Annotated in this window: 45 protein-coding genes (1 of these 45 running past the window's edge); 14 read left to right on the top strand and 31 right to left on the bottom strand. The window is 61.9% G+C overall.

Features of this window, described 5'->3' with window-relative positions; all coding sequences use genetic code 11:
* Nucleotides 1-1094: the 3' portion of a hypothetical protein gene (locus tag BV071_RS03015; protein WP_265593998.1), read on the top strand. The gene continues 160 nt to the left of window position 1, outside the view; only the last 1094 of its 1254 coding nucleotides appear in the window; its start codon lies off the left edge, out of view; the stop codon is at nucleotides 1092-1094.
* Between the two features lie 472 nt (nucleotides 1095-1566).
* Here BV071_RS03015 and BV071_RS03010 read toward each other — a convergent pair whose 3' ends face one another.
* From BV071_RS03010 to BV071_RS02995, 4 genes are all read right to left on the bottom strand, one after another.
* On the bottom strand, nucleotides 1567-2643 hold the full coding sequence (locus tag BV071_RS03010) for a hypothetical protein (RefSeq protein ID WP_265593997.1): 1077 nt from the start codon (nucleotides 2641-2643) through the stop codon (nucleotides 1567-1569).
* Nucleotides 2630-3853 (bottom strand): hypothetical protein, encoded by a 1224-nt coding sequence (locus tag BV071_RS03005; RefSeq protein ID WP_035601736.1) that lies wholly within the window; start codon nucleotides 3851-3853, stop codon nucleotides 2630-2632. Before BV071_RS03005 ends, BV071_RS03010 begins: the two co-directional genes overlap by 14 nt.
* 186 nt (nucleotides 3854-4039) lie before the next feature.
* The gene (locus BV071_RS03000; protein WP_035601733.1) at nucleotides 4040-5347 is read right to left on the bottom strand and encodes a hypothetical protein; all 1308 of its coding nucleotides are present in this window, start codon (nucleotides 5345-5347) and stop codon (nucleotides 4040-4042) included.
* The gene (locus BV071_RS02995) at nucleotides 5334-6539 is read right to left on the bottom strand and encodes a hypothetical protein (RefSeq protein WP_035601730.1); all 1206 of its coding nucleotides are present in this window, start codon (nucleotides 6537-6539) and stop codon (nucleotides 5334-5336) included. Before BV071_RS02995 ends, BV071_RS03000 begins: the two co-directional genes overlap by 14 nt.
* A gap of 249 nt (nucleotides 6540-6788) precedes the next feature.
* Between BV071_RS02995 and BV071_RS02990 the strand changes: the two genes are divergently transcribed.
* The 3 genes from BV071_RS02990 (at nucleotide 6789) to BV071_RS02980 (ending at nucleotide 10192) form a co-directional block, all read left to right on the top strand.
* Entirely contained in the window at nucleotides 6789-7169 is a 381-nt protein-coding gene (locus BV071_RS02990; RefSeq protein WP_265593996.1) for a hypothetical protein, read from the top strand.
* Between the two features lie 120 nt (nucleotides 7170-7289).
* Nucleotides 7290-8861, top strand: a complete 1572-nt coding sequence (locus tag BV071_RS02985) for a hypothetical protein (RefSeq protein ID WP_035601725.1) — start codon at nucleotides 7290-7292, stop codon at nucleotides 8859-8861.
* Entirely contained in the window at nucleotides 8858-10192 is a 1335-nt protein-coding gene (locus tag BV071_RS02980; RefSeq protein ID WP_035601723.1) for a hypothetical protein, read from the top strand. The genes BV071_RS02985 and BV071_RS02980 overlap by 4 nt, the downstream gene beginning before the upstream one ends.
* A 12-nt stretch (nucleotides 10193-10204) precedes the next feature.
* Here the strand turns inward: BV071_RS02980 and BV071_RS02975 are convergent, their stop codons facing one another.
* From BV071_RS02975 to BV071_RS02960, 4 genes are all read right to left on the bottom strand, one after another.
* The gene (locus tag BV071_RS02975) at nucleotides 10205-11500 is read right to left on the bottom strand and encodes a hypothetical protein (RefSeq protein ID WP_265593995.1); all 1296 of its coding nucleotides are present in this window, start codon (nucleotides 11498-11500) and stop codon (nucleotides 10205-10207) included.
* Nucleotides 11487-12704, bottom strand: a complete 1218-nt coding sequence (locus BV071_RS02970) for a hypothetical protein (protein ID WP_035601715.1) — start codon at nucleotides 12702-12704, stop codon at nucleotides 11487-11489. The genes BV071_RS02975 and BV071_RS02970 overlap by 14 nt, the downstream gene beginning before the upstream one ends.
* Nucleotides 12705-13589: 885 nt before the next feature.
* On the bottom strand, nucleotides 13590-14723 hold the full coding sequence (locus BV071_RS02965; protein ID WP_035601712.1) for an epimerase: 1134 nt from the start codon (nucleotides 14721-14723) through the stop codon (nucleotides 13590-13592).
* 69 nt (nucleotides 14724-14792) lie between these two features.
* Nucleotides 14793-14984 carry a hypothetical protein gene (locus BV071_RS02960; RefSeq protein WP_035601709.1) on the bottom strand — a complete coding sequence of 64 codons (192 nt, stop codon included), beginning with the start codon at nucleotides 14982-14984 and terminating at the stop codon, nucleotides 14793-14795.
* A 236-nt stretch (nucleotides 14985-15220) separates the two neighbouring features.
* Here BV071_RS02960 and BV071_RS02955 point away from each other — a divergent pair, with 236 nt between their 5' ends.
* The 4 genes from BV071_RS02955 (at nucleotide 15221) to cysK (ending at nucleotide 20731) form a co-directional block, all read left to right on the top strand.
* Complete coding sequence (locus tag BV071_RS02955; RefSeq protein WP_035601706.1) at nucleotides 15221-17002, top strand: assimilatory sulfite reductase (NADPH) flavoprotein subunit; 1782 nt, start codon at nucleotides 15221-15223, stop codon at nucleotides 17000-17002.
* A gap of 54 nt (nucleotides 17003-17056) precedes the next feature.
* Complete coding sequence (locus BV071_RS02950; protein WP_035601702.1) at nucleotides 17057-18778, top strand: NADPH-dependent assimilatory sulfite reductase hemoprotein subunit; 1722 nt, start codon at nucleotides 17057-17059, stop codon at nucleotides 18776-18778.
* A 133-nt stretch (nucleotides 18779-18911) separates the two neighbouring features.
* Nucleotides 18912-19655 carry a phosphoadenylyl-sulfate reductase gene (locus BV071_RS02945; RefSeq protein ID WP_035601699.1) on the top strand — a complete coding sequence of 248 codons (744 nt, stop codon included), beginning with the start codon at nucleotides 18912-18914 and terminating at the stop codon, nucleotides 19653-19655.
* A gap of 113 nt (nucleotides 19656-19768) precedes the next feature.
* On the top strand, nucleotides 19769-20731 hold the full coding sequence (gene cysK / locus BV071_RS02940; protein WP_035601696.1) for a cysteine synthase A: 963 nt from the start codon (nucleotides 19769-19771) through the stop codon (nucleotides 20729-20731).
* Nucleotides 20732-20791: 60 nt separating this feature from the next.
* On the opposite strand, the gene BV071_RS02935 is transcribed toward cysK, so the two are convergent.
* The 4 genes from BV071_RS02935 to BV071_RS02920 all read right to left on the bottom strand — a co-directional run bounded on the left by BV071_RS02935 (nucleotide 20792) and on the right by BV071_RS02920 (nucleotide 25567).
* Nucleotides 20792-23566, bottom strand: a complete 2775-nt coding sequence (locus BV071_RS02935) for a glucosidase (RefSeq protein WP_052572806.1) — start codon at nucleotides 23564-23566, stop codon at nucleotides 20792-20794.
* A 195-nt stretch (nucleotides 23567-23761) separates the two neighbouring features.
* Nucleotides 23762-23965, bottom strand: a complete 204-nt coding sequence (locus BV071_RS02930; protein WP_035601693.1) for a hypothetical protein — start codon at nucleotides 23963-23965, stop codon at nucleotides 23762-23764.
* Between the two features lie 2 nt (nucleotides 23966-23967).
* A complete protein-coding gene (locus BV071_RS02925) occupies nucleotides 23968-24429 on the bottom strand; it encodes an EF-hand domain-containing protein (protein ID WP_265593994.1) in 462 nt (153 codons plus the stop codon).
* A 271-nt stretch (nucleotides 24430-24700) separates the two neighbouring features.
* Nucleotides 24701-25567 carry an alpha/beta hydrolase gene (locus BV071_RS02920; RefSeq protein WP_035601687.1) on the bottom strand — a complete coding sequence of 289 codons (867 nt, stop codon included), beginning with the start codon at nucleotides 25565-25567 and terminating at the stop codon, nucleotides 24701-24703.
* A 51-nt stretch (nucleotides 25568-25618) separates the two neighbouring features.
* Here BV071_RS02920 and BV071_RS32420 point away from each other — a divergent pair, with 51 nt between their 5' ends.
* On the top strand, nucleotides 25619-27622 hold the full coding sequence (locus BV071_RS32420) for a TIM barrel protein (protein WP_052572805.1): 2004 nt from the start codon (nucleotides 25619-25621) through the stop codon (nucleotides 27620-27622).
* 61 nt (nucleotides 27623-27683) lie between these two features.
* The gene (locus BV071_RS02910) at nucleotides 27684-29363 is read left to right on the top strand and encodes a 4-alpha-glucanotransferase (RefSeq protein ID WP_052572804.1); all 1680 of its coding nucleotides are present in this window, start codon (nucleotides 27684-27686) and stop codon (nucleotides 29361-29363) included.
* On the opposite strand, the gene BV071_RS02905 is transcribed toward BV071_RS02910, so the two are convergent.
* A complete protein-coding gene (locus BV071_RS02905; RefSeq protein WP_035601684.1) occupies nucleotides 29350-30213 on the bottom strand; it encodes a hypothetical protein in 864 nt (287 codons plus the stop codon). The genes BV071_RS02910 and BV071_RS02905 overlap by 14 nt on opposite strands.
* A 98-nt stretch (nucleotides 30214-30311) precedes the next feature.
* On the opposite strand from BV071_RS02905, the gene BV071_RS32415 reads away from it, so the two are divergent.
* Nucleotides 30312-30917, top strand: coding sequence for a hypothetical protein (locus tag BV071_RS32415; protein ID WP_052572803.1), 606 nt, complete (start codon nucleotides 30312-30314; stop codon nucleotides 30915-30917).
* 6 nt (nucleotides 30918-30923) lie between these two features.
* Here the strand turns inward: BV071_RS32415 and BV071_RS34175 are convergent, their stop codons facing one another.
* Nucleotides 30924-34865, bottom strand: a complete 3942-nt coding sequence (locus BV071_RS34175) for a DUF5060 domain-containing protein (RefSeq protein WP_075090824.1) — start codon at nucleotides 34863-34865, stop codon at nucleotides 30924-30926.
* Between the two features lie 452 nt (nucleotides 34866-35317).
* On the opposite strand from BV071_RS34175, the gene BV071_RS32410 reads away from it, so the two are divergent.
* Both BV071_RS32410 and BV071_RS32405 read left to right on the top strand, forming a co-directional pair.
* Nucleotides 35318-36199 (top strand): rhomboid family intramembrane serine protease, encoded by an 882-nt coding sequence (locus tag BV071_RS32410; protein WP_265593993.1) that lies wholly within the window; start codon nucleotides 35318-35320, stop codon nucleotides 36197-36199.
* Between the two features lie 68 nt (nucleotides 36200-36267).
* Nucleotides 36268-37812 carry a hypothetical protein gene (locus BV071_RS32405; RefSeq protein WP_052572801.1) on the top strand — a complete coding sequence of 515 codons (1545 nt, stop codon included), beginning with the start codon at nucleotides 36268-36270 and terminating at the stop codon, nucleotides 37810-37812.
* An 8-nt stretch (nucleotides 37813-37820) separates the two neighbouring features.
* On the opposite strand, the gene BV071_RS02880 is transcribed toward BV071_RS32405, so the two are convergent.
* From BV071_RS02880 to BV071_RS02835, 10 genes are all read right to left on the bottom strand, one after another.
* Nucleotides 37821-38480, bottom strand: a complete 660-nt coding sequence (locus tag BV071_RS02880) for a DedA family protein (RefSeq protein ID WP_035601681.1) — start codon at nucleotides 38478-38480, stop codon at nucleotides 37821-37823.
* A gap of 3 nt (nucleotides 38481-38483) precedes the next feature.
* Nucleotides 38484-39494 (bottom strand): NAD(P)H-dependent glycerol-3-phosphate dehydrogenase, encoded by a 1011-nt coding sequence (locus BV071_RS02875; RefSeq protein WP_035601678.1) that lies wholly within the window; start codon nucleotides 39492-39494, stop codon nucleotides 38484-38486.
* A 26-nt stretch (nucleotides 39495-39520) separates the two neighbouring features.
* The gene (gene plsY / locus BV071_RS02870) at nucleotides 39521-40261 is read right to left on the bottom strand and encodes a glycerol-3-phosphate 1-O-acyltransferase PlsY (RefSeq protein ID WP_035601676.1); all 741 of its coding nucleotides are present in this window, start codon (nucleotides 40259-40261) and stop codon (nucleotides 39521-39523) included.
* 109 nt (nucleotides 40262-40370) lie between these two features.
* Nucleotides 40371-41018: a peptidylprolyl isomerase gene (locus tag BV071_RS02865; RefSeq protein ID WP_035601674.1), complete on the bottom strand. Its 648-nt coding sequence runs from the start codon at nucleotides 41016-41018 to the stop codon at nucleotides 40371-40373.
* A gap of 43 nt (nucleotides 41019-41061) precedes the next feature.
* Nucleotides 41062-43536: a BatD family protein gene (locus BV071_RS02860; RefSeq protein WP_265593992.1), complete on the bottom strand. Its 2475-nt coding sequence runs from the start codon at nucleotides 43534-43536 to the stop codon at nucleotides 41062-41064.
* 16 nt (nucleotides 43537-43552) lie between these two features.
* The gene (locus tag BV071_RS02855; RefSeq protein ID WP_035601668.1) at nucleotides 43553-45628 is read right to left on the bottom strand and encodes a VWA domain-containing protein; all 2076 of its coding nucleotides are present in this window, start codon (nucleotides 45626-45628) and stop codon (nucleotides 43553-43555) included.
* Entirely contained in the window at nucleotides 45625-46626 is a 1002-nt protein-coding gene (locus BV071_RS02850) for a VWA domain-containing protein (protein ID WP_052572800.1), read from the bottom strand. The genes BV071_RS02855 and BV071_RS02850 overlap by 4 nt, the downstream gene beginning before the upstream one ends.
* Nucleotides 46623-47165 carry a hypothetical protein gene (locus tag BV071_RS02845; RefSeq protein ID WP_035601666.1) on the bottom strand — a complete coding sequence of 181 codons (543 nt, stop codon included), beginning with the start codon at nucleotides 47163-47165 and terminating at the stop codon, nucleotides 46623-46625. The genes BV071_RS02850 and BV071_RS02845 overlap by 4 nt, the downstream gene beginning before the upstream one ends.
* A 3-nt stretch (nucleotides 47166-47168) precedes the next feature.
* A complete protein-coding gene (locus BV071_RS02840; RefSeq protein WP_035601664.1) occupies nucleotides 47169-48068 on the bottom strand; it encodes a DUF58 domain-containing protein in 900 nt (299 codons plus the stop codon).
* Between the two features lie 37 nt (nucleotides 48069-48105).
* On the bottom strand, nucleotides 48106-49089 hold the full coding sequence (locus BV071_RS02835; protein ID WP_035601661.1) for a MoxR family ATPase: 984 nt from the start codon (nucleotides 49087-49089) through the stop codon (nucleotides 48106-48108).
* Nucleotides 49090-49307: 218 nt separating this feature from the next.
* On the opposite strand from BV071_RS02835, the gene BV071_RS02830 reads away from it, so the two are divergent.
* Complete coding sequence (locus BV071_RS02830) at nucleotides 49308-49760, top strand: SLBB domain-containing protein (protein ID WP_035601658.1); 453 nt, start codon at nucleotides 49308-49310, stop codon at nucleotides 49758-49760.
* Nucleotides 49761-49798: 38 nt separating this feature from the next.
* Here BV071_RS02830 and BV071_RS02825 read toward each other — a convergent pair whose 3' ends face one another.
* The 7 genes from BV071_RS02825 to BV071_RS02795 all read right to left on the bottom strand — a co-directional run bounded on the left by BV071_RS02825 (nucleotide 49799) and on the right by BV071_RS02795 (nucleotide 57609).
* Nucleotides 49799-50308, bottom strand: coding sequence for a hypothetical protein (locus BV071_RS02825; protein WP_035601656.1), 510 nt, complete (start codon nucleotides 50306-50308; stop codon nucleotides 49799-49801).
* Nucleotides 50309-50371: 63 nt separating this feature from the next.
* Complete coding sequence (locus tag BV071_RS02820; protein ID WP_052572799.1) at nucleotides 50372-51571, bottom strand: KamA family radical SAM protein; 1200 nt, start codon at nucleotides 51569-51571, stop codon at nucleotides 50372-50374.
* A 129-nt stretch (nucleotides 51572-51700) separates the two neighbouring features.
* The gene (locus tag BV071_RS02815) at nucleotides 51701-53419 is read right to left on the bottom strand and encodes a right-handed parallel beta-helix repeat-containing protein (protein WP_035601654.1); all 1719 of its coding nucleotides are present in this window, start codon (nucleotides 53417-53419) and stop codon (nucleotides 51701-51703) included.
* 309 nt (nucleotides 53420-53728) lie between these two features.
* On the bottom strand, nucleotides 53729-54745 hold the full coding sequence (locus BV071_RS02810; RefSeq protein WP_035601652.1) for an aldo/keto reductase: 1017 nt from the start codon (nucleotides 54743-54745) through the stop codon (nucleotides 53729-53731).
* A 93-nt stretch (nucleotides 54746-54838) separates the two neighbouring features.
* Nucleotides 54839-56092 carry a M48 family metallopeptidase gene (locus BV071_RS02805; protein WP_035601649.1) on the bottom strand — a complete coding sequence of 418 codons (1254 nt, stop codon included), beginning with the start codon at nucleotides 56090-56092 and terminating at the stop codon, nucleotides 54839-54841.
* Nucleotides 56093-56176: 84 nt separating this feature from the next.
* Entirely contained in the window at nucleotides 56177-56755 is a 579-nt protein-coding gene (locus tag BV071_RS02800) for a hypothetical protein (protein ID WP_035601646.1), read from the bottom strand.
* Nucleotides 56756-56814: 59 nt separating this feature from the next.
* Nucleotides 56815-57609, bottom strand: a complete 795-nt coding sequence (locus BV071_RS02795) for a gamma-glutamyl-gamma-aminobutyrate hydrolase family protein (protein WP_052572798.1) — start codon at nucleotides 57607-57609, stop codon at nucleotides 56815-56817.
* Nucleotides 57610-57671 lie beyond the last annotated feature (62 nt).

The following is a 57671-nucleotide window of genomic DNA, read 5'->3' as shown; positions in this document are numbered from 1 at the left end:
CGACTCCTCCCCTTGTAAAAGCCGGCAAGCATCCTGCCACGGCATCACCCGGCCTGGTAGCGTTGCGCAAGGCGGTCGCGGAGAAGAACGGATTTGAGCTTCACGACAACATCCAGAAGTTCGGGGCAGGAGAGTTTGAGGAGGTTTGGAGCCTTTTGCTGCAATGTCACGACAGCGAGTTCCTCACCCAAGAGATGCAACTGGCGGTGAGGCGGGGCGTCAGTCTTGGCAAGTTGGATGAGGTCTTGGCTTTGGTGACCCGGGACATTCCGCCGGGAGCTCGTCGCAATAGCCTGCTCCCCTGGATCTTCAGTGGCGGCACCGGCGCGGGTGAAGATCTCGCTGCTCACATGGCCAAGGTGGAAACATTCAGCGATCCGACCGAGAAAGTAGCCGCCTATCAAGGCATCAGCGCCAGGCTCAAAAATTTGAATAGCCTGGGGCTGATCGATCCAGAGGCCTTTGTGAACGGTTCGCCGGACTTGTTGAAGGTATTGGCGAGTGGCGTGGGCGACTATCCTGCGGCCCGCAGCTCCTTCCAGAATGAGGCGGAACGGGATGCCAGGATCCTCGAGGCATTGGCCTTTGCGGAAGGATTGTTCGGCTCAGATCGCGCGGGTGAGGGCGCGGAGTTCCTATCGAGCGTCATTGCCGGCATCGGACGGAATTACTCGGCCAGAGTGTGGGATCTCTTGCAGGAGACCAGGCCGGGGCTGATCCAGGGCGATCCCGAGATCTATCGACCTCTGCTAAAAGCGATGTCGGTACAGGAGCCGGAGAAACTGCTCGACTTGGCAGTGCAGGAGAGTTGGGTGGAAGCCGGGGCGATGCGGAATGCCGCCCGGATCTGGCTTCACAGCGACTCCGCGAGCGCGCAGGTCTGGTATGACTCCCATGCGGGTAGCCTGACGCCCGAGCAGCAGGCGCGGATGGCTGCCGGCTTCGCGGACTTCTACATGGAGCGCAAGGACCCCGAGCGGGCAGGTGAGTGGATTGGACGCATCGCCGATCCCGAGCTCCGGCAGAGCGTGCTTGCCGACCATGAACGCATGCGCGGCGGCGAGGTGGAAGTGCGTGTGGAGGTCAAGCCATGAGGCAAGGGTCCTCAGCCGACTGGAGTTGCTGCATCGCTGTCGAGGAGGGACCTTCTCACCCGCGTAATCTTGCTTTTCCTGCATGGCCTCGATGACTCGGGGCACGTAGTCTTTCAACTGCGGGTTTTCCTCCCCCACGGCTTGCAGTATGGAACAAGATGCCATGCCATCAAGGGGAAGGTCGTTAACGGCCGCTTTTGAATTGGGATCTTGCCATCTGCCCATGCGAACCTTTGCCAAACCTTCGACCCTGATCCTCGTCCTGGTCATCGCTATTTGACGAGCATTGTGCCCGGTCCTCTTGGCTCAAGCTACCCAGCCCCTGGCTGGCTCTGCTGGGATCCCGCTAGCTCCACATCACCTTGAGCACTTCCATGGCGGAGTGGCGGCGGGAGGGATCCTGGATATTGAAGGCATAGTTGGCGGCTTTCGCATAGTCGCCGGTAGATGCGATCAGGCGGGTTCCGCGCTCCTAGATTTGATCGCGCAGCGGCCCGGCTTCCAGCGAGTCCATCCATGCCGTCATCTCCTTGCGCTGAAAAGTGAAGCTCTGGTTGAGCGTTGGCCAGAATTCCTCGGGGATTGCTTGGTCCACTGGATGGCGAGAGAGCCACTCTGGGAAAGCCGTTTCAGGATGATCCCGTGCGGCACCCTCCAATATGCCGCATTCCACCACGGCGCGGCGGGCCGGCTCCAACTCCATGGCATCCACACGCGCCCGCGCCGCGGCCGGATCTGTCTGGGCCATGCGCGTCAGCAAGTCGCTTTCGATCCTGAGGGCATCGCTTGGTTCCGCGGATTGGGCGGCCAGTTCACGAAGACGATTTTGAGCCTCGGGATCGTTCGGGGCATTGAGGGCAAGCGCACGGAGCGTGCTGTTGCGCTCACTGGCATCCATGAAGGGAAGTTCCTGCTCCACCCGGGCGAGGTCCGCTTTGACCAGTTGCAACAAGAAGTTCACGCGGATCGAGCTCTTCTCGTTTTCGAGCGGCGGCGGCAGCACCACGTCCCGCAGCCAGAGGAGCGCTGCCTCATGGTCCTTTTCGCCCCAAGCGATGAATGCGGGGATGCAATTATCGCCAAGGCGAGACCCGGTGGAGGAGCCGATTACGGCACCAGGCCCATCCTTCCTGGCCCAGGCCCGGAGGAGTTCCCGCTTGAGCAGCCCATCGGCGTAGACAATTCCATAGTCTCTTTCTTTGAACCATGCTTCCAGCTCGGCGGCGCTCAGGGTTTCCAACAGGCGCGAGGTCTCCCGCTTAAGCTCCCAGTCCGCGAAAGGCTCCGGCGACGTTCTCCACAGATGCAAGAGTCGCTTTCGCACCCGCATCAAGTGCTCGGCGCGGTCGCCCTTCGGGGGCGAGCCGCCGGTAGATGATAGGTCGGTTTCATGTTCGGAGACCTTGCTCCATTGGAAGGCCTGGGGCAGTGGCGTCTTGCGCTTCGCGTAACCAATTCCATAGGAGATCAAGCCAGCGAGGATGGCGACGAGCGGCGCCCAGCCCCATGGCATGCCGGGTGATGGCGAACCTTTGTTAGCGGCCTTCATCCGCATCTCCTCGGATTTTGTCCGCTGAGGCGGCATCGAGCTGATTCAGCCACACCGTGGCCGCCTCGGGTTGCTTCCTCTCCCAGAGCTGATAGTGGCGGCGCAGCAGTTCATCACGCCGTTCGGTCACCTGCTTGGACGAGAAGTGATCCATCGTGTTGTTGAGGGCCTGGGAGAGGGCCTGCTTGACCAAGAGCTCCGCGTAGTCTCCCGCATTCTCGCGACCCTCCAGCCATTGTCCCGCTGCCTCCGAATCGCGCTCTACCCAGCGAGAATAGATGTCGAGTTGCCGTGCTTGACGATCCGGCAGCGGGTTCTCATCAAGCCATGTCATGGCCTCCGCGGGTTGCCGTGCTCCCCAACGGCCTAGGATCTCGTCCCTGACTGGCCGGCCCCCCGGCCTGTCCTGATAGCTGAATTCATCCCAATGATCGAGCACCTCACGCGGCTCCTGAGCCCCCCAGGAGCGTAGGAGTAGCCTCGTCCCGGCGTAGCGTTCATCTTCTCCAAACTTCGAAAGTTTCTTGATGAAGGCATCTCGCTCCTCCTTCCCACTGGAACCGGCGATTGCCCCATTTACGCAGAACACCCGCTCGCGCACGCCTTCACCCATCAGCATCGCCTTGGCCATGGCTGATTCCGCTGGCTCGCCAAGCAGGACCGATCCCATCATCTCCTCCGTCCTCAGGTTCTTCGCCATGCGCGGATCCGATTTGCTCCAGCGGTAGGCCGCTTCGGGATCGTTCTTGAACCATGCGGCCAGGACGCTTCTCGCGTATTGCAGGTTGAATGGCTTGGAAAGGTCCATCGCAGCTCCCATTGCGGCCTGCGGATCGACCTCGGCCCAGCGGAAGAAGAGCATCTCGGCTCCGGGCGGGCTCATCTCCTCGATCGTGCCGGTTCCAGTCACCCTTAGCCCTTCCCGACACTGCTCCGCCGTGAAGGTGCGGACGTCCTCCCACGCCTTCGCTTGTAGGAGGCGGTTTGAGCCGCCGGGATCCCCGGACTTGAGCTTCAGGAGGACGTCGGTCGCGTTGGGCCGTGAAAGGGCCTGATGGCCGGTGTCGCGGCGCGCTTCGCGGGTTGTGGTTGGCTTTTCCCGGGCTGCCCACATCGTTTCCGCCAGGTCCGGTCCAGCTCCAGCCAGGTAGCCGATCCAACTGCCGCCCGCGGCGGCGAGGGCCAGGAGGAGGGAGCTGAGGATTTTCATTCTGTGAATGGCAAGAGATTGGGCTCCCTATCCGATGCCGGGCGGGGGGCTTGTGTCAACTCAAGGGGAATCCGGACGGATGTTTGATGAGGTGCTGAAGGTCCTGCTAGATCGCTTCCGGGAGAAAGGTTATCGGCCCTGAAGTCCCGGCGCAGTTGTCTTGCACCGGCTTCGTGAGCCCCGCGGCTAGTCCGGGAGGGTGCCGGTGGGAAGACTCTCCCGCCAAGTCTTGGCTGCGGCGGCGTCTTGCTCGCTCCAGAGAATGTTCAGGCGCTGCGCACTATTTTGCCGGAGAGTCGGATCCTGAATGTTCTCGATGCTTTTCGCCGCATCGTCAAAGCGCTTCATGGTGATCAGCGAGGGAATCACCGAGGTCGTCAAGGAGTCGCGTTGTAGCCCGGCTGGCTGCTCTTGGAACCATTGCATCGCCTTGTCGGGATACTTTTTCATCCAGTCTGCCATCGCGGATTTCATCGGCGCTGGGGTTTCCCGGCTATCGCCGTATCGCTCCATCCACCACTTCAGCGCCGGGCCGTCATACTCGCGGAAGATCGCCACGCCTACCGCGCTGGCATCCACTTGAGGACGGGCCGCGGCGGGCACGGCATCCGATTCCAGGTAGGATTGCAGTTCCTGGAGATAGCTCATCATTCCCATGGCGTCCTCCTGCGGCCAGCGCTGGAGCAGCCCGGCATTGAGCTCGGCGTAGTCCTTGGGATTGCTGGTGGACTTGGCGAAGTCGATCAAGCGGCTCCGTATCACTGGATCATCGGAGTGGAGCGCCGCCCAGTTGCTCATGATCGTTTGCGAATCCGAGCGGGATGACGAAGGGCCGGTGATCTTGAGAAACTCCGCGGTAGCGAGGTCGAAGTCGCGCTCGGCCAAGGTATAGAGCGCCGATTCCCGGAGTTGCTCGCGCAGGGTGGGGGGATCCGCAGGAAACTCCGCGGAGTTCAGCCATGCCAGCGCCGCCTCCGGTGCTTCGCCGGCCCAATTCCCGAAGACTGCAGCAACCAGATAGCCTCCGTAGCCACTTCGCTCCGACCATTCGACAAGGCCCTTGAGCGCTGCGTCCGGGTCCTGAGCCATCCACGCGGTGCCAATCTTCATCGGCAAAACAGCGGTACGGTCCCCAAGTTGAAAGTTGGTTGCCGCAAAGACCTCTGCCAATTCGCGGGCGGAGAGCTTGGCAATGACGCCATCCATCTGCGCCTGGGTTTCCCAGTCCTCGCGCAGGTCCGGGCAATTCCCGGCGAGCGCCTTGAGCCTCTTGATCGAGGTCTCGACCAGATCCGCACGTAGTAGTTCTTGTTCGGCGGCTTTGTCCTTCGCCGCTCCGCTCTCATCGATCGGCTTGCGAGCAGATGAGGGCCCCGATGGATGCACGATCCCCGAACGTGCGAGGAAACGTCCGCCGCGGGAACCCAGACAGGCGATCAGAGCCAGAGCACCTGACAGGAGCGCGAGGGAGAGTAGGGGCTTAATGCGTGGCATGGCTGTCGCTTTCGGTTAGATAGCTGCGAAGGTCTCCCGGCATCGTCTTGAGCCATGCGCCGGCACCACTTGGGTCGGCTTCGTTCCAAGCTTGGAACTGGGCGACTACCCCTTTGGTCCATGGACTGTAGGGATTCCCCGCGCCCTCTTGCCAGCCATCGCGTAGAAGTCCCAGGGATGCCTCCTTTACGGTGTGCGCCACGAGATCAGCGCGCCCATTGGCGACGGCCCACTTGGCGGATTCCGAGGCATTGGCGACTGCCCAAGAGCGGTAGGTTTGCTGCTGCTTTTCTGGAGTTTCAGCCCCTTCCTGGAGAGCCGTTCCTAAACTCTCCGACGGGGCGCGAAAAGCGATGACTCTTCTGATATCCCCCCGGAACTTCGCTGTCATTTCTGCCGGAATGCCCGCGTTTCCCACATCATCGAGCATCGCCTGTAGGCTTTCCTGATCTTGGCCATAGCGATTCGAGACGAGCATCCTGAGGTAGCTTTCCAAGTGCTTCGTGTCCGGCATCTCCTTCAATCGGGCAAGATCCTTCCTTCGTGCTTCCGCTGAAGTGCTCCGGTCTGCCATCGCGCTTACAACTCCGCTGGCAGATTCGGGAAGAATCGAAGTCGCCTTCGCGAAGGGATCATCCGGATTCTGCTGGGCCAACGCCTTTCCTGCTGCCCGACCGATCAAGCTCTTCGCCCGGCGGTCGTCGGTTGTTGCAGCCCAGCGCAGGGCTGCCTCTGGATCCTTGGATGCCCAGGCTACTGCGACCGCCATGATTGGGGCAATGTCGGCGTTCGCTTGACTTGCCTGTTGGGCGGCTGACTGCGGATCAACTTGCCCCCAGCGGAAATAGAGCATGTTGATCAGCTCGGCGTTCACCTCGCGCGGCGGTTTCTCCGGGATCTCCGCCAAGGCGGCTTGGATGTCCTCGACTGAGAGGCCGCGGACGATCGACCAACATTCAGCGAGTTCCTTGGTAGTCGAAGGAGTCCTCCCAGCCAAGTGCCGGAGCTCGTTCAGGCGTGCCAAGGCATCTCTGCGGGTCTTTGGCGCCATGGCCGTTCTAACCACCGAGCGGAAGGTCATTGGCTTGTTCCCAGCGGAGTCCATCACGTGGTGCTCAGCGCTGTAGCCGAACCATACCGCGAGGCCCAAGGTTCCGAGCCCGAGGAGGAGCTGATACTTCCACGCTATCATTGCGGAAGTAGAAGCCGACGAGCCCGATCCCGTCAAAGCTCCTTGAAGTCAGGAGAGGCGAATTCCAGAGGTGGAGGCCACCCTGTAGATGCATGGTAGGATATGTGAAGACTTGATGAAGACTTAGCTTGGCCTTGCGGATTTCGGGCTGCTTTGCAGAGGATCTTTCTAATGGCGTCAGACCCTTTGCCGCTCTGCATCGCTTTGCGTTGGCTCTTGCCCATTGGCGCCGGCTCGCTTTTGGGTCCCTTGGCTCACCGCACTTCCAGCCCCGAGAAGAGGATCGTGGCTGCGCCTGTGAAAGAGGAGGAGGCGAAGGCCCCGCTCGGAGACGAACCGGCCAAGATCAGACTCGCCGCCCTTGCTGGCCGGACCAAGGAAGCCCGGGCCAAAGTGGCAGCTCTCATCGCGAGTGGTGCCAAGGATGAGGAGGTCGCCGAGTGGCTGGCTCCCGTTCTCATTGCCGATCCGGGTGCGCTTGATGACCTGGTCGCCGGTATTCCGGAGGAGCGTCGCTTCGCCTTGGTGCGCACTGCGCTGCTTCAGGTGGTCTCCCTTCACCCGGATTCGGTCTGGGAGGTGATTGCCAACGGAGAAGCTTCGCGTGAGGGCAGGGGAGTTGCTCGATGAGAGAGCAGCCGCGCCGGAGAAAGCCCGTCCATGAGTGGGCGAAGCTCGAACCATGCAAGAGCCCCCTTGAATATCTCCAGGAGAACTGCAAGATCCGCATGTCATCCCCTTCGTGATGCCATGAACCGCAAAGTTCCGCTGCTCCTGCTCTCGCATGCTTGCGTGTTCGCGGTTGTATACGGTGCAGCCAGATACAAGAGTGATCCGGCAAGCTCCCAGCATCGGGAATGGGAGTCAGGCTCGCTCCCTGCCAAGACCAACTCCCGCACCCAGACCATGGATGGCGGGAAAGGTCAGCGTTTCTTGAAAGACTTCCTCGCTTCCCGCACGAAGAGCGAGCCGGACGCTGATTCAAGATACCTCGAACTCAAAGCGTCACTGCCGGTGGCCAAGGATGTGAAAGCCGCGGCCGTGGAAGAGATCCAGAAAGAAGCTCGGCCCTTCTCCGTCATGCGGACGAAAGAGCAGGAGGCCAAAGCGCTTGCGAGGTTGGAGGTGAGGATGCTGCATTGGATGAGGCAGGATCCAGGTGGAGCGATGGATTTCGTGCTCAAAGACGAAAGTAGTCAAAACGTCGCGGTGGTGTTCGATCTTCGGCAGCATGTTTGCAAGGATCTCATCGCGGAACGCGGACTTGCGGCCTGCCTGCCTTGGCTGATCAAGACGCCGGTGACGGCCGGGAGTTTTTGCGATGGTTTAGTGGCAGAGATGAAATCCGGTGGAGGGGTAGCGGCCTTGGAGAAGTTGCACTCGGCAATGATGGCCGTACCGGAGCAAGCGTCCTACTTCACCCAAGCGGCCGAGTCCCGCAACCCCTGGACTGGCATTGGCCGAACTCCCTTTCTGCGAGCAGCGGAAGCCCTGCCGTTTAGCGAACGGGAATCGTTGGTGGAAATGGCGAACCGTCAGGAGAAGGAACTCGACCAAATCGAGCTTCTGCGCGGCTTCGCAAGATCCTCGCCAGAGGCCGCCGTGTGGCTGCTAGAGAGGACCCGGAACGGAGATTTGAAGGGGACCGTGGCCGAGCGGACGAGACAGGAAGCCCTCACCGCTGTCCAGAAGGGCTCTGGGGCTGATCTGGCGCTCAGGGTAGGCGCGATGGCAGAAGCGCCAGGGCGCACAAGCTCCACTCGTGGGGACCTTGAGACGGAATTATTAGCCGAGGACATCTCTGGCGTGCTGAAGGAAGGCCGGGACTGGCGCTACGAATTCCGCCACGGGGCCGCCTCCTCAGACGAGGTGTTGGTGGCCATGCGGGCAGCCCTACCCGCCACGGCAAAAGCGGGTGATGCGCCCTTCAGGAAGGCCCTGTTTCGTCAACTCGTGGAGGAAAATCCTGTGCAAGCTCGAGCTCTGATCGAGGGCCTGCCAGCGGAGGAGAAGCGAGCCTTCCAATACGATGTGCTCCAGCGCGGATTCTCCAGAGTCTCACCTGAACTCTTCAAGGTCTACCTCTCCGCACTGCCAGCCGCGACGACTCCGCAAGAGAAGGAGCAGCGGGCCGAAGCACTCCAGATCAAGGCCTCTGCTTATGCAGAGCGCTTCGGCGACAACTACCAACAAACGGTGAAATCGATGGCAGCAGGAGCAGACCGTGATGCCGCGGTTTCAGGCATAGTCCGACAGGCCAAGAAAAAGAACCCCGCCCAAGCCACCAAGGTGGAACAGGAGCTTTCTCCCAAGGATCCATGAAAGCCCGGACCTGTCTTCTTCTGGTGGCCAGTCATCTGATCGTCGCCGGCTTGGCAGGGCTGCTCAGTTGGCAGCCAGACACCCCGTCTGCAACCGTTGCACCGGCGGAGGAATTGGCTCCGCCCGTGGCTCGGACCGAGGCCCGGGAGCTGAAGGAAGACCGGCCCTTGGCACAGTGGCGGAGCAATGAGTTTGCAAGCGCTTGGAAAGCCATGCCCACGGCGCAGTTGGCGTCGAAGGATCGGGTGCTCGCCCAGCGCGAACTCCTCGCCCTTTGGGCGAAGGTGGACTTGGAAGCCGCGATCCGCGCGGCCTTGGCGGAATCCCTGGCGGCGGATGGACAGTGGTTCAAGGAGGTCTATGTGAATGAAGACATGGGGCCCTTGTTGGACGCACTGGGCCCCGCTCTGGTGGAAAATCCGGAAGCGAGTTGGGATCTCATCCAGCGCGGCAACTTCGGCATTGAGGCTGGGCTCCTCCGCCGCCTTTGGATCGTCGAGGTGGCGGCCAAGAACGCCGGTCTCGTGGCCGACAAGCTGGGTGAGTTCTCCGCCCGTGACCGGGATCAAGCGATTCTCTCCTGCGGAGTCTCGCTTATGAACCAGAACTCCAATCTGAACTACGGAAGCTTCCTCCAAATGCTCAAGGCCCTCCCTCCGGATCAGGTGTCCGCCGAGCAGCTCTTCCAATATGGCACCTTTCAAGGCTATCGCCCCACGGATGATGTTCCCGTTAAGCAGGCGCTCTTGAGAACCGATCTGAATGACACGCGCATGCTTCGCTACTGGGCCATGCTCCTTGCTCGACCTTTATATGCGAGGTCGCCGGAACAGGTGGCGGACGTCATCGAGGGCTTGCCCGAGGTCGCCCGCGTGCAGACCCTGCTCAGCACGATGGCTGGTTCCAAGCCTGGCTCGTCAAGGGCCACTGGCATCATCGACCTGATGATCCAGCACGGCGACTGGGCTTCTTTGGCGGATCCCAACGTGACATCAAAATTGAAAGGCGGGGCAACAAGTGAGGAAGTGGCGAATACGGCCTTTTGGGCGACCTCCTTGCCCGTGCGGCAGGAAACGGAGGCCCTGTTCGACTGTGGCGTGGAATCCTACCTGAAGGATTACCCGGACGTGGCCGTTGAATGGATCGCCAGCATCAGCCAAGAGACGTGGCGGGAACGAGCCTACGCTCGCTACATCGATGCCGCGCTGGACCAGCACGGCAAGGCCGATGTCGCGCGGCAGGCTCTGGGGAAAATGCAGGACGGACCGCTGAAGGAAGAAGCGGCCCGTCGTTTGGTAGCCTGGGAGGCGAACGCGAAAGCGATTCGCTGAAAATTCGACTGCCTACTTGGAGGCGGGCAGCGTCCCCTCCGGCAAACGACCACGCCATGCGGCGGCGGCGGTCGCATCCTGCTCGCTCCACAGTAGATTCAGCCGCTCTGCCGACACTTGGCGATAGTAGGGATCCTGCATGCTCTCGATGCTCTTCACCGCGTCCGCGAACCTCTTCTTGGTGATCAGGCTGGGAACCACCGAGGAGGCGAGCGCATCCCGCTGCGGGCTAGGCGGCTGCTCTTGGAACCAATTCATCATCGCATCCGGATACTGCCCCACCCAGCCGCGCATCGCCTGCTTGAGAGTGGCAGGCGTCTCCTTGCTCTGACCATAGCGTTCCATCCACCATTCGAGTGCCGGGCGGTCATATTCGCGGGCGATGGCCGCGCCCACCGCCTTGGCATCTACCTCGGGCCGTGCATCCGCTGGCACTGCGTCGGACTCCAGATAGGATCGGAGTTCCTGCAAGTAGTTCATCATCCCCATGGCGTCCTCCTGTGGCCAATCGTGCAGCAGCGCGCGGTTCAGATTGGCGTAGTCCTGAGGTCGGCCGGTGCTCTTCGCGAATTGCACCAAGCGGTCGCGCATCCCCGGATCGTCCCCGTACCTTTCACCCCAGCTCCCCAAGAGGCCATCGGGACCGAGAAAATTCGAAGGACCGCTGGCCTTGAAAAACTCGGAGGTGGCGAGTTCGAAGTCACGCTCCACCAACTGATCGAGAGCCAGTGTGCGGAGATCCTCGCGCAGCAAGGGCAGTCCCGCGGGTATCTCGGCGGAGTTCAACCAAGCGAGTGCTCCCTTGGGGTCTTGATTTGCCCAAGCTGAAAAGATCATGCCCGCCAAGTGCTCTCTTCCCGAATGCTGCTTTGCCACGGCCGCCTTGAGCGCGGCGTCGGGATCCATCGCCATCCAGGCAGCCCCGACCTTCCTGTTCAGGATCTGATAGATATCGCCTAAGCCTGTTCCAACGGCTGCAAAAACCTCGGCCAGTTCCGCGGCGGAGAGCTTCGCGATCACACCATCCATTTCCGCCTGCGTCTCCCAGTCGGAAAAGAGGTCGGGACTACCCAGGACGAGAGCATTCAGCTTGCGAATCGAAGCTGCCACCACTTCGCCATGCACCTCTTGGGCCCGGGCTGCCTTCCGGGGCGATGCCTCGCGTTGCCCGGGCTTCTTCACCGTGACAGAGGAATGGACAATTCCCGAGCGGGCAAGCTGCCGGCCCACCTTGGAGCCGACGAATACCATCAGCGCCAGACAGCCCCGAAACAAGCCGACGGAAGTGATGGATTTAACGCGTGGCATGATCCTTCGAGTAGTGGTTGCGGACGTCGAGCGGCATGGTCTTGAGCCAGGCTGCGGCGGCTTCAGGGTCTTGCGCCTGCCAAGCTTCCACATGGGGGCTCAAGACATCCACCCAGAGATTCCCGGTTTCGCGTTTCGCTGGCTGCCAGCCCGCGCGGAGCTGGATCATCGCTTGGCTCTTCACAGTCTCCGCCACGAGGTCGGTGCGATTGTTGGCGATCGCCCATGCTGCTGCCTGCTCAGGCTTCGCCGTCGCCCAGGTCTTGTAGGCGCTACTCTGCTCCTTCTCGGGACTGGTGGAGCCCGCCTTCAAAATGGCCGGGAGTTCCTCCTCGGGGGCATCGAGCCTCAGGGAGCCCTCGATGTTCCTTTTAGCCTCCGCCAACTTCTCGGGAGGGAGGCCGCTTTCGTCGATCTCGCTGAGCAGGGCCCGCAAGCTCTCAGGGCTCTGGTAGTAGTGGAGCCGGTTGTAGAAGAGCCTCATGTAGTAATCGAGCGCCTCTGGATCTTGCAGAGCCTTCAGTTGCTCAATCACCGCCCGCCGGGAGTCGGCAGTATCGCTTCGCTCGACCAGTGCCTCGATCACGCCGGGCAGCGCCTTGGGGAAATCCGTAGTTGCTTTGATCAAGGCATGCTCCGGATCTTGGGTGAAGAGCATTCGGCCCGCAGCGCGCCCAAAGACGTTCTGTGCATATTCAGAGTCGGTGGTGGCTGCCCACCGTAACGCTGCTTCGGGGTCCTTGGCAGCCCATGCCGCGGCTACCGGCGGGAGGAAGGAATTGTTCTCAGGCTTGATCACCGCTTGCACCGCCGCTTCCGGATCGAGTTGGGTCCACCGGTAATAGAGCATGCCAATCAGGATGTGATTGGCGTTGTTGCCTCTCACGGTTCTATCAGTGATCGCCGGGATCTCCGCCAAGCCGGCCTGCACATCCTCCAGGGTGAAACCGCGAATGATCGACCAGCACTCCGCGATCTCCCGGTCTCCCAACTGGCTGCGCCCCGCCCCGTGGCGAATCTGGTTCAGCTGGTCGATCGCATTGGTCCGCGACTTCGGTGCCATCACCTTCCTGACCACCGAGCGGAAGGTCACCGGGTTGTTACCCGCCGCATCCGTCTCGTGGCGCTCAGCCCGGTAGCCGAGCCAAGTCGCTAGGCCCAGTGTTCCCGCACAAAGCAAGAGGCGATATTTCCATGAAGGCATGCCGCTAGAGAGAGGAGAGTTAGGTTGTTCAGATCAATAACTCCGACTAGAGGGCCATTTGTCTTCATGCCAAGGAGAGGGCAGTCCTGTCTAGAAGCTATCTCAAAACCGTGTGAAGGAGAATCATGGCGTACGCCAACTCGACAGGAGCTCGGTAGTTTCCGGCCTTGCGCTCCCATCCACAGAACGGTCGCCAGTAGCTGTGGAGCCAACCGACGAATCGGTCCATTTTCCGCCGCCGCTTGTAGCTCCGCAGCGGCCGGCGATCTTGTGATTGCTAGTGGTTGCTCGGGTTGGTGCTTTGAGAGCGTCGGCGAACAAAAGCGCATCGACGTAAACGGCTTGGCCGCCGTTGTGGGGGAGATCGGGCTCGCCCAGAAGGTGGTTCGCTGTCGGCTCACTCTCGTTCGTGGTGTAGTCGAATGCTTTCATCCTTGGTGGGAACGTGTCGGGGGCGCCGTGGCTGCACCGGCTCACTTCGGACACAGGGAGCCTTTGATGGATCGCGCTCTCTTACCTTAAGAGGGGGGACTTGAAGCCCACGGATTGCTCCACTAGCTCCCTAGACTACGCGGGAAGCGACCACCGCTGAGGACCATGCCTGCAAGGTGAGTCTCCAAACTTCCCCATGTGTTCGTTATACCGATTTGTATACCGGTTTTGAGAAAACTGAAGACTTCGTGAAGGGCATTCTGAGATGCTTTGCCGTTATAAACGAACAGGTTGCAGCACCCTGCAAAGGGGTGAAAAAGAGCGCCTTTGGTTTTCAAGACCGACGCGATAAACCACTCTGCCACCCCTCCTTTGAGCTTCCGTGAAGCGGGCGGGTTTGTCGGCATGGATCGGGCTTCACGACAGGCGCGGGCTTGCGTGTCGTGGATTCTATCAGGTTTTGGCGTGCCAGGCCTTGAGCAGTGCGGCCTCGCGTTCGGGGCTGATCCCCGCGCGTAATTTTGTCCGACGCTCTTCGGGCTGAGCATTGAACCAGGTGAGGGTATCGCTGGTGGTGGTCGCCAGCGGGCGGAAAGTGAGGCCTGCCGCCAAGGCCTTGACGATGCTGGTCCGGGCGAAGCCTGCTGTGTCTCCCTGAGCGGGGAGCCAGACGGGCAGATGGGCCCAAGGGGCGACCTTCTGCTCCTTGAGGAAATCCGCGGTCACGAAGGTGAATTTGGCACCCGCAGTGGTGACGGCGCGGATGCCGTGGAGCATGGCGCCCATGCCGAGCTCGTAGTCCGGCCCGCAGGCATTGAAGGCGCCGAAGGCTCTTTGCTCGGTCATGCGGATGGTCCACTCGGCGAGATCGCGGGCATCGATGATCTGCACCGGGTCCTCCGCGGGCGGCGCGAGCACTTCACCGCCTTTTTGGATCCTTGCCGGCCAGTAGGTAAAGCGGTCGGTTTCGTCGCCGGGGCCGACGATTAGGGTGGGGCGGATGATGGTGGTGATGCGGGGGAATTGCTTCTCCGCTTCGCGTTCGCTCTCGGCCTTGAGCGGTCCGTAGAGCCCCATGTCGGCGCGGAGGCTTTCGTTGGTCTCGGCCATGGCGTCCGCGCCCTCGTATTTGTGAAGCGGCGTGGATTCGTCCATGCCGGGCTTGGAGGTATCGGCGTAGACGGAGACGGTGGAGATGAAGACATAGTGCTTCACTTTGCCGGCGAGGACTTTGCCGGCGTCGCGGACCCAGAAGGGGACACTGGTTGGGTTATCGATGCAGACGTCCCACTCGCGGCCTTCGCGGCCTTCGAGGGCTTTGAGGTCGCCCTTGTCGCGGTCACCGGTGAGTTCTTCGACTTCACCCGGCCATTCCTTGGGGCGTCGCCCACGGTTGAAGAGGGTGAGTTTGTGCCCGCGGGCGAGGGCGTAGCGAACTTGGTGGGGGCCGGTGAAACCGGTGCCACCGAGGATCAGGATGCGCAGCGGCTTGGAGGCTGGGGGAGGGGGCTGCTGGCCAAGCGCCTGGGCCGCAAGGGCAGATGCTCCGGTGGCGGCCGCGAGCTTGATCGAATCACGCCGATTCATTCTGGCAGCATGGAGAATCCGCGGGCCTGACTGCAAGCCCGTGCTGCCTTCTTCAAAGGGCCGGAGAGCCTAGCGGAGCATGAACAAGGCACCCGCGATCATCGCGACTGCTGCGAGGACGAGGAACATCTTGAAGAAGAGCGACGTCGATTGAACTTCGCTGCCTCCGACCCAGCTGTCCCAAGCGCCGGCGCGGCTTGTTTGGCGAGGGTGGGTCCGGTGGGCGGTCTGGAAACGCAGGGGGGTAGTGGGAGGCTTCATGGGGGCAAGAGGGGGTAGAGGTTTTGGGGGATAATATCTTTTGCCTCAAAACTGCGCAGGTGTCGATGGCGGATTTTGGAGTGGCGGAAGGGGCACTTTCCGCCGGAAACACTCGCGCGCCACTTCACCAAAAGTGCCGGATATGCACGTATCGAGGGATTTTCCCTTGCGCTTCGCCGGTTCGATGTGAATTGTCCCGCCCGAAACCATACAAAACTGAGCAAAGAACTAAGGTAATGCTTCCAGAGCACGCTCCCTTCTCTCCCGACCAACGCCGCGCGGTTGATATCGCGCTGGCGGGTCTCGACGCATCCCAGCGCTTCTGGCTGGCCGGATTTCTCTCCGCGGGTGCGCCCGTGGCCGCAGCGGCTGTTGCCGTGCCTGCGACTTCCGCGAAACTGACGGTTCTGTATGGCACCGAGTCCGGCAATGCCGAGAAGCTGGCTGACCTCTCCGCGAAGGAAGCGAAGAAGCGCGGCTTCCAGACCTCGGTCAAAAACATGTCCGATGTCTCGCCCGCGGATCTGGCCAAGGTGGAAAACTTGCTAGTGATCGTGAGCACCTGGGGTGACGGCGATCCACCCGAAAGCGCCACGACTTTCTACAAGGAATTCATGAACGGCTCGGCTGTGGAACTGCCGCGGGTCCGCTTCTCCGTTTGCGCTCTGGGGGATACCTCCTACGAGAAGTTCTGCCAGACTGGCAAGGACATCGACTCGCGTCTGGAGAAGCTGGGCGCGAAGCGGGTTTCGCCGCGCCAGGATTGCGACGTGGAGTATGAAGAGCCGTATGGCACTTGGCTGGATGCTGCTCTCAAAGCGCTGGCTCCAGCGTCTGCTCCTGCCGCTACTGCATCCGTAGTAGCCGCGCCGGCCGCTGCTCCCGCGACGGAGGAATTCGGCAAGAAGAATCCCTTCCCCTCGGAGCTGCTGGAAAAGGTCCTGCTGAACGGCAAGGGGACCACCAAGGAAACCTGGCACTACGAGCTTTCGCTGGATGGCTCGGGCCTGAGCTACGAGCCGGGCGACGCGCTGGCGGTGATTCCGGTGAACTCGCCGGACATCGTTGAAGGGATACTGAAGGCCTCGAAACTTTCCGGCAGCGAGTCCGTGGAAGTGAAGGGTGTGGGCCCGAAGGTTTTGGCCGATGCCTTGCGGGAGGATTTCGACGTTACAGCGCTCTCCCGTGCCGTGCTCACCAAGCTGCAGGCGCTGTCCGGTTCGGATAAGCTGGCTGCGCTCTTGGCGGAGGACGCGAAGGACCAGCTCAAGGATTATCAGTGGGGCCGCTGGATCAGTGATGCGATTGCTGATTTCGCTCCAGATGGCCTTGCTGCCGCCGATCTCGCCACGATCTTCCGCAAGCTGCCGCCGCGGCTCTATTCGATCGCTTCGAGCCCGCTGGCGCATCCCGGCGAGGTTCACCTGACGGTGGCTTCCGTCCGCTATCAAGCGCATGGCCACGCGAAGAAGGGGGTGGCTTCGACTTACCTTGCCGATCTGATCGAGAAGGGCGGCCATGTGCCGGTCTACACCCACCAGAACAAGAACTTCCGCCTACCGGTGTCCTCGAATGTGCCGGTGATCATGGTCGGTCCGGGCACCGGTGTTGCGCCGTTCCGCTCCTTCGTCGAGCACCGCGCCGCGCTGGGGCAGGGGGGCAAGAACTGGCTCTTCTTCGGCGACCAACGCTATACCTACGACTTCCTCTATCAGATGGAGTGGCAGGAGCATCTAAAGGACGGCCACCTCACCAAGCTCGATGTCGCTTTCTCCCGCGACCAGCCGGAGAAGGTCTACGTGCAGAACCGCATGCTGGAGCGTGCCAAGGATCTCTACGCCTGGCTCCAGGAGGGTGCCCATTTCTACGTCTGCGGCGATGCCACGCGCATGGCTCACGACGTTCACGAGGCCCTGATCGCCGTGGTCGAGAAGGAAGGTAAGCTGCCGCGCGATACCGCGGAGGCCTATGTTGAAGATTTGAAGAAGTCCAAGCGCTACCAGCGCGACGTGTATTGAACAGCAGGTCAACCCCAGTGACCCACCATTGACTACTGACCGCTGACTACTCCGATGAGCGATAAGAAACTCTCTGCCAACGAAGGCATCAAGACCCGTTCGAACTACCTGCGCGGCACGATCGCGGAAGGGCTGGCTGACCAGTCCACCGGCTCGATGTCGGAGGACGACCAACAGTTGCTGAAGTTCCACGGAACATACCAGCAGGACGACCGCGACCTGCGCCCGGACCGCCGCAAGCACCGCCTGGAGAAGGCCTACTCCTTCATGATCCGAATCCGCGTGCCCGGTGGTGTGGCTACGCCGCACCAGTGGCTGGAAGTGGACCGCATGGCCGAGCAATTCGCGAACGGCACGATCAAGCTGACGACCCGCCAGGCCTTCCAATTTCACGGGATCATCAAGAGCAATCTCAAGCGCACCATCAAGGAGATCAACCAGACCGCGATGGATACCGTGGCGGCCTGCGGCGACGTGAACCGCAACGTGATGTGCAACCCGAACCCCTACCTGTCCTCGGTGCACGAGGAGGTGCTGAAGGCGGCGCAGGACATCTCCGCGCACCTCACGCCCGCCACCCGTGCCTATCACGAGATCTGGCTGGACGGTGAGAAGGTCGAGACTTCAGAGAAGGAGGAACAAGAGCCGATCTACGGCAAGACCTACCTGCCGCGGAAGTTCAAGATCACCATCGCCGTGCCGCCGAGCAATGACGTGGACATCTTCGCGAACTGCTTGTCGTTCATCGCGATCGTCGAGAACGGCAAACTGGTCGGCTACAATGTGGCCGTCGGTGGCGGCATGGGCTCGACCCATGGCAATGAAGCGACCTATCCGCGCCTCGCGGATGTGATCGGATTCTGCACGCCGGACCAGATCGTGGATGTGTCGGAGAAGGTGGTCATGGTGCAGCGCGACTACGGCGACCGCACCGACCGCAAGCACTCGCGCTTCAAGTACACCGTGGACGACCGCGGCGCGGATTGGATCCTGGCCAAGCTCAACGAGTATCTCGGCTACGAGCTGGGACCGGTGCGTCCCTACGAGTTCAAGGACAATGGCGACCGCTTCGGCTGGGTCGAGGATGAGAATGGGAATTTCCACTACACCCTCTTCGTCGAAGGCGGACGGGTGCTGGATACCCCGGCATTCCCGATGCGCACCGGCCTGCGTGAGATCGCGAAGATCCACGGTGGCGACTTCCGCCTGACTGCCAACCAGAACCTGATCATCGCGAACATTTCCGCCAAGAAGCGTTCCGAGATCGAGGCGCTGCTGGAGAAATACGGCATGCATCGTAGCCACGAGCGCAGTGCCCTGCGCCTTGCCTCGATCGCCTGCGTGGCGCTGCCGACCTGCGCCCTGGCGCTGGCGGAAGCAGAGCGCTACCTGCCGGAGGTGGTCACGGATCTGGAGGAAGAGCTGGAGAATGCCGGCCTCCGCCACGATTCGATCACCATCCGCATGACCGGTTGCCCGAACGGCTGCGGCCGCCCCTTCATCTCGGAGATCGGCTTCGTGGGCCGTGGCCCGGACAAATACAATCTCTACCTCGGCGGCGGCCATGCCGGCCAGCGCCTGAGCAAGCTCTACCGGCAGGACATCCACTCGAATGAGATCCGGAGCCTGCTCTCACCCATCTTCCAGCGCTACGCGAAGGAACGGAACGAAGGCGAACATTTCGGCGACTTCGTGATCCGCGCCGGCTACGTGGCCGCGACGATCCAAGGCGCCGACTTCCACAAGAACATCAAGGAAGAGGCCCATCACAACTGAACCGGCGATGAACACCAGGGAATGCGAAACGGATTACCAGCGGTGTCGGTCTTAGGCCGTACCCCGCAGTAGCTCTGTTTTCCTGTTTCCAAGATTAAAATTCATTCCCTCGCGTCCATCGCGGTTTACCACCATGTCCACTGTCACTTCCATCGCCACTGCAACCAGCCTCACCGAAGCCGAGGCGCTCTCGGCGGAGCTCGCCCGCCTGAAGGCTGGCGACCGGCTCAAGCTGCTGCACGAGCGCTACGGCAAGCGCTTGGTCGCCTCGACCAGCTTCGGTCTGCAATCGGCCGTCATGCTCGACCTGATCGCCCGCAACGCGCCGGAGATCCCGGTCGTGTTCATTGATACCGGCTACCACTTCCCCGAGACCTACCGCTACTGGGAGGAGCTGGTGAACCGCTTCGGCACCGACCTGCGGGTCTATCAGCCCACCCATACCGCTGCCCGCATGGAGGCGCTCTGGGGCAAGCTCTGGGAGCAGGGCCTTGAGGGTCTCTCCAAGTATGCCGTGCTGACCAAGATCGAGCCGATGGACCGCGCCCTGCGGGAGTTGGAGGCCGATGTCTGGATCAGCGGACTGCGCCGCAGCCAGTCCTCCAGCCGGGTCGAGCGCCCCTACGCCGAGCAGCAGAAGAAGACCCTGAAGGTCTACCCGATCCTCGATTGGGCGGACGCCCAGGTCGCCTTCTACATGAACGAGCGCAAGCTCCCGAATCACCCGCTGGCCGAGGAGGGCTACGTGACCATGGGCGACTGGCACAGCACCCAGCCGGCCACCGGTGGGCTGGACGCAGAATCGACCCGTTTCAACGGCGAGAAATACGAGTGCGGCTTGCACCTTGACTCCGGCAACTCGGACTTCCAAATCTAAGGAAGACGGAAGGCATGAAGGTGACAGACCCTGCGCTTGGGATGTCCGCGGGATTCATGCCTTCCTATTAGACAGCTCCCGCAATTTTCCCAGAACCCCAGACTGCTTCTCCTATGCCAATCGCAAACTCCATCGCCGACACCATCGGCAACACGCCGCTGATCCGCCTGAACAAGATCTCCGCCGAAACCGGTGCCGAGGTGCTGCTCAAGGCCGAGTTCTTCAATCCGCTCTTCAGCGTGAAGGACCGGATCGGCAAGGCCATGATTGAAGCCGCCGAGCGCGACGGCACGCTTAAGCCCGGTGGCCTGATCATCGAGCCGACCTCCGGCAATACCGGTATCGCGCTGGCCTTCGTGGCCCGCGCCAAGGGCTACCGCTGCATCCTGACCATGCCGGAGAGCATGTCGATCGAGCGCCGCGTGCTGCTGCGCATGCTGGGTGCTGAAATCGTGCTGACCCCGCGTGCCCGCGGCATGGGCGGTGCCATCGCCAAGGCGAAGCAACTGATCGAGGAGAATCCGGGTTCCTTCGGCCCTGGCCAGTTCGACAATCCAGCCAACCCGGAGATCCACCGCAAGACGACGGCCGAGGAGATCTGGCGCGATACCGACGGCAATATCGATGCCTTCGTGGCCGGTGTCGGCACGGGTGGCACGATCACCGGCGTCGGTGAGGTCATCAAATCCCGCAACCCGAACCTGAAGGTCTTCGCGGTCGAGCCGACCAATAGCGCCGTGATCTCCGGTGGCCCTCCAGGCCCGCACATGATCCAGGGCCTCGGTGCCGGCTTCATCCCGAAGAACCTCAATGTCGCCATCATCGACGAGCCGGTGCTGGTCACCAACGAGGACGCCTTCGCGACGGCCCAATACCTCAACCAGGAAGAAGGCCTGCCCGCCGGTATCTCCACGGGTGCCAACGTCTGGGCCGCGATCCAGATTGCGAAGCGCCCCGAGTTCAAGGGCAAGCGCGTGGTGACCGTTGGTCCGTCCTCCACGGAGCGTTACCTGTCCACGCTGCTGGCCGAGAAGGTCCGCGAGGAAGTCTCGAGCCTGCCGGTGGCGGAGATCTGAGAGATCGGTCGCAGAGAACTTCAAGCGCCTCGTCCTTGGTCAAGGGACGGGGCGTTTTTGTTAAAGGGCCTTGGCAGCCGAGCGCTGGGGAAGAAGCTCCGCATCGGACATGTCATCGCGCGAGCTTTTGCGCTCCGGTTTCTTGAACGCAGCCTGTTTGCCGTGCTCGAGCAACTGGTCGGCCGAAGTGCTGCCGAAGAGGTGCATCATGCGTGCGACGATGCCGGTCCAACCGGTCTGATGGCTCGCGCCGAGGCCGGCCCCATTGTCGCCATGGAAGAATTCGTAAAACGGAATGTGATCGCGCCAGTGTGGATCTTCCTGGAACTTTTGTTCGCCACCGTTGACTGGACGGCGGCCGTCCTTGTCTTTCAGAAAGATGCTGGCGAGCCGGCGAGCGATTTCCTCCGCAACCTGGTAGAGGTTCATCATGCGGCCCGAGCCGGTCGGGCACTCGATCATGAAGCTGTCGCCATAGTAGGTGTAGTACAGGAGCAAGCCGCGGATGATGAGGCCATTGACCGGCATCCAGATCGGGCCGCGCCAGTTCGAGTTGCCGCCAAACATTCCGGTGTCCGACTCGCCTGGCAGATATGACACGCGGAAATCCTGGCCGCCCAGATTCAAGACATAGGGGTGCGCCGCGTGGAATCGCGAGAGCGCGCGGATGCCATAGTCACTCAGGAACTCGTTTTCATCGAGCATCTTGGTCAGCACACGGCGGAGCTTCGTTTCGTCGAGGATCGCGCCCAGCCGCCTGCCCTTGCAGCCGACCTTGTCCGGATCGTGGATGAATGACTTCAGTTCCGGCCGTGCCTGGATGAATCCTTCGAACCGCTTCATCTCACCGGGAAATGCCTCGCGAAAGCGGTCTTCGAAGACGGCGACAGCGCAGAGCGGCAGCAGGCCGACCATGGACCGCACCTTGAGCCGCTGAGCCTGACCGTCGGGCAGTTTCAGCACGTCGTAGAAGAATCCGTCTTCCTCGTCCCACATGCCGGTGTCGCCGCCCGCGCGAATCGTGGCCGAAGCAATCGAGACGAAGTGCTGCAGGAACTTGAACACCATGTCCGTGTAGGCAGGCTTGTGCATGGCGAGCTCGACGGAGATTTCGAGCATGTTCAGGCTGAAGAGGGTCATCCAGGCGGTGCCGTCGGCCTGCTCCAGGTAGCCGCCCGTCGGCAGCGGTGCGCTGCGATCGAAGACGCCGATGTTGTCGAGTCCGAGGAAGCCACCCTCGAAGGCGTTTTTGCCGGCTCGATCCTTGCGATTCAGCCACCAGGTGAAATTGAGCAGGAGTTTTTGATAAATGCGCTCCAGCCAGTCGATATCACCTTTTCCGGTGTGGGCCTGCTCCAAGCGGTAGGTGAAGATCGTCGCCCACGGATGAACCGGAGGGTTCACGTCGCCGAAGTTCCACTCGTAGGCGGGAATCTGGCCGTTCGGATGAAGGTAGGTTTCGTGCAACATCAGCTCGAGCTGTTGCTTGCCGAAGTCCAAGTCTACCAGCGTGAGCGCGATGACATGGAAGGCGAGGTCCCACGCCGCATACCACGGATACTCCCATTTATCCGGCATCGAGATCACATCCGCATTGTACATGTGGTGCCAGTGCTGGTTGCGCGGCGCACGGCGGGCGTTCGGCAGGAAAGGATCAGCACCTCGTTCCTCAAGCCAGCGGTTCACGTCGAAGTAGAAGTATTGCTTCGACCACATCATGCCCGCGAGTGCTTGTCGCATCACGTTCGCCTGATCCGCGTTGAGGGAGTCGGGAATGACGGTGGCGTAGAACTTGTCCGCCTCTACCCGGCGCGCCTTCATCACATCGTCGAAATGCCGGCCGAATGCGCTACCTCCGTAGCTCGCGGCCAGCGCCGCGGGTGCCACGCTCGTCAGCCGCAGCTGCACCGTGGCCGAGCCGCCCGCGGGCACGGTGAGCCGGTAGTGCGCCGCGGCTTTTGTGCCGGTCTTCGCCGGATTCACCGCGCTAGTGTCGCCGTGGATGACGAAGTTGTGAAAAGCATCCTTCACGAAGGGCGTCTGGTTCTCGCTGCCGAAAACCCGCTGCATGTTCGTCTCGTTCTCCGTGAAGAGCAGTTCCGGCGCATCCTCGCAGTAGAGGTAGCGCTCGCCGAGACGCTCCTCGGTCACCCGCACTACACCGTCGCCCGCGGCTTCCAGTACCGGCCGCGGCTTGTTCCGGCCCCAGGACCAGCGATTGCGTCCCCAAAGGGTCGGCAGCAGGTGAATCTCCGCCGCTTCCGGACCGCGATTCAGCACGCTGATTTGCACGAGGATGTCATCCGGCGATTCCTTCGCGTATTCCACGAAGACGTCGAAATATCGATCCTCATCGAACACACCGGTGTTGATCAGTTCATACTCGAAATCCGTGCGGCCACGCGCGCGATTCTTCTGCACGAGATCGTCATACGGGAAGGCCGCCTGCGGATACTTGTAAAGGTAGCGCATGAACGAGTGCGTGGGGGTCGAGTCGAGGTAGTAATAATACTCCTTTACGTCCTCACCGTGATTCCCCTCGCTGTTCGTGAGACCAAACAGTCGCTCCTTTAGGATCGGATCTTTTCCATTCCAAAGCGCGAGTGCGAAACAAAGGCGCTGTTTGTCGTCCGAGATGCCAGCGAGTCCATCCTCTCCCCAGTGATACGCGCGAGACCGTGCCTGGTCGTGGCTGAAATAATTCCACGCGTCGCCGTTGTCGCTGTAGTCCTCACGCACCGTACCCCATTGGCGTTCGCTGAGGTAGGGTCCCCATTTTTTCCACGGAGTGTTGGTGTTGCGGGCCTCTTCGAGACGCTGGCTTTCGGCATTCATAACTTGGGATTGCTAAGAATTGGTTTCTTGAGGAAGTCCCGAAGCACCTGTTCGCCGGTCAGGGGAGTCTGGGCAGAGAGCTGCGAACAGTGCCGGCCCCGGTCGATCCGGGTGGCATATTGGAGGATTCTGGATCGCTTGATCCGGCTTCCCGCTTTCGCGCAATTCAGGAGACGACCGCGAGAGATTCTTGCGTTACCGGTTCTTGGCGACTTCACCACCGACAAGGCCGCCGACCGCGGCTCCGACAGCGGCTCCACCCCAAGAGTCCGACATCAGCCCCACGGCAGCCCCGCCAACCACCGCGCCGGTCGCTTGGCCGCGCCGGACATCGGGATCGGAAGCACACGAGGGTAGAAAGACGAGCGGCAGGAGGAGAAGGAGGGAACGCGGTTTCATGGCTAGTTGGCGGCGCTAGAGATTCTCTTCGCCGGGCTTCCGGCGGGCTGCTGCTGCACCTTGGCATGGAAGGCGGCGACTTCGACGCGGCTGAGGCTACCATTGCCATCCGTATCAATCTTCCGAAACAGGGTGGTCAGGCTTCCTTCGCGGTCGAAGGCTGTGTCTGCTTCCTGGCGGGTGATGGCTCGGTCGCCATTGAGGTCGGTCTTGCGAAACTTCGCCTCGCTGACCTTGGGATTGACGCTTTGCCATTCGTCCTTACTAACCTTGGCATCGCGGTTGGTATCCACTCGGGTGAAAACTTCCTGCTTCATGTAAGCGGAGAACTCGTCGCGCGAGCCGGATCCGTCGCGGTTGGTATCGAGGCGGCTGAAGGCATCGGTAGTAGTGGTGCAGCTGGCGACAAGCACCAGCATACCGCAGCCGGCCAGTCCGGAGAGACATCGGTGGAGGGCATTCATGATGGGCTGAGGTTTTGGCTGGAAAAGCGCGATTCGCCGTGGAGCTGGGGCAACACGCCAAACCGCTCGCAACGCATAGCGGGATAATCCCGTTTCTGCGACTAACCTACAGTCATTATCTGATGCCAAGAAAGCGATCAAGAAGAGATTGCATGCGTCGAAGGCCTTCCCCGGGCTGGGAGGCATTGTCCCCGATAGTGGGGACGATGCTGCTTGTTGTGGAGTTGGGCGGCTTTCGAATAGGGTCGCAGCCACCCGAAGCAGCTGCCTGTTACCCTTGCTCCAGAAATTCCAGCACCCTTTTCATCACCGTCTCCGCTTGATCGATGGTCAGCACGTGCCCGGCATCCGCGATCAATTCCACTCGCACCTGCGATGCCGCTTTCCTGACGCGCTCTGCCGCGCGCTCCGGATCGAACAGGGCTTCGTCTTTCCCCAGGATCAGCAGGGTCCTCTGCGGCAAGCGGGAGAGTTCCTCGTCGGTGATCATCGGCACTGGCGGCGGGGTCCTCTGTTGGGATCGCCATCTCAGGATGAAGTCTCTCATCGCCTCTTCCGGCGGCCGTTTCCCGCGCGGGGACGAGAGATGGGCGTAGAAGGCCCGGATCCGTCCTTCCGTCGGTATTGCCGATGCGATGATCGCGCGGAAAATAAACCCGGGCTTCACCGGCAACAGATGAGGGCCGGCCAGCATGATCAAGGCCCCGACTTTCCCGGGATGCTTCAGCGCGAAGCGGCTCCCCAGCCAGGCACCGAAAGAGACTCCGCATACATCGGCGCGCTGGAGACCGAGCGCCACGAAGCACTCTTCCAGCCAAGCGGCGTAGCCCTCGGTTTTGGTGTCCATCGGCGCGCCGCCGCTCTTGCCCACGTCACCCGGTATGTCGAAGGCGAACACCCGGCGGATTTTCGCGAGCGGCTGAATGATGTTGAACCACATCGTAGCGTTCCCGCCGGCACCGTGGAGCAAAATCAGCGGCGGGAGATCGGCTGCGCCGCAGACCAGCAGGTGGGTTTCGCCCTGGCTGAGGGGGAGCACCCTGCTTTCAAAAGGGATCGGCCACTTGGCGAGGATCGCATCGTAGGATGCGATCACCTTGTGGCGGGCCTCGGGAGATCGATAGGCAGCGGCACTCATGACTTTGTCATCGCGTGGCGGGGTCCAAGAAGTTCATGATGCGGACGGCGTATGCAATTTATTAAGGGTGATATCTGTGCGCAGAACCGCTTTCTCGCGGTTTTCTTGGTCGTCCTCGTGCTGGCCTTGCTGCCCTTGAGGGCAAATTCCTTTTTTGCGATGGACACCGGCATCACCGGCGATCCGGAGAAGGTGTCGGAGGCACTGCAGGAGTTGGGCTACGAGGGGCTCGGCGGGAGCGGGCCCTCGCTGGCAGCGATGCGCGCCGCCTTGGAGGGTAGGGGCCTGCGGCTCTGGAATACCTATCTGACCCTGAAGCTCCGGAAGTCGGGCAGCGCGCTCACGCCTGAGATCAAGAAGCAGATCGAAGACCTCAAGGGCCATGGCTCTGCCTTATGGATCGCGATCCCGGAGGTGGAGGGCAACAGCGATGAGGTGGCGGTGAAGGCGCTCACCGAGATCGCGACCGAAGCTGACCGAGCTGGCGTGAAGGTCTCTCTCTATCCGCACGCCGGCTTCTGGCTCTCGCGTTTCGCCGATGCCACCCGGCTCGCAAATGCCATCAACCGGGAGAACGTGGGCATCACCTTCAACCTGTGCCATTGGCTGAAGGTCGAGGGCGACATCGATCCGATTCCAGCGATCAAGGCCGAGGCCAAGCGCTTGCAATTCGTGACCATCAACGGTGCAGACAAGGGCGATACCAAGGCGATGAGCTGGGACCACTTGATCCAGACGCTCGACAGTGGAAGCTACGATGTCGCCGGCTTTGTCGCACGCTTGCAAGGGGAGGCTGGCTGGGATGGCCCCATCGGCCTCCAGGCTTATGGGGTGAAGGGTGACCGCAAGACGAACCTGACGAAGTCCATGGCCGCGTGGCGGAAGATGAGCGGCACGCTGGAGGGCATGGTGGTCTGCGGCTACCAGGGGTGGTTCCGCACGGAGGGGGATGGCTCGGGCAACGGCTGGTTCCACTATTCCCCGGGCGGCAAGTTCGAGCCAAATGGCACCCATATCGAGATCTGGCCGGATGTGAGCGAGTTGGGTCCGGACGAGCGCTTTTCCACGCCGCTGAAGCATGCCGACGGCAGGGTCGCGGAGGTTTTCAGTTCGGTGAAGGAGGCGACCGTGCTGCGCCACTTCAAGTGGATGCGCGAGTATGGGATCGATGCCGCTTTCGTGCAGCGCTTCGCCTCGACCACCCGGGATCCCCGGCATCGCGCCTCGATGGACTTGGTGCTTGAACATTGCCGCAAGGGTGCCAATGCCGAGGGGCGCAAGTGGGTGGTGATGTATGACCTGACCGGGCTCAGGACCGAGAATTTCGATACCGTGTCCAAGGACTGGCAGCGGCTGAAGGACGAGAAACGCTTGGAACCGGGTGATACGGCCTACCTCCGCTACAAAGGCAAACCACTGGTGGCGCTGTGGGGACTAGGCTTCAACGATCGCGCGCCTTCCTTGCCGGAATGGGAGACGCTGATCCGCTTCTTCAAGGAGCAGGGTTGTGCGGTGATGGTCGGCGTGCCTTGCTACTGGCGCGAGATGGAACGTGATACGATCGACGATCCGAAGCTGCATCAGGTCATCGCGCTGGCGGACATCGTGAGCCCTTGGGCGGTCGGGCGATTCGGCACGCCGCAGGATGCAGCCAACCGCGTGGACAAGCTGCTCAAGCCCGACCTCGCCTGGTGCCGTGAGCACAAGCTCGACTACCTGCCGGTGGCCTTTCCCGGCTTCAGCTGGCAGAACTTGATGCGTAGCCGCAAGCAGGAGGCCAAGATGGATGCCATCCCGCGGCTCGGCGGGAAGTTCTTGTGGAGCCAGGCCGTGGCGGCGCGCGCGGCGGGCAGCAAGTCGCTTTATCTCGCGATGTTCGATGAGATCGATGAAGGCACGGCGATCTTCAAAATCTCGCAGGATCCGCCCTTGGGGCCGGTGCGCTTCCTGGCCGAGCCCGGCCTGAAGTCCGACCATTACCTGTGGTTGAGTGGACAAATCGGCAAGATGCTGCGGGGTGAATTGAGCCCCAGCGCGGAGATGCCCACGCGCTAGAAATCCGTCCGGGCACGCTTCGTGCTGGATCGCGGCGTCCACGAGGGACACCTTCCCGCACATGCCTGAGCGCCTTGCCGGACTGCTGCTGCCCGCCTTCACGCCACGGAGGCAAGGGGACTTGGGCATTGGCGACACCCGAGCGATCCGGAAGTGGATCGGACACTGTGCGGCGCATGGCATCGGCTTCCTGCAATTGCTGCCGCTCAATGAGACCGGCGGCGACGACAGTCCCTACAATGCGATTTCATCGGTGGCCTTCGAGCCGCTGTACCTCAGCTTTGATAAAAAGGATATTCCTTGGCTCGAGGAGGCCGAGCTTCAGCAAGCGCGCGTGAGCCTCGGCGAGAGCCTGAGCGCGAGCAAGGTCAACTACGCCGCGGTGCGGAAGGTGAAGCGCGGCCTGCTGGAGAAGGCTTGGACGCGCTTCCGCGAGGGCTCTGGAGATATCGCCTTCTACCGCTTCCGCCGCGAGGAGTCGCCATGGCTGGTGAACTACTGCATCTATCGTTGGTTGATGGACCAGTCGGGTACCGCCGAGGCTTGGGACTGGTGGCCAGAGGAGTGGCGCACGGTGGCGGGCGCGCTGGCACACTTGGAAAGCGAGCGGTCGAAGGACCGCGCCGCAGTCGAAGACCGCTTGGAATTCTACGCCTGGGTGCAGTGGCTCTGCTTCAAGCAGTGGCGGGCGGTGCGCGCCTATGCGGACGATCTCGGAGTGAAACTGATGGGTGACATCCCGATCGGGGTCAGCCGCTATTCGGCCGATGTGTTCTTCCACCGGGAGGAGTTTGACTTGGATCATTGTGGCGGAGCTCCTCCCGAGCTCATCTTCAAGCACGATCTCTTCATCCAGAAGTGGGGCCAGAACTGGGGCATTCCACTCTATCGCTGGGACCGGATGGAAGCCGCGGGCTTCCCTTGGTGGCGGCAGCGCATCGCCAAGCTGGCGGCAATCTTCCACATCTTCCGTGTCGATCACGTCCTCGGCTTCTACCGGATCTATTCCTTCCCCTGGCAGCCGCAGCGGAATGCCGAATTCCTGCCCCTGACGGAAAAGGAGGCGATGAAGCTTACCGGCGGCCCGCTGCCGGGTTGGGCTCCGCGGCCGGACGATACGCCGCTTCACAAGGAGGCCAACCGCGCCGATGGCGACACGCGTCTGCGGATGGTGATCGAGGCTGCGGGGACTGCCGCAGTGGTGGGTGAGGATCTCGGCTGCGTCCCGGACTACGTCCGCCCGCACCTTGCCTCGCTCGATGTCGCCGGATTCCGGATTCCGCATTGGGACTTCGATGAGGAAGGCCATGTCATCCCACCGGAGGATTTGCCTGAGTGCTCCTTCGCGACCTACTCGACCCACGATCACGATTCGATCCCGGCCTTGTGGGCGAATTTCCATCGCATCTCCGCCGATCCCGATGCCGACGAGGATGAGCAGGAGCAAGCGATGGAGTATCTGCGGCTGATGGCGGAGTTCGCCGGGGTGCCGGAGACGCTCCCTTACGGGCCGGAACTGAAGGCTGCGCTGCTCGGTGCGCTGATGGCATCCCACTCGCGCTACGCTGCTTTCATGATCACGGATCTCTGTGATCTTACCGATCGGATCAATTCCCCCGGGACCGTGGGCCCGCAGAATTGGAGTTTCCGGCTGCCCCTTGAGAAGGAGGCGACTGCTTTGCGCGAATTGAAGGCCCTCGAAACGGTTTTGTTAGAGCACGGGCGCTTCACTTCGCCTTGAGGGCCTGCTGCCGGGCCAAGGCTTCCGGCAAGCGGGCCAGTTCCTCCGGTCCCAGCCACCCTGGGAGCTTGGGGTGCCAGAAGGGTTCGTAGAGCGCGACTGGTCCACCGATCAGCGCCGCGAGGTAGCTGAAGGTGCTCTTCGCCATGATCATCACGTCACTGCTGACGAGGTGGTGGAAAGTTTCAAAGGTATCCTCGTCCAAGTGCAGCTCTGCCCCTAGCTCGGTGAATGCCGCGAAGTCCGCGGGGCTCCCTTCGGAAAAGACCCTGATCTGGGCCCGTTCCTTGCCGATCGTCTCCAGGACTTTCCGTAGGCGCGCGAGGATCAAATCGTCGGGGGTGAACCATTGGGCGAATTGGCCGGTGGAGGCGACATCGCCACGGCGGACGTGGACGGCCACTTGGATGCGGCCGGGATCGTAGCCGGAAAGCTGTGGCTTGGGCGTGAGCCGGTATTTTTGCGCCAGCTGCGGACCGATCGCGGCCCAGGCCTCCGGGTGCTGGTTGGTGAAGCGATGGCAGTGCGCCACCACGTGCAGGCAGCGGGAGCGCGGCCAAAACCGGTGCGGCTTGGCCACGGGCCGCAGTGGGTATTTTGCGAGATCCACCGCCTGAATTTCCCCATGCCCCAGATTGAAAAACTCCTCCCAAGCTCGCGACCAATCGGCGGTGGAAATGCCCTCCGGCCGGTGTGCGACGTCCGAGACCGGGGTGTGGGCGTAGGTCATGCCCTTCAGCCGGGCGAGGATCATGGTGGAGATCCGCGCGGAAATCTGCGCGCCGCCGCCGTCGTCCCGGTCGCGGCAGGTGATGAAACTGTCCTTCGGGCGCAGGAAAGGGAGCGGCACGGCGCAGCATGGACCGGGACCGGCGGTGGCGGGCAAGCCCCGAGCGGTGGAAAATGCGCTTGGACCCCCGGCGGTCCCGGCCTAGGCTCGGGCCGCCGATGGCTTCCTTTTTCAAGCAGCTCAAAGAGAAACGCAAATACAGCAAGTGGATCGAGGATGGGCGCCCCGACCCGCCGCCGCCGCTTGCCAAGCGCGAGATGCTGCTGGAATACAAGAATCGCCACGGCCTGCAGATCCTCGTCGAGACCGGGACCTTCAAGGGCGACACGGTGGAGGCGATGCGCGGCGAGTTCCGCAAGGTTTACTCGATCGAGCTCTCCGAGAAATTCCACGCCGATGCCAAGAAGCGCTTTTCGGGCGTCGCCAATGTTGAGTTGCTTCAGGGCGATAGTGGCAAGGTAATGGCGGAAGTCGTCGGCAATTTGGATGCTCCCACGCTCTTCTGGCTGGACGGCCACTACTCCGGTGGTGACACCGCGAAGGGCGACCTGAGCTGCCCGGTCTGGGGTGAGCTGGAGGCCATCTTTGCGGCCGCCATGAAGCAGCCCTTCGTGGTGCTGATCGACGACGCCCGCTGCTTCCGCCATGTGGGTGCGGAGGATTACCCGGCCGTCTCCGACATCGAGACTTGGGTCAAGGAGCGCCGCCCGGACCTCGGTCTGGAAGTCGCGATGGACTGCATCCGCATCGCTCCCACAAAGTAAGCGGCCTCAGGGTTCGCTCACTTCGTCGTTGAGGCGGTAGAAGGCATTGCTGCCGGGGACCAGCGTGTCCTCGAAGGAAGCCTCGCCCGAATCGCCGGTGCCCACTGTGCCGATCGCGGTCCAGGTTTGGAGGTCGGTCGAGCGTTCGACGGCGTAGCGGGTATTGATCTGGCCCTTCAGGGTGAGTCGCACACCGTTGCTTCCAGCGCGTTCCATCTGCATGCTGACTTTGGTGTCCGGGCTGGACTTGGCTTCGGCGCGCACGCTCCGGGCTGCCACCGTCGTGCTACTGCCGGAGTTCACCGTCAATGTCGGCCGGAAGGAAGTGGGCGAGCCCTCCGCAGAAACGAAGGACACGTCTTTGGTCGAAGAGTCGGCTTCCACGATGAAGCTGTAGATCCCCGCAGCCGTCACCTGCGAGGAAACATCGAAACTGAGGACCTTGTCCTGGGGGATGTCTCCGGTGAAGCTGGCAAGCTCCGCACCCTTGGCCGGAGCATTGCTCCCGCTGACGGTGCTTTCGCTCCAGTTGTTTGAGGCTGCGGCGAAGACCCGCAAGGTCATGGTCCCCGAGGACACATCGCCGCCTTCCACCAGTTTCAAGATGGCGGAGCTGGGAGCTGTTACGGCGCTCGCATCGAACTGGAGGTAGATGATGCGCTTGCGGCTTGAGCTCTCCACCCGCAGCACGGAGCTGTTAAAGTTTTTGCCGTTCTCCGTGTAGGCATCCTGGGTTGCGGCGAGCACCGTCGTGCCACCGGGAACCGCGGCTGCGGCGGTGATCACGACGGTCATTTCATCGAAGTCGCTCAACTGGCCATCCGAAGCCGTGAGGCGCAGGACATAGGTCCCTTCCGCCGTGAAGGTCGCGGTGGTTGAGGCGCTGTTGGGAGTGGCGAAACTTACGGCCGTGGGGCCGCTGCGGCGCGTCCATGCCAGGCTGAGACCCGAGCCTTGGGGCAGGCCGTCATCGCTCGCCGAGCCATTCAGCGCCACTTGGACGGAGGATCCGGTAAGCGTGGCGCTGGCATCCGGGCCCGCATCCGCGGTCGGGCTCTGATTCGTGGCGACCGAGTTGATGGTAACTGTGACCTCATCGCTGCTGCTCAATTGTCCATCGCTGGCGCTCAGCCGCAGTACGTAGGTGCCCGCGGCGTTGAAGGTTGCGGAAGTGTTCGCCGCATTCGGCGGGGAGAAGCTGACCGAGGCGGGCCCGCTGGTGGTGGACCACGCCAATGACAGCGCAGAGCCCGCCGGCAAGCCATCGTCGTTCGCGGAGCCATTCAAGGTCAATGCCACCGCTTGGCCTTGATAGGAGCCAGATTTGTCGGCACCTGCCGAGACCACTGGGGCGGTGTTGCTGGCCCCGCCGGTGCTGCTGATCACCAGCAGGGGCTGGGCGGAAGTCGTCGTGTTTTCGGAGGAGGCGAAGGTCACGTCCCTGGTGCTATCGGTATCGAGGATGAAGCTATAAACTCCCGGTCCGCTGACGAAGGCCGAGACATCGAAGTCCAGGATGACACCAGCAGGGATGCTGCCGCTGAAACTACCTAGCATCGCTCCCTTCGCTGGAGCATTGCTGCTCGTGAGCGTGCCCTCTTGCCAATTGTTCGAGGCAGCAGCGAAGACCCGCAAATTCATCGAGCCCGAGGGTATGTCGCCCTTCTGGGTCAGCCGGAGTGTGGCATTGCCAATCGTGCCGCTCGCTCCGCTCAGGTCGAATTGCAGGTAGGACACTCTTGTTCGCGTCGAGGAGCTCTCGACCCGCAAATCCCCGTTGTTCACGTTGCTGCCGTTTTGGAGATAAGCATCCTGGGTCGCCGCGAAGATCGTCCCTCCGCCGCCCCCACTGCTGCCGCTAACCGTCACGCTGAGGTCATCGGAGTGGCTCAGCTCGCCATCGGTTCCCGTGAGCCTGAGGACATAGGTGCCGGTGCTGGTGAAGATTACGCTGGTGCTGGCGCTGTTAGGGGAGCTGAAAGTGACCGCCGCAGGGCCGCTCACGCGGGTCCATGAAACCGCAAGACTGCTTCCTGTGGGCAAGCCGTCATCGGTGACCGAACCGTTCAGAGCCACGCTCGCCGAGCTTCCACTGAGAGTCGCCGTCTTGTCCGTGCCAACATCCGCCATCGGAGCCTGGTTGGTGGGTGTGCTGGCACCGGTATTCTGCACCCACGCGATCCAGTCCTGGCTGGTTGAGTTCGGCGGCGAGCCGAGATTGCGCGTGCCGCCGCCTGCCAAGGTGTCGCCCGTTACCAAGCTACCGCCATTCCGCGGATCATACCAGCGCACCCGGTAGCTACCGCTCTGGCCGGACAGGTTCAAGGTGGCCGAAGTTCCGCCCGAGCGGAGCTGCACGAGGTAATCGCTGCCCGGCTTCGCCAGACAGCGGTTGCCATTGCTGCCGCCGCCGCTCACCAGCGAATTCGCGTTCGACATGTCCTGGAAAGGAATCGCGTTGTTTTCAAATAGCGACACCGCATACCGGCAATACGGCCAGAAGGAATCGCGGCTGCGGAAATCGTTGCAGGTGAGATCCGAGTTCTCCAAGGCGTAGCCGAAATAAAACTCAATCCCGGCACCACCCGCCATGATGGTAGCCCACAACGCGTCCTTGCGGGCATTGGTGTGGCTGCTAGCCGGATCGCTGTCGGGGCGCAGGCCGTATTGGGAATCACCCGGCTCGTCGGCGGCGACCACCCACGGCTTGCCGGCGGCGTCCGAGCGGTCGACGTAGTTCTTGATGTCGCCAAAGGTGTCGCTGAAGTCCGCCGCGTTCATTTGCCGGGAGAAACCGGTCAGCCGCGAGGCATCACCCATCATCTCGTAATGGCTGTCGCCATTGTGAATCACCAGATGGTGATGATAGGGATCGTTATCGTAGAAATACTCCGCCCATGCGACTTTCTGCGCGGTTGAGGCGTCGTTGATCTCCTCGCCGAGGTTCCAGTTCAGTGCCAGGTGATGAGCGAAACGGGCGATCAGCTCGCGGTAGTAGAGCTTGCGCTGGTTGCCCATGTTGCCGCCGTCTAACAGCAGTTCGTTCTCGGTCTCCTGGGTCTTGAAATGGAGATACATGCCCATCTTGTCGCCGTGCTCGAAAACGGTCTCCCACTGGTCGAGCTTCGACACATCCATTCTCAGCCGCTCCGAGTAGCTCGTGTAGGGATAGACGTTCTGGTCATCTCCGTTGATGTTCATCGTCAGGAAGGAGAAGACGTTTAATCCTTTACCCGACAGATAGTTGATGGCACCGATCAAGCCTTTGCCCTTGCCGCCCTGCCAAGTCGGATCCCCGCTGTTCCAGTCCTGCACATGCGGTTGCCAATCCTTGATTAGATCATCCTTGTGGCCGTCTGTCTTGAAATCGCCGTCGAAGTCCGTATAGGCCAGCAGGTTCTCCGGGGCATCCACGCCGGCCTTCATGAAATATTTGCCGGTTTCCGCGAAGCGGAGGTGATGCTTGCCCACATAGTCCAGTCGCCCCTTGCCCCGCAGATCGCGGCCGGTCTTGTTGGTTGCAGAGATCGAAAGGCTGCCACTATCGCCATCAAAGAAGCCGGCGCTGCTGCCCGCCGTCGAACTGGCATCCATCGCCACATTCGTGCCTTTGCGAAAGGAGGCCGTATAGGTCCAGGTGCCCGTCTCGTCGGGGGCAAAGTGGACTTTCCAGACATCACCGGAACTTGCGGAGGTATTGGCCGCATTGCCATCCGCTGCATAGTAGCCGGGCACGAGATAGGTCTTGCCGCTGGCCGCATTGCGGAAGGTCACGTTCAGGCGATAGTCGGTGAAGGGATTCGGGGTGGCGCTTTCGCTGGTCGCGGGTCCCTCGAAGCTCAGTGTGACCTTGTGCCACTTGCTTAGCTCCCCGCTGACGGTGGCCGCATCCGCGGAGATCGCGAGGGCGGTGGTGGCGATGGCCGTGAGAATGGCCGTGGTTTTCATGGGATCGTTCGGTTTCGGTCAGTAGTGAAACTTCACGGATCTGGAGGTCCCGGGGGCAGGTCCTATGATGCGGGGTGTTGAAGTTGTTAGATGGCGTTAGGTGGTCGGGTTGAGGCAACAGTTCTCCTCACCATTGGCCTGACGGGGCGGCCTTTGGGCTTGTTGGGGAGAAAGGGGGCGGCTTGTTAGACCGAGGCGAGCCTGCCTTTTTTGAGATCCCGGCCGGAGCCGGGCTTCGGTCCTGAGTCCAATATGCAGTCCTTGTGCCCCCTCGACTTGGGAGAGGTGAAAGCGATTGAATTCCAACGAAATGTGGGAATCGCCCAATCCTGTGCCCCGAGCGACTTGCTGCTCCCGATCAGCAATCTGCAATGCCGGGCGTGGGACATTGCATGGCCTCTCCCCGGCGAGTCCGTTTGCACTCTGCCCCTTTCTGGTCCATCATCGGGGGAATGGAGGTCCCAGCCCCCGATGAATCCGAAGACCCCGCCTTGGTGGTGGTGGGCGAATGGCCCTCATTTAGCGAGGCGGACGAGCACGCCTTGGTAGGGCTGGCGACCAACCACGAATGCTGGATCTTCCCGTTCGCCGATGGTTTCGCCGTATGGGCCAAGCCGGAGACGGCACCAGCCTTGCGTCGCGAATTCTCGCTGTACGCTACCGAGCAAGCGGAGCGCCGCGAGCGGGTCGAGCCCCCGCTCTTCCCGGCCGGAATCGAACTGATGCTACTGTGGGTCATCGCGCTCACTGCGGTGTACATGCTCCAGGGGCGGGACGCCGCTTTTACGGATCGCTTCTGCAACTCCAGCCGGGCGCTGGTTGAGGGCGGCGAGTGGTGGCGTCCCTTTACCGCGCTCTTCCTCCATGCGGATGCCGGGCACTTGCTCAGCAATGTCGGCATCGGAGGTATCTTCTGTGTGATGGCGGCTCAGACTCTCGGGCTGTGGCGAGCTTGGCTCCTGATTCTTGTCAGCGGCAGCTTGGGAAATGCCGTCAACGCGTGGAGCCATTATCCCGCTGACTTCAATTCCCTCGGGGCTTCGACGGCCACCTTTGGTGCCTTGGGGCTCCTTATCGGTTCAGCCCTGGCGTATTCGTGGAAGGCCCACTCGCTCCGCGAGCTCAGGTCATTGCTCGCACCGCTCATTGTGGGACTCACGATGCTGGGTATGTATGGTGTGGGTGGCGAGCAGACCGATGTCGCTGGGCACTTCGCCGGCTGGTCCTTCGGTGTCCTGCTTGGCAGCCTGGCTCGGCGTAAGGATCTACCATTCGCGAGACCGGAGCAGGCGCTCGCGGGGTTGCCGCGTTCGCCACGGCAGATGGATTCCTAAGGCTCTGTTTATCCGAACAGCGCCTTTCCCGTATTGCCGCGAACGTTTCATCGTGGCAGAATGTCAAGGTGCGCGGAATTCTGCTGTCCTTCGCTTTGACCGCTGTTTGTTCCGCCGAGCGGATCAATCACGAGGGCCGCATTCTCGGCAGCCAGCCGACGGTCACTACACCAATCCTGTTCAATACTCCGCAGGCCGATGCGGTGGTGTCCGCGATGCAGATCATGCCGCGTGACAGCGCTTGGAATGAGGACATCTCCAGTCGGCCGCTGTTGTCGAATAGCGATGCGATGATTGCACGCATCACCTCGGACCTGGTCACCGGGGTGAATGCCAACCGCGGCTTCCTCTTCCTCTTCGAGGAAATGAACTACGCACTTGTCCCCGACAACCAGCCGACCCAGCCGATAAAGTTTACCACTTACCCCACGCAATCGGACCTTGATGGCGGGGCCTCGCCCTTCGGCAACTATCCCATCCCCACGAATCTGCCGGTCGAGACCTGGCCTACGGGCACCAATTCGCTGACTCTCGAACAATGGCAGGTCTCCACTCAGCCCGGTGATCGTCACACAATCATGGTCATGCCGGGGACGGGCAATCTCTGGGAGACTTGGTCGACACGTCGGGTGGATGTAAATTGGCAGGCGGCCAATGGTGCCAAGTTTTCGCTCAACAACAACAACCTGCGTCCTGCAGGCTGGACCTCAGGCGACGCCGCCGGTCTGCCGATGTTTCCTGCACTCGTCCGTTACGATGAAGTACAGCGCGGCATGGTTGAGCATGCCATGCGTGTAGTGGTGAAGAAGAGCCGCAAGGAGTATATCTACCCGGCGACCCACTATGCTTCGGTGGACAATACCACGGATCCCGACGTCCCGGCGATGGGCCAGCGTTTGCGCCTCAAGGCTGGCTTCAACATTCCGGCGGACTGGACCGTCCAAGAGAAGGCGGTAGCCCTGGGCCTGAAGAAATACGGCGCCTTCGTGGCGGACAACGGCAATTTCTTCTCCATCTCGATCACACCCGACGACCGCTATCCCGACGGGTGCTTCGACCACCTGCGCAGTGTCGCCATCTCCAGCTTCGAGGTGATCCAGACCACGGGGGCGGTCGGCGGTCCGCGCTCCGCGGGAGCTCCCTCCGCCAATGCGGGTCCTGATCTCGGCATCCAAGCAGGCGGCAGCGCCTCCCTGAATGGTGCGGTCACTGGAACTGCTCCTCTAACAAGCCTGTGGACGAAGTATTCCGGGCCAGGAACCGTTAGCTTCGGCAATGCCTCGCTGCCAGCAACCAGTGCTACCTTCAGCATTCCGGGTCGCTATGTTCTCATGCTGTCCGCGGCGGATGAGGTTCACACTCCGGCCTACGATGCCGTGGTAGTGGACGTCACGGTGCCGATCAATTTGACCCGTTCGGGACAGGATCAGATCGTTCAATTCCCCGGCGTGGCGGGGCAGCGCTGCCGGGTCCAGCGCTCAGGCGACATGCTTACTTGGCAAACGATCTGGGACCAGAGTCCCGCGAGCAACGCCGTCGTTCAGGTCACCCACAGCGGGGCCATGGACCTTCCGGAAGGCCGCCAGTTCTACCGAGTGCTGGTGGGAGACTGAGAGTAGTCTTACTCGGCTTCAGTCGTTGCCGCTTGCTTGGCTCTCATCCTCGCACGCGCGAATTCCCACACGATCGGCAGCAGCGAGAAGGCGATGATTCCGATCACCACCAGCTCGAAGTTCTTCTTCACCACCGGAATGCCGCCGAAGAACCAACCGGCTGGCAGGATCAGCGCCACCCAGAGGATCGCGCCGATTACGTTGAAGGACATGAAGCGCTTGTAGTCCATCTCACCGGAACCGGCGACGAAGGGCGCGAAAGTCCGCACGATCGGCACGAAGCGCGCGAGAATGATGGTCTTGCCACCATAGCGGACGAAGAACTCATTCGTCTTCGCGATGTGCTGCGGCTTCACGATCCTCGGGAAAGTTCGCATCGTCCAAGCGCCGAACTTGCGGCCAATCCAGTAGTTCACCGTGTCGCCGAGGATGGCGGCCAGCAGCATCACGGCACCCGCGATCCAGACATTCAGGCCGGAGGCGGAATCCGCAGCGAGCGCACCCACGGCGAAGAGCAGTGAGTCTCCCGGCAGGAAGGGCGTCACCACCAAGCCGGTCTCGCAGAAGATGATCAGGAACAGCAGCCCATAGATGAAGTTCCCGTGAGCGCGGGTGAACTCCTGGAGGTGCTCCTGGATGTGCAGGATGAAATCGATGGCTTCCTTCATCGTTCAGTCGTTTTCCGGTCGGGGGTCGCGGTTGAGCAGTTCGTGCAGCGCGCGCGCGGCTGGCATGTCGCGGTAGAGAATGGCATGCACCGCATCGATGATCGGCGTGCGGACACCCGCGCGCTGGGCGGTTTCGTGGATCGAGAGCGTATTCGGTACGCCTTCCGCGACCATGCCCAGCGAAGAGGTTGCTTCCTCCAAGGTCTTCCCTTGGCCAAGCGCCAAGCCCACGCGGTTGTTCCGCGAATGCTTGGAGAAGCAGGTTGCGATCAGGTCGCCGACTCCGGAGAGGCCCGCGAAGGTCTCGATCCGGCCACCGAGGCAGGTGCCCAGACGGGCCATTTCGGCCAGTGCCCGGGTCACCAGCGCGGCAATCGCATTGTCGCCGAGGCCCAGGCCGGCGGCGATCCCCGCAGCGATCGCATAGACGTTCTTGATGGCGCCGCCGTACTCGATTCCGGCCACATCATCGCTGGTGTAGCTGCGGAAGTGCGGCGCGGTGAAGAGCTCCTGCAAGCGCCGGGCAAGATCCTCGTCCTTGGTGCCGATCACCGCGCAGGTGGCCAAGCCGGAGGCGATCTCCTCCGCATGGTTCGGTCCGGAGAGCACCGCCAGCGGTTGCTGGGGGAGCTGCTCGTGCAGGATCTCGCTCATCCGCTCGCCGGTATTGCGCTCGATGCCCTTGGCACAGGACAAGAGCACCGCGGATTCCGGCAATCCGGCTTCGGCCAGATGCTTCGCCGTCTCCCGGGTCGCCGCGGTGGGCACGCAGAACAGCACCAGCGGATGGGCGGCCGCGTTTGTGAGCGAGATGGATGCCGTGATGTTCTCCGGCAGCTCGACTCCCGCAAGGTAGCGCGGATTGTGACGCGTCGCGTTGATGCTTTCCGCCACTGCCGCATCCCGTCCGATCATTTCGACTCTCTCCAGCTTTGACGCCAGCAGGCGTGCGAGCGCAGTGCCAAAGGAGCCGGTGCCAAGGATGGCGGCGGAAGAAAAGGTGCGGTCAGGCATCGTGGAAAACAGGCGGGAAGGGGACTTCAGGGCGTGGCTTTCTTCTTCGGCTCAAAACGGCTCTCTGTCCCGTCTAACAATCGCTTGATATTCGTCCGGTGCTTCCAGATCGCCAGCCCGCCGATCACTACCGAGAAGACGAACAGTGGTTTGTTCCAAGTGCCCGCCTCCCACAAGGTCGGCAGCGACTTGTCGTTGTTCACGTGATGAAAGCGGGTGCCCAAATGCGTGATGAGTGGTAGCGCCGCCGCAGCACCGATGCTGGCGACCGAGACGTAGCGTGTCGTCTTGAACAGGATGAACCAGATCACGACGAGCAACAAGACCCCGAAGAAAGGGAACAGCGCCAGCAATACGCCAGCGGAGGTGGCAATCCCTTTGCCGCCCTTGAAGCCGACCCATGGCGAGTAATTGTGGCCCAGAATCGAAAGTAGCCCGGTCAGCACCTGGAAGCTCTGCGCCTTCCATTGGTCGGCGGCACCGAAAACATAAGCATGATCCAATAGCGCGGGAATCGCAGTGCCGGTGCGCTGGCCCTCGTAGCGGATCAGGGCAATCGCCAGCAAGGTGGGAATACAGCCCTTCAGCGCATCCAGGATCAGACACACGATCCCGTGCTTCTTGCCGACCACCCGCAGCACGTTGGTGGCGCCGATATTGCCGGAACCATGTTGCCGGATGTCGATGCCCTTCATCCGGGCGATGAAGAGCCCGAAGGGAATCGATCCGAGCAGGAAAGCGAGAAGCGGGCAGAGCCAGAGCTGCATGTGCGCGCTTGAGTAGGGGAAAACCCTGCCGATGTCACCCCCAGAGGCGGGACAAAGAAAAAGCGCGGTCCCCTCCGGGACCGCGCTTTGGGGAAAATCCGGTTTTCGCTTACTTCACCACCTCGGCGCTCTTGATCACCACATCCTCGGTCGGGACGTTTGGTTGGGGCGCTTCCATGGTCTGGCCGCCGGCGCCACGCATGGTCAGCGGCTTGGTTCCGGTCGGGCTGGCCTTGATCTTGTCGACCACGTCCATGCCTTCCACCACCTTGCCGAAGACTGCGTAGCCATGGCCATCGGGGCTGGGGGCGTTGAGGCCGGCATTGTCCACCACGTTGATGAAAAACTGGGCTGTGGCCGAGTTCGGGTCACCCGTGCGCGCCATCGCGATGGTGCCACGGTCGTTCTTCAGGCCGTTGGAGGCTTCATTCTTGATACCCTTGCCGGTCTCCTTTTCCTCGATCTTGCCGTCCTTCAGGGCGAATCCACCGCCTTGGATCATGAAGCCGTCCATCACGCGGTGGAAGACGGTGCCATCGTAGTGCTTCTTGTTCACGTAAGTGAGGAAGTTTTCCACGGTGATCGGGGCTTTGGCGCGATTCAATTCGATGACGATGTCACCTTTGCTGGTGGTCAGCTTCACGCGCTCGGCGGCGGCGGCGGGCTTCGCGGGTTCGGCTTCCTTCTTCTCCTCCTGGGCGAAGGCGAAGGGCGCGCTCAGGGCGAGGGCGAGGGAGAGGATCAAACGGCGTTTCATGTCTTGGTTAGGTGGGTTGGAAAAAGGGAATGCGATCGCGGTGTCAGGCGTTGTTTTCCAGCTTCTGGATCGGCCTGACTTTGGGTGGGGCCGGCTTGGTGTCCGGGATCAGCGGCTCGATCTCGCGGAGCGGCAGCCAGCCGCGGCTTTCGTTGGTAAAGGCCACGTAGGCCCAGTCACCGCTTTTGGTGATCAGCTTGCAGAGTGACCCCGCTGGGGCGTCGATGACCTTCGGAGCTCCGCGGGCAGCGTCCGTCCGCACGGCGGCGCTATCGGCTACCACCACTACCTGTTCCTTCGCCGGGGCAAAGCGGGCGTCATCAGGGTAGTAGTGCCAAGCCACGATCCCAGCCGCTGCCAGTAGCGGTGCGGTGACGAAAGCGGCGATGGAAACCGTGCGGATTCCCGCACCAGGCCGGGTCGCCGGGAAGATCAGAAGCCCCACAATGATCATCCAAGCTCCGGCCCAGATGAAGCCCTTCCAAGTGTCGAGAGGCAGACGCGCCAGTTGGTGCTGGTAGTCCGGGCGCTGGATGGTGATCGAACCGAACTTGCGCTCCAGGAAGCGCAGGTTTTGCCGTGCTTCAGCGTGCGAGCCATCGCGCAGCAGGGTCCGGCGATAGTAGAGCGCCGCCTCGCCCGGCGATCCCAAGCGGTAAGCCGCGTTGCCGATGTTATAGAGGGTGTCCGGCGGCAGTTGCTCGTAGTCGCCACTGTCGAGCCACGCCTTCGCGGCATCGCCATAGCGGCCTTCCTCGTAAAGCTTCGGCGCGTCGGCCGTTTGGCTGAAGCCGAACTGTGTGGATAGGGCGATGAAGCCGATCACCAGTGGCAGGGCGATCCTCCGCAGTTGCTTGAGCACGCGCTGGCGCTCGGAGCGATCCAGCTTCGTCTCGGCTGCATCTTGGCGGAAGCAGACCTCGTCGCGCTTCGCGAGCGTTTCGGCGATCATCGGGTCGCTTTCCCCGCCCAGCCAGCGTTCGATGAAATGGCCGACGCTGCGGTAGAATGGGCCGGCTTGTTCCGGAGCGCGCTCGACGTCCCGCCACTCCTTCTCGCGGGCGAGTTGGTCGGGATCCTTCTGCATCCGCGGCCCGAGCTTCAGTCTGGCAATCCGTGCCAGCAGCCCGGCCACGATCAGGGCAGGGATCACTTGCCACAGCCACTGCGGCAGCGACACCCGCTTCGTCAAGAGCGTCACGGGTCCTTGGACGATCCCCAGAATATCAGTCATTTCCTCTAGCGGCATCGGCAAAGCTTGGGGCACGGCGGCTCCGGCGAGTGGCGCTGCGGTCGAAGGCAGCATCGAGAGCGGAATCGCATCAGAGAGTAGGATCTCATAGCTGCTCTTTACCGGATCAAAATAGACGAAGCGGAAGGACGGGATGGATGTCTGCATCCGCAGCGGCCGCATGAGCTGCCGGAAATTCACCTGGCCGTACATCTCGCGCCGCTCTTCGCCACGCTCCACGGCGGAAGTTTCGAAAAGCTTCCAACCATCGGCATCGATCGGCTTCGGCGGCTGCAAGGCATCAAGGTTTCCAGAGCCGCTGATCGCCATATCGACCATCAACGGATCGCCCTCGCGGATCTCCGTGTGGACCGCGCCGACCTGGAGTTCGAACTGTCCGATGGCATTGTCGAAACCATCCGGTGCCCCCGGCGGCAGCGGCTTGGAGTTCAGCTTGATCGCCGGGATGTTGAGCGTCACCGGCTGGTGGAAGACCGCGCTGAAGCGATCCACCGAAGGAATCTTGGCTTGGATCTTCACCGAGGCCGGCCCCAGCGTCGACTCTCCCACCCGATTGGTGGACATGGTGCTCGGGTAGCTGATGGCGTGGAAGCCGCGCCCCAGCAGGCTGGCCCTGCGGCTGCTCGATCCCATGCCGATTCCCATACCCCGGAGATTCGGCTGCTGGGGTTGGAAGCGCCAGGCGGACAGGCCATCGCGTTCGAAGTCGGGGATTCCCCAGTCCTCCACATCTTGCTCGATCGGAAAGTAGACCTTGAGCTCCACCGGCTGCTTCTCCCCGACGTAGGGATTTCCCTTCAAGGCGTGGAAGGCCGCGGCATAGCGGATTTCCTGACGGTCCACCGTGGTCTTCGACCACTTCAAGTCGTCCTCGTTGATGACCTGTAGCTCGATCGGTGCGGTCCGGCGAATCTCGCCGTCGATCATGATCTCCAACGCAGGAATGGTGTATTCGCCCGGGGTGTAGCTGAAGACGGTGAGACTGCAGATGTACTGCCAGCGGCGCCCCATGCCCAGTCGTTGCTGCCACTCGAGACCTCCCTGCTGTGGGGTAGCCTTGATGGTGAGCTTCGGCACGTCAGGGATTCTCATGTCGAGCGCCTCGTTCGGCATGTCATCGCCCGGGTAGACAATCTCGAGGACCGCCTGCTCGCCGGTGACGAGGAAGCGGCTGCTGATGCTGGCCTCGACCAAAGGCGCAGCGCTCGCGGTCTTCGCAGCCACCAGGGCGGCGAAGGCCAACAGGAATGAAAGCAATCGGTTCACGGTCATTGGAAAATGATTACCAGTCTTTGTCCGGCTGGCGGTATTCGATACGGTTGGGGCCTAGGGCCCCCTTTTCGAAATCTGCGTTCTCCTTGAGGATCCGGCGGGCGGTGTCTTCCGGTGACTCACCATCGCGGGGCTTCCTGCCGCCCTTCTCCTTGTCGCCATCGCCATTCTTCTTGTCGCCGGGGTTGTCGCCGCCTTCCCCCTGTTGATCCTTGTTGCCATTGGCGCCTTCGCCGTCTTGGTCCTTGCCCTTGCCTTTTTGCTGGCCGCCCTCGCCATCGCCTTCCTGATCGCCTTTGCCGCCTTCACCGGGCTGCTGGTCGCCCTGGCCTTCGCCTTCACCGGGCGCTGGCTGGATCTGTTGGGCGTTCTCCTGCACCTCTTCCAGGATTTCGCGCAGGCGCTTCAGGTGCTTCACCGCGAGCGCCCGGTTGTGGCGGGCGGCCTCCAGCGATGAATCGTAGTGGAGCGCGGAATCGAAGTGCTTGATGGCATCCATCCAATCGGTGAGCACGTTGTTGAAGCGGCCGAAGCCGGCGGTGTCACCGTTGTCGGGGATCGGTTCCATCAGCCAGTCCATCAGCGCTTGCCGCACCATCCCGTCGAACTTCGCCATTGGGTCCTTCTTCTCTGCCTCATCCTTCTTGCGCATCAGGCCCAGCAGGGCGTCCGCGATCTGGCGGAAGGGATTGGTTGAGCGGCTGGTGGACTTCTCCTCTTCTGGTGCCTTGTAGTTCGGGTAAGCGGCGTTGTTGGAGAGCCGCTTCCAGCCGCTGTCGAAGAGGATCGTGCCCAGCCCGTGATGGGCAGCCGCCCGGACCTTCGGGTCCTCGGAGCGCAAGGCCTCGCTGAAGGCATGGCGGGCGGTTTCGGTTTCGCCCTGCTTGTAAGCGGCGTTGCCTTGGGCCAAACGGTAGCGGAAAGCCTCGTCACTATTCTCCGCTTCGTTGGCCAGCTTGTCGTAGAGATCCTCAGCCTCGGCATGCCGTCCTTCCTTTACCGCCTTGAGGGCGTCGCCCTCGCTGCTGGCGTGTGCCGGCTGCGGTGCGAAGGCCAACATTACGGCGGCAACTCCCGCCGCACTGGCAGGGCCCAAGCCACGCCAGCGCGTGCCTGCGATTACCGAAGCAATCAGGCACAGGATCGCCGGCAGCAGGAACCACTGGTAATACTCCACCGGCACGACGCGATCACGCCCGGCGATCTCGAATTGCTCCATGTCGGAAATCGCCGTCTTCACCATCTCTGGAATACTCGCGGCGGAGGTCGCCACGGCGAAGCGCCCGCCGGTCTCGGCGGCGAGTTTTTTCAGGGCAGCGGTGTTGATCGAGCTCTTCACCAGGTTGCCGGCCCGGTCGCGGTGCTTGCCGTCGTTGTATTCCTTGTTCGGCACGTAGTCGCCCTGCTCGGTGCCGACCGCGATGGCGAAGATATAGACGCCAGCCTTCTTCGCTTCGGCGGCCAAGCGGCTCATCCGCCCGGTGGTCTCGTCGCCATCGGTCAGAAGGATCAGGGCGTTTTCCTTCTGGCCCGTCGCCTTCAAGGTCTTGATCGCAAGTTCCAAAGTGCCTTCCAAATCAGAGCCACCCACCGGGATGTAGTCGATGTCGAGCTGCTCAATGGTCTCCCGCACGGCCGCGTGGTCCACGGTTAGCGGAGCGAAGAGGTAGGGTTCACCGGCAAAGCCGATCAGGCCGATCCGGTCGCTTGGCAGCGCCTCCATCAACTCGTAGCAAAGAGTCTTGGCTTGGGTCAGCCGGTCAGGCTTGAGATCGGCGACCAGCATGCTGCGCGACAAGTCCAAGGCCAGCAGGACGTTGCGTCCGCGGGTGGTCTCCGCTGCCGTGCCCTTGGTGGTCTGCGGCCGGGCCAAGCCGAAGGCGAGCAGAGCGGTGGCCAGCATAAGTAAGGCAAAGGCGAACCAGCGGGGCAGGGGGCTGCCGCGGCGCAGCAGCTTGGTCCGGAGTCGCGGGGCCGCGAAGGCCGCCCACTGTTTGCGCCGCAGGCGCGCTACCAGCACTGCTCCCACCGTGAAAAACGGGATCAGGAGCAGCAAGGCAAGCCAGCCGGGTTGGGAAAAGCTCATGGCGCGGGTGGGGGATTGATGGCGAGCAGAAAGGCTGCCACCAGCGCGGCCAGCACGGCGGTGCCCACGAACCAAGAAAACAATTCCACGTCCTCGATGACCGTGCGGGACACGGACTCGGACTTCTCAAGCTTGTCGATCGTGTTGAAGTAGTTCTTCAGCTCCTCCGCGGTCTTGGCGTGGTAGTGCTGTCCGCCGGTGACGTCCGCGATCTTCTGGAGGGTCGGCAGGTCGAACTCTTGGCGGGCGAAACGCTGGATCTGGCTGGAGACGCGGCCTTCTTCGGTCCCGATCGCCACCGTGTAGATTTTGATCCCCAGCTTCTTGGCATTCTCGGCGGCCTCGATCGGGGAGATCTTGCCGGAGTTTGACGCACCGTCGGTGCACAGGATGATGATCTTGCTCTTGGCGTCCCGCGAGTCCAGGCGGCTGGAGGCGGCCGCGATGGCGGAGCCGATCGCCGTGCCCATCTCTTTGAGAATGTTCAGGTTGACCTGCTTGAAGCTGCTCAACAGCCAGTCGTGATCAAGGGTAATCGGGCTGACCGAATAGGGCCGGCCGGAGTAAATCACCATGCCGATCCGGTCATCCGGGCGGCTCGCGATGAAGTCGTTGACCACCTTCTTGGCTGCATCAATCCGCTGCAGGGCGCGACCATCGGGGGTGACAAAGTCGTCGATGCTCATCGACAGCGACACGTCGAAGGCGATCGCGATGTCGATCCCGCTGGCATTCTTGGCGTGGTACTCATTGCGCCACACGGGCCTCGCCATGGCGAAAATGGCCGGGATCAGGGCCAAAATCGCCAGAGGCATGCCAATCGAGAAGGCCGAACGCCTGACCTTGGCCCCCAGGCTCACCAGCACGGAGAGGCTGGAGAAAGTCAGCGCCGCCTCCGCGCCGCGCCCCCGCCGCAGCAGAAAGAGAAGCACGCAGGGGATCAGCAGCAGGAGCCACTGCGGCTGCGCGAATTTGAAATGTTCAAGGAATTCCCTCATGCGGGACTGGAACTAGAGCTGGGACTGGGACGGTGCTGGTGGAGGCGCTCCAGCAATTGACGCGCCGCTGTATATAGCGCCACGGGATCGCCGCTTGCTTCGCGACCATACTTCAAACGGGCCAAATGTGAAAATCCTTCGGCCGTGCTCTGGCGCAAATCCTCGGGGTAAGAGGCAAGAGACTCGTGGCGGGCCACAAATTCCTCGTGAGTTTCGAAAAGTGCCGGATCGCCGGAAACCGTTGCCAGATAACGCCGTAGCGCGATCGAGACTGTGGTCGCGGCTTCCTGGATGGTCTCGCCCGGCTTGCCTTCCAGCTCCGTCAGGGCTCTGCGGTAGGCCGCCTCCCGCAGGGCGGGCATGTTGACGCCAGCTGGCTTCTTGCCCCTTCGCAGCAGGAGGATGAGCCCCACGATCAGGCCCACTGCCACCAAGCCGATCAGGCCCCATGCCCACAAGGGCAGGCCGGGATCGGGCAGCAGCGGCTCCGCCGGGACGGGTTCCCGCAATACGAAGGCGTCGTCGGTTGGGGCGGCCATGGGTCAGCGGGTGCGCTTCTTTGCGCGTTTCTTGAGCAAGGTGTGGAGATCGCGAAGCCGGTCGCGGTCGGTGAAAAGCTGCGCGTGGTCGATCCCGTGCTTCTTGCAGACTGCGGAGACCCCTTCCGACTGCCGCCGCATCAGCTTCTCGTAGCCCATCCGGAGGTTGGCGTTGTTGGTGTTCACCATCACTTCCCAACCGGTCTCGGGGTCGGTCAGTACGACCTTGCCGGCTTTGGGTAGCGAAAGCTCCAGAGGATCCGAGATTTGCAGGGCGATGGTCTCATGCTTGCGCGCGAGCTTGCCCAAGGGCTTGTCGATCGGATCGTCAAAGAAGTCCGAGATCATGAACACAAAGGCCTTGCGGCGCAGGGTGCGGATCAGGAAGTCGCAGGCTTGGCTGATCGAGGTGCCGCGCTGGGCGGGTGCCGGATTCGCCATCAGGATCTCGCGGATCATCCGCAGCACGTGGCGGGTGCCTTTGGCGGCGGGTACGAAGAGAATAGGTTCGCCCGCGAAGAGCAGCAGCCCGACTTTGTCGCCATTGCCCGCGGCACTGAATCCGAGGATGGCGGCCGCTTCCGCCGCCGCCTCGCGCTTGCTGAAATGCACACTGCCGAAGTCCGCGGAACCGGAGATGTCCACGGCCAGAATCACCGCCAATTCGCGTTCTTCGCGGAACTTGCGAATGTAAGGCGAGCCCATCCGGGCCGTCACATTCCAGTCGATGAAGCGGATCTCGTCGCCGTGCTGGTATTCCCGGAAATCATCGAAATCCAAGCCCTGCCCCCGGAACGAGGACTGGTACTCGCCGGCGAAGGACTCGCGCACCAGTCGCCGGGCCTTCAGCTCCAGCTTGTGGACACGGTTCATCACCTCCTCGATGTGCTCGTCGTCGGTCATAGGAAAGGCAGAGACGGAAGACTAAAAGACTTCGTCTTCAGGGCACCGGCACCTTGGCCATCACGCGGTCCAGAATCTGGTCCGTGGTCACTTCCTCCGCCTCGGCTTCATAGCTGAGCAGGATACGGTGGCGGAGGACGTCGTGGACCATGTCCTTCACGTCCTGCGGCGTCACGAAGGCGCGGCCGGCGGAGAAGGCACGGGCACGGGCGGTGAGGGCAAGATTGATCGTGCCGCGTGGCGAGGCACCGGAGCGGATCAGGTGCTTCAGGCCTGCATCGATCTTGGCGGGGAAGCGGGTCGCACGGATCAGGTCAACGATGTATTCCCGCACTGCCGGATCGATGTAGATTTGGTTCACGTGTGAGCGCGATTCGGCCACCTGCTGCGGGCTGCACACGGTCTTTGTCCGATAGATCGGCGCGGAGGTCGCCATCCGGTCGAGCACCATCAGTTCTTCATCCTTGGTCGGGTAGCCGACGCTCACCTTGAGCAGGAAGCGGTCGAGCTGCGCCTCGGGAAGTTGGTAGGTGCCTTCTTGGTCGATCGGGTTCTGGGTCGCCAGCACCAGGAAGGGCTCGGGCAGACGATAGGTGGTGTCCGCGAGGGTCACCTGCTTTTCCTGCATCGCTTCCAGCAAGGCGGACTGCACCTTGGCCGGGGCGCGGTTGATTTCGTCCGCGAGGATCAGGTTGTTGAAAATTGGGCCCAGCTTTGGCGAGAACTTCGCCTCCTGCGGGTTGTAGACCATGGTGCCGAGCAAGTCGGCGGGCAGCAGGTCTGGCGTGAACTGGAAGCGCGCGAAGCTGGCATCCAGCGATCCGGAGAGCGCCTTGACCGCAAGGGTCTTGGCCAAGCCGGGCACACCTTCCAGCAGGATGTGGCCATTGCAGAGCAGGCCCACGATCAGCCGGTCCACCAGCGACTCCTGGCCGACCAGGACCCGGCCCATTTCCTCCTTCACGGAGCCAATCCACCCGCTCGTCGCGGCGATCCGTTCCTGCAATTCGTCTGTGGTCATCGGTAACTTTTGGAAATCCTGCTCAATCCACTGCACTATCGCCAAGCGCGAATCTGCGGCGGCACCGGGCAAAGCGCAGCGGGGCACCCCGGATGTCTGAAAAACACCGCAATCAGGCGAAGCTCGCAGCCAATTGCGTCAGTACCAGACCGGCAGGGTTTCCAAAGTCGGCCATTTCAACTTTATTTTACAAAGTTTGCCTGCTTTCATCGGCTGCAATGAAGATCTTCGCGCTGAAGCTGACAGCCAGTGCATGCGTGGGCCTCGCCGCAGTTGTGGCGGTCCAAGAGGCGCAGAGCGAGGGACGCACGGAGAAACCCTCACCCTCTTCGGCAGCGCTCGAAGGGCATCAGCAAACGCCGGCCGACCTGAAAAAGGAATTCCCGGGAAAGCCGGCCAAGGCTGCGAACCGGGGAGCCAAGCGGCAGCCTCTGGGCATCATTTACGTGTCCGGTGAAGTGAAGGCGCCGGGGAGTGTCACGGTCATGAAAGGCATGACCGTGGAGGAGGCACTGAGGAAGGCGGGCGGTGTCACGGAGTCCGGGGCAGTTAGAGGATGCGCGCTTAATCGCAACGGAGCGCTAACGAGAGTCGATCTGAACACGCCAGAGGGCAAAGCCACGATGGTTGAGGCGGGCGATCGGTTGATGATTCCGCAGAGGATTTGGTAGGGACGTAAGTGGTCGCCCTATGTTGGGTGGGGAGCTGCTCAGCGCGACTTGATCCACTCCACGATCTTCGCGTCGTCACCTTCGGCTGCCCAGACGCGGCGCAGGAAGTCGGCGAGGTGAAGGTCGCCGTTCCGCTGGAGGAATGCACGGTCGCCGCCGCAGCCGTACATCAGGTCGGGGTCGAGTTCGCCGCGGAGCTTGGCCTTGGCCTTGACGAGGATGCGCGGCAGGTAAGCCATGCCAGCCAGCTCATCGCCGAAGGTCGGCACGTTATCCCGGTTGAGTTCTTTCTCACCCGGCTTGCCCTGCATCACGACCTCGAAGTAGTCGCGGCGTGCGGCAGCCACGAGCACGGCGGTGGAGGGGGAGGGGGTGCCTTCCTCGCAATAATCCTCCACGAAGTCGAAGAACTCGCGCGGCTTGTAGCCGATCTCCTTTAACAACGCGGAGTCAGCCGTCGTGTAGTAGCCGGTGAAATCCCTGTCGCCCGACTGATAGCGTTTCACGCAGCGGTCGAAGAGTTCGAGAAAGCGGTCGTTCCAAGTCATGTGCGGCCAAGCTGAATGAAGATTGCTCCGGAGCAAGTCCGGGGCAGAGAATCCTCTGATTTGTTAGTGTCCACAGCCCGTGCTCGCGCAGTCCTTGAGACGCTCGATCTCAAGCGCTGGAATCCGCGTCGGCTCCGGGTACTCGAAGATCTCGCCCTCATAGTTGCGCAGGACTGTCTTCTCGTGGTCGCGGTGGACGACGTAATTCGGGTTGAGCGGGATCTTGCCGCCGCCGCCGGGGCCATCGATCACGAATTGCGGGATGGCGTAGCCAGTGGTGTGACCGCGCAGACCTTCAATGATTTCGAGGCCCTTCGAGACCGAGGTCCGCAAGTGCGAGGAACCCCGGATCAGGTCGCACTGGTAGAGGTAGTAAGGCCGCACCCGGCACATCAGCAGCTTTTGCACGAGTGCCTTCTGGACCTCCACGGAATCGTTCACGCCCCGCAGCAGCACGCTCTGGTTTCCGAGCGGGATCCCGGCATCGGCGAGGCGCCCAAGCGCGTCCCGGACCTCCAGCGTGAGTTCGCGTGGATGGTTGGTGTGTACCGAGATAAAAAGCGGGTGATACTTCTTCAGCATCGCGCAGAGCTCCGGCGTGATCCGTTGCGGCAGGAAAATCGGGATCCGCGAGCCGATCCGCACGAACTGGATGTGCGGAATGGCGTGCAAACGGCTCAGGATTTTCTCCAACTTGGAGTCCGAGAAGAGCAGGGGATCGCCACCAGAAAGCAGCACGTCGCGCACTTCCGTGTGCTCCTCCAGATACTTGAAGGCAGCTTCCCAGTGAGTCTCCAAATGCTGCTCGCCCACGCCCGACACCACCCGCGAGCGGGTGCAGTAGCGGCAGTAGGAAGCGCAGCGATCCGTGACCAGGAATAGCACGCGGTCCGGGTAGCGGTGCACGAGGCCCGGCACCGGCATGTGCGAGTCCTCACCGCAGGGATCGGCCATTTCCTCCGGCGCGTCCCAGCCTTCCTCCAGCCGCGGGATAACCTGGCGGCGGATCGGACAGTTCGGATCGTCCGGATCGATCAGGTTGAAGAAATGCGGCGTGATCGACATCGCCAGCTTGTTGCCGGCGAGCAGAACGCCCGCTCTCTCCTCTTCGGTGAGGTTGATGCGGGCTTCAAGGGCAGACAGCGAGGAAACGCGGTTCTTGAGCTGCCAGGTGGCGTCGTGCCACTCGGTCATTGCTTCCGCAGGCCAGTAGCCTGGTGCATGCGAGCGGAAGGCGGGGTCTAGGTCGTGTGGGTGGCCCATCGGGGTTCCGCGAAATTAGAGGGCTTCCGCGACCTGTCAAATGGCTGTTTGCGCATGGGCCGCGGTGCGTTTATCCGGATTTTGTTCCAGAAAAGCGCGTCATGCGAGGGAATCCCTTGGGAGAACCTATCAATTGGTTACCAGCACGTTGAGAATGGCCGCGGCCGAATCATTGCCAACATTGTCCCTCACGACCAGCCGCCACTGGTAGCTTCCCGCCACATCCGGGGTAAAACTGTAGGTGTTGCCTGTCTGCTGCACGGGGGTATTGAGCGGCCGGGTGGATCCGGCCGGTCGCGTCAGCAGCGTGAAAGTGTAGCTGGCGAGCGAACCGGGAGCCGTATCGGAGGACCGGGCGGCACTTAGCATACAGGCTTGGTTCACCCGCGGACTTGTAGTGCTTTGGTCCAAGACCGCGGTAGGAATACCGTTGGCCGGCACCACGATATCGAGCAGCGAAGCCAGCGAATCGCCTCCGTTGCTGTCTCTTACCACCAACTGCCAGCGATAGGTCCCGACGACATCAGGGGTGAATCCATTGAAAATCGGAGTGCTCTGCTGCACCGGTGTGTTGAGCGGACGGCTGGAACCGTTGGGCCGCGAGGTCAGTGTGAAGCTGTAACTGGCAATCGAAGCCGGAGCGGTGGCGGAGGAACGTGCGCCGGTCAAAACACAGACTTCATTCGGGCCGGGTGCCGTGGTCGTCCGGTCCAGCACGGCGGTGGGGAGCTCTTGGGGAAGCACTTGCACGACAGAGTCGGCGGGTGCGGAGGTGAGCCCTTGCGAATCCGTGACGGTGAGCCGGATCCGATACTGCCCCGGAGCGAGGGGCGCGGCTGGCGTGGACGGGATCGACACGCTGATTCCCGAGCCACTGATGCTTGCTCCGGCTGCCGGACGCTCCGTGATGCTCCAGTTGTAGGTCAAGCGATCGCCCTCTGCATCAGAGGATTGAATGCCAGAAAGATTCACCGGCTGGGCATAGCCGACTGTGTTGGGTGCGGTAAGCACCGCGGTAGGAGTTGTATTCGTCGTTGAGCTGAGCAGCGGGGCATTCCCGCCGCCATCCGTGCCCCCGATGATGCCGCCGGAGCCACCGGGGTTTTCATAGGTGTTGTTGCGGAACAGCACGCGCTGGGAATCTGCGTCCAAGGCGGGTCCGGAAGGCACCACCACGATGTGGTTGTCACGGATTTCATGGGAGGTGCCCGTAATCAGAATCCCGCGTCCCCCTACAGGACCTATCCGGTTTCCGACCACCCGGTGGGCGCTGCCGCCTAAATCGACCCCTTGGGTGTAGGGCGCAGTCAGGTCGATGTTGGAAATCGTGCTGTCCCGGAGGTCAGAGCCCGTGCCACGGAAGACGACGGCGGGGCCCTGGGTGATGTCGCGGATCACACAATCCGCAATCAGCGAGGATCCGCCGGCGAGATTGACTCCCAGGGCCGCTTGGAAAACCTGGCAGCGTCGCAAGCTTGCGGGTGACTCGGCATAGACCGCATTGCCAGACGACCCATTGATCTGGAGGTCTTCCGCTACCAAGGTGCCCAAGGCTCGAATCCCGGAACTGCTCCCGGAGGCGTCTAGCCAGCCATTTCGCACCGTTGCCTGTGCGCCCGAGGCTACACTGAGCGCGGCACTCGAAGCGCCGGAAACCTTATAACCTGAGAGATCCAGCGTCACCCCGGTGGCTTGGATTGAGATGCCGTTCGCCTTACCGGTGGCGGTGACGTTTCCCGGTAGATAGTAGGACCCGGGCTGGCTGATCACGAATGCGGAGGAGGCATCGGCTGCGGTGTTTGTGGCATTCACGGGAATGCGAGGCTCCACCTGATCCAGTGTCTTCATGGATGGAGACGGCGCACCCGGCGGAGGAGTAAGCGCCCCCTGCCCGAGGGCCAAGCAGGGGACAAGCGAGAAGAGAAGAAGGCCGCGCATCATGGATCGAAAAACTGGAATGGTGCTTGAACAGGGGGAAAGTCACTCTTCCGGAAAACTCCGGCCGCAGGCGATTGCGACATGAGCAGTCAGCAGGGATACAAGATCAACAAGAGTTCGGGATTGCGCAGATGTCCAGCTCCGGTGTGGTTGCAAAAAGCAAGGGGCCGCCATGCTGGCAGCCCCTTGTCGCGAGGAATGTTAGAAACACTCCGGATATCATCCTTCCGCGTTGTCCCTTCTAACAGCCGGGGCGATCGAATCGATCAAGTCCAGAGTCTCGGGGTCGAGCGTCGGCGCTTCGATGGCGGCCAGAGAATCATCGAGCTGGGCCACGGTACGGGCCCCCACGAGGGCGGAGGTGACGCCTTGCTGGCTGAGCACCCAGCGCAGGGCGAGGTGCTGGAGGCTCATGCCGTGCTCGCCGGCGATCTGGTGGAGGGCGCGGATCTTCTCGATCTGGGCGTCCACCTGGGCGGTCTGGAGGAAGCCCTCGGCCCGGGCGGCGCGTGAGCCCTCGGGGATGCCGTTGACGTATTTGCCGGTCAGCATGCCCTGCGCAAGCGGGCTGAAAACGATCGAGCCGATGCCCTTGTCATCGAGCCACTCGTGGATGCCTTCGGCTTCCGGCCAGCGGTTCAGGATCGAGTAGGGCGGCTGGTAGATCAGGCAGTTCACGCCCATTTCCTTCAGGATCTTGACCGCCTTCTTGAGCATCTTAAGCGGATACTTCGAGATGCCGACGTAGAGGGCGCGGCCGGATTGCACGGCAGTGGCCAGTGCGGACATGGTCTCCTCCATGTTCGTCTTCGGGTCCGGGCGGTGGGAGTAGAAGATGTCCACGTAGTCCACCCGCAGGCGCTTGAGCGACTGGTCGAGCGAAGCCAGCACGTGCTTGCGCGAGCCCCATTCGCCATAGGGTCCCTGCCACATGTCGTGGCCGGCCTTCGAGGAGATCAGCAGCTCATCTCTGTGGGCGGCGAAGTCCTCGGCAAGGATGCGGCCGACGTTCTCCTCTGCGCTGCCCGGTGGCGGGCCGTAGTTGTTCGCCAGGTCGAAGTGGGTCACTCCGCGGTCGAAGGCGCGGCGCAGGATTGCGCGGGCTTCGTTCTGGTCATCCACGTGGCCGAAGTTGTGCCAGCAGCCGAGCGAGATTTCAGGCAGCTTGAGTCCGGACTCGCCGCAGCGCCGGTAGGGCATGCGGCCATCGTAGCGGGAAGGATCGGCGGAATACATGGGAAGTTCGGAGTAGGGAATGGCGAGTGCGGAGTGATTCAAGGCAAGCCCGGGGCAGGCGTCACGATCTCTTTGGTTACGTCTGCCGCTTCCTCAAACTGTCCCGCCTCTCAAGGCGCGGATGCGCACCAGCACCGGCGGATGGCTGTGGTCGAGGAAGACCCGGAAGGGGTGCGGCGTGAGGTTGGAGAGGTTCTTGGCGGAGAGCTTTTTGAGAGCAGAGACCAAGGATTCCGGCTCGCCGGTGGCATTGGCGGCGAAGGCATCGGCCTCGAACTCATGCTTGCGGGACCAGGCATTCGCCGCGATGCCGAGCAGACGGCTAACCGGCGAGAAGAGTAGTGCGAAGAGCACCAGCCCGACATGAGCCGAAATGGGTCCGACGCCGAAGGCATTGAAGAGCATGCGCGAGAAGGTCCCGCCATCGATCACCAAGCCTAACAGGTAGAAAAGCACCGCGGCCTGAACGACGGAAACGGCCAGCCGCTGGACGATGTGCTTCAGCTTGAAGTGGCCGATTTCGTGGGCGAGTACCGCGACCAGTTCACCCTGGGTCTGTTCCTCCACCAGGGTATCGTAGAGCGCGATCTTCTTCATCTTGCCGAAGCCGGTGAAGAAGGCGTTGGCCTTGGTCGAGCGCTTCGAGCCATCCATCACCGAGATCTCGCCGAGCGGGAAGCCGCACTTGCGAGACATGGCCTCGATCGCTTGACGCAGAGGTCCATCGGCCATCGGGGTGAATTTGTTGAACAAGGGCAGGATCAGACTGGGCGCCAGCCAAGTGAGGAAGAGCTGGAAGCTCACGAAGAAGCCCCAGGCCCAGAGCCAGGCGTGCGCCACATGGCCGAAGATCCACAGGATACCCGCTGCCAGTGGCAGGCCGAGGATCGCGGCCAGCAGGAGGCCCTTGACCTGGTCGATCGCGAAGGTCTTCGGTGTGGTTTTGTTGAAGCCGAACTTCTCTTCGATCACGAAGGTATCGTAGATGGAGAAGGGGAGCTGGATCAGCATCTGGCCCAGGAACAAAAGCCCCAGGAAGATCAGACCGGCCTGGAGTTCTCCGCTGGCCAAGCTGCGGGCGAACTTGTCCAGCCAGCCGAAGCCGCCAGCCAGCCAGAAGGCCAGCAGGATGAAGAGCGAGGCTGTGGACTGGATGATCTCAAAGCGGGCGGACTCCCGGGTGTAGTCCTGCGATTTCGCATACTTCTCGGCATCGAAGACGTCCTCAAACTCCTTCGGCAGATCCGGCGAAAGCGCCTTCAGGTTCAGGATCGTCGCAATGAAGTCCAAGTTCCACAGGCCGAACAGGGCCAGTAGGATCACGATCGCCAAAACATTCCACTCCATCTCGGGGGCGAAGATGTACCGGGGATTCGGTGGTGGATAGTGGATATTGCAGCGAAGAGAGTCCGCCTCCGCATTGAACAGCCCCTACCACCGCGTCGAGAAGACTGCCGCCAAGATGCCCACCACGACGACCAGCACAAAAATCCCGAGAACAATCCAGACGACAATCGAGGTCTTGTATTTGACGTGGGGAGTCTGCGCAATGATCTCCTTATAGGGCGCACTGAAGACCATGGTTCCCTTCTTCGAGAAGAGGAGGTTCAGGATATAAGTGTTGATAAGGATGGCGATAATGCTTTGCGGCAGGCCAAAGATCGACAGCACCAAATTGATGCCGGTGAGGATTCCTGCGACAACCCGCGCCGCTGGCGAAAGCTTGCGGATTCCGTAGCCAACCCACAACCCGAGGAGCCCCAGCGCGGGAAACAGCACCATCATCGCGAGTTCCGCTGTTCCCATGTTGCCTCCCTTCAGCCCCGCGAAGACCATGGTAACCCCGCCTATAAGGATGAATATCGAGCCGATGAAATACAGGGAACCGATGCCCTTCACCGAAGCCTCGTGCTTGATGTGCTCCCGGCGAATGACTTCCGCCTCGTTGGAGACGGGCAGCGGGGGCGGTGCTGTGGTATCCAGCGGTGCGGCGTAAGGATTGAGATCCATGGAGATATCGGAGGCCGGGCGACCCTAGTTGATAGACCGCGAGCGTCAAGATTGCGCGATCAAGGCTGACCCTTCGCGGCTGCTTCCACAAAGGCCTTCAGCAGCTTCGCCTGTCGCTGGTCGGCGGGCATCAGCTTTTCCGGGTGCCACTGCACGCCGATGAGAAAGCGCTGGGGATCGGTGCTCTCGGTGGCCTCGACCACGCCGTCCGGGCTGCGGGCGGCGACCTTGAGATCCTTGCCGAGGCCGCTTGGGTCGACTGCCTGGTGATGAAAGGAATTCACCTCGAACTCGCTCTCGCCGAAGATCTGCTGCAGTCGCGTGTTTGGCTCCAGCTTCACCAGGTGAGTGGTAGCGCGATGATTGCCGCCGATTTCGGTGGGGATGTCCTGCACCAGTGAGCCGCCCTTCAGGACATTGATCCACTGGCTGCCCAGGCAGATGCCGAGCAGGGGCTTCTTGGTCTGCTCGATCCAAGCCTTGCCGAGGGCTTTCTCAAAGTTCAGGCGATTGTCGTCCAGCAACTCGATCGTGGGGTGAGGGGACTCGCCGTATTCAGCGGGCGGGATATCGGCACCTCCGGGCATCAGAAGGCCGTCGAGTCTGTCGAGGTAGCCGGCGATGGCCTCAGGATCGTAGTCGTAGTTGGGAAGGATCACCGGGATGCCGCCGGCCTGGCGGACTGCCCGGACATAGGTATCGGCATTCACGCTGGCAATACCGATGAGCGGAGCCTCGTGCAGGGCTGCCGGAGCGACCGCTGTGGGCAGGTCCGACTGCTTGTGGCCGGCAAGAAAGCCCAGCCACGCTGCGGCAAAGACCGCGGCGAAAGTGAGCCAGTGACGGTGGGTCATGACTTCCAAGATCGCCGCGGAAGGGCGGCAAGTCGAGTTCTCCTTCGGGTTCCGGACGTCTC

The organism is Haloferula sp. BvORR071 (assembly GCF_000739615.1).
GTDB lineage: Bacteria > Verrucomicrobiota > Verrucomicrobiia > Verrucomicrobiales > Akkermansiaceae > Haloferula.
Note: the sequence above shows the minus strand (reverse complement) of the source record. Positions and strands in the feature narration are given on the sequence as shown.

Coding starts and splice junctions, on each gene's coding strand:
- BV071_RS03010 (WP_265593997.1), bottom strand. CDS start 2,643: ATGAAGGCCGCTAACAAAGGTTCGCCATCACCCGGCATGCCATGGGGC.
- BV071_RS03005 (WP_035601736.1), bottom strand. CDS start 3,853: ATGAAAATCCTCAGCTCCCTCCTCCTGGCCCTCGCCGCCGCGGGCGGC.
- BV071_RS03000 (WP_035601733.1), bottom strand. CDS start 5,347: ATGCCACGCATTAAGCCCCTACTCTCCCTCGCGCTCCTGTCAGGTGCT.
- BV071_RS02995 (WP_035601730.1), bottom strand. CDS start 6,539: ATGATAGCGTGGAAGTATCAGCTCCTCCTCGGGCTCGGAACCTTGGGC.
- BV071_RS02985 (WP_035601725.1), top strand. CDS start 7,290: ATGAACCGCAAAGTTCCGCTGCTCCTGCTCTCGCATGCTTGCGTGTTC.
- BV071_RS02980 (WP_035601723.1), top strand. CDS start 8,858: ATGAAAGCCCGGACCTGTCTTCTTCTGGTGGCCAGTCATCTGATCGTC.
- BV071_RS02975 (WP_265593995.1), bottom strand. CDS start 11,500: ATGCCACGCGTTAAATCCATCACTTCCGTCGGCTTGTTTCGGGGCTGT.
- BV071_RS02970 (WP_035601715.1), bottom strand. CDS start 12,704: ATGCCTTCATGGAAATATCGCCTCTTGCTTTGTGCGGGAACACTGGGC.
- BV071_RS02965 (WP_035601712.1), bottom strand. CDS start 14,723: ATGAATCGGCGTGATTCGATCAAGCTCGCGGCCGCCACCGGAGCATCT.
- BV071_RS02960 (WP_035601709.1), bottom strand. CDS start 14,984: ATGAAGCCTCCCACTACCCCCCTGCGTTTCCAGACCGCCCACCGGACC.
- BV071_RS02955 (WP_035601706.1), top strand. CDS start 15,221: ATGCTTCCAGAGCACGCTCCCTTCTCTCCCGACCAACGCCGCGCGGTT.
- BV071_RS02950 (WP_035601702.1), top strand. CDS start 17,057: ATGAGCGATAAGAAACTCTCTGCCAACGAAGGCATCAAGACCCGTTCG.
- BV071_RS02945 (WP_035601699.1), top strand. CDS start 18,912: ATGTCCACTGTCACTTCCATCGCCACTGCAACCAGCCTCACCGAAGCC.
- cysK (WP_035601696.1), top strand. CDS start 19,769: ATGCCAATCGCAAACTCCATCGCCGACACCATCGGCAACACGCCGCTG.
- BV071_RS02935 (WP_052572806.1), bottom strand. CDS start 23,566: ATGAATGCCGAAAGCCAGCGTCTCGAAGAGGCCCGCAACACCAACACT.
- BV071_RS02930 (WP_035601693.1), bottom strand. CDS start 23,965: ATGAAACCGCGTTCCCTCCTTCTCCTCCTGCCGCTCGTCTTTCTACCC.
- BV071_RS02925 (WP_265593994.1), bottom strand. CDS start 24,429: ATGAATGCCCTCCACCGATGTCTCTCCGGACTGGCCGGCTGCGGTATG.
- BV071_RS02920 (WP_035601687.1), bottom strand. CDS start 25,567: ATGAGTGCCGCTGCCTATCGATCTCCCGAGGCCCGCCACAAGGTGATC.
- BV071_RS32420 (WP_052572805.1), top strand. CDS start 25,619: ATGCAATTTATTAAGGGTGATATCTGTGCGCAGAACCGCTTTCTCGCG.
- BV071_RS02910 (WP_052572804.1), top strand. CDS start 27,684: ATGCCTGAGCGCCTTGCCGGACTGCTGCTGCCCGCCTTCACGCCACGG.
- BV071_RS32415 (WP_052572803.1), top strand. CDS start 30,312: ATGGCTTCCTTTTTCAAGCAGCTCAAAGAGAAACGCAAATACAGCAAG.
- BV071_RS34175 (WP_075090824.1), bottom strand. CDS start 34,865: ATGAAAACCACGGCCATTCTCACGGCCATCGCCACCACCGCCCTCGCG.
- BV071_RS32410 (WP_265593993.1), top strand. CDS start 35,318: ATGGAGGTCCCAGCCCCCGATGAATCCGAAGACCCCGCCTTGGTGGTG.
- BV071_RS02880 (WP_035601681.1), bottom strand. CDS start 38,480: ATGAAGGAAGCCATCGATTTCATCCTGCACATCCAGGAGCACCTCCAG.
- BV071_RS02875 (WP_035601678.1), bottom strand. CDS start 39,494: ATGCCTGACCGCACCTTTTCTTCCGCCGCCATCCTTGGCACCGGCTCC.
- plsY (WP_035601676.1), bottom strand. CDS start 40,261: ATGCAGCTCTGGCTCTGCCCGCTTCTCGCTTTCCTGCTCGGATCGATT.
- BV071_RS02865 (WP_035601674.1), bottom strand. CDS start 41,018: ATGAAACGCCGTTTGATCCTCTCCCTCGCCCTCGCCCTGAGCGCGCCC.
- BV071_RS02855 (WP_035601668.1), bottom strand. CDS start 45,628: ATGAGCTTTTCCCAACCCGGCTGGCTTGCCTTGCTGCTCCTGATCCCG.
- BV071_RS02850 (WP_052572800.1), bottom strand. CDS start 46,626: ATGAGGGAATTCCTTGAACATTTCAAATTCGCGCAGCCGCAGTGGCTC.
- BV071_RS02845 (WP_035601666.1), bottom strand. CDS start 47,165: ATGGCCGCCCCAACCGACGACGCCTTCGTATTGCGGGAACCCGTCCCG.
- BV071_RS02840 (WP_035601664.1), bottom strand. CDS start 48,068: ATGACCGACGACGAGCACATCGAGGAGGTGATGAACCGTGTCCACAAG.
- BV071_RS02835 (WP_035601661.1), bottom strand. CDS start 49,089: ATGACCACAGACGAATTGCAGGAACGGATCGCCGCGACGAGCGGGTGG.
- BV071_RS02830 (WP_035601658.1), top strand. CDS start 49,308: ATGAAGATCTTCGCGCTGAAGCTGACAGCCAGTGCATGCGTGGGCCTC.
- BV071_RS02825 (WP_035601656.1), bottom strand. CDS start 50,308: ATGACTTGGAACGACCGCTTTCTCGAACTCTTCGACCGCTGCGTGAAA.
- BV071_RS02820 (WP_052572799.1), bottom strand. CDS start 51,571: ATGGGCCACCCACACGACCTAGACCCCGCCTTCCGCTCGCATGCACCA.
- BV071_RS02815 (WP_035601654.1), bottom strand. CDS start 53,419: ATGAAGACACTGGATCAGGTGGAGCCTCGCATTCCCGTGAATGCCACA.
- BV071_RS02810 (WP_035601652.1), bottom strand. CDS start 54,745: ATGTATTCCGCCGATCCTTCCCGCTACGATGGCCGCATGCCCTACCGG.
- BV071_RS02805 (WP_035601649.1), bottom strand. CDS start 56,092: ATGGAGTGGAATGTTTTGGCGATCGTGATCCTACTGGCCCTGTTCGGC.
- BV071_RS02800 (WP_035601646.1), bottom strand. CDS start 56,755: ATGGATCTCAATCCTTACGCCGCACCGCTGGATACCACAGCACCGCCC.
- BV071_RS02795 (WP_052572798.1), bottom strand. CDS start 57,609: ATGACCCACCGTCACTGGCTCACTTTCGCCGCGGTCTTTGCCGCAGCG.